This is a genomic window from Micromonospora sp. NPDC050695, assembly GCF_040654415.1.
Lineage (GTDB): Bacteria > Actinomycetota > Actinomycetes > Mycobacteriales > Micromonosporaceae > Micromonospora.
In genome coordinates, this window is sequence record NZ_JBFAHZ010000015.1 from 55,718 (window position 1) to 113,388 (window position 57,671).

The 57,671-nt window shown below is 70.8% G+C and carries 45 protein-coding genes and 2 pseudogenes (2 of these 47 running past the window's edge); 15 read left to right on the plus strand and 32 right to left on the minus strand.

The window, feature by feature from the left end:
• The 4 genes from AB0H52_RS14625 to AB0H52_RS14640 form a co-directional block, all read right to left on the minus strand.
• On the minus strand, positions 1-273 hold the 5' portion of the coding sequence (locus AB0H52_RS14625; protein WP_225854122.1) for an alkaline phosphatase D family protein. It extends 141 nt beyond the left edge of the window; only the first 273 of its 414 coding nucleotides appear in the window; it begins with the start codon at positions 271-273; its stop codon lies beyond the left edge, outside the window.
• The gene (locus AB0H52_RS14630) at positions 200-1,024 is read right to left on the minus strand and encodes an alkaline phosphatase D family protein (RefSeq protein WP_225854121.1); all 825 of its coding nucleotides are present in this window, start codon (positions 1,022-1,024) and stop codon (positions 200-202) included. The genes AB0H52_RS14625 and AB0H52_RS14630 overlap by 74 nt, the downstream gene beginning before the upstream one ends.
• Positions 1,025-1,126: 102 nt before the next feature.
• The gene (locus AB0H52_RS14635) at positions 1,127-2,110 is read right to left on the minus strand and encodes a PD40 domain-containing protein (protein WP_151487947.1); all 984 of its coding nucleotides are present in this window, start codon (positions 2,108-2,110) and stop codon (positions 1,127-1,129) included.
• Positions 2,107-3,387, minus strand: coding sequence for an MFS transporter (locus tag AB0H52_RS14640; RefSeq protein WP_225854120.1), 1,281 nt, complete (start codon positions 3,385-3,387; stop codon positions 2,107-2,109). The genes AB0H52_RS14635 and AB0H52_RS14640 overlap by 4 nt, the downstream gene beginning before the upstream one ends.
• A gap of 215 nt (positions 3,388-3,602) precedes the next feature.
• On the opposite strand from AB0H52_RS14640, the gene AB0H52_RS14645 reads away from it, so the two are divergent.
• Positions 3,603-4,982, plus strand: coding sequence for a DNRLRE domain-containing protein (locus AB0H52_RS14645; protein WP_151487945.1), 1,380 nt, complete (start codon positions 3,603-3,605; stop codon positions 4,980-4,982).
• 161 nt (positions 4,983-5,143) lie between these two features.
• On the opposite strand, the gene mmsB is transcribed toward AB0H52_RS14645, so the two are convergent.
• The 19 genes and pseudogenes from mmsB to AB0H52_RS14740 all read right to left on the minus strand — a co-directional run bounded on the left by mmsB (position 5,144) and on the right by AB0H52_RS14740 (position 30,295).
• Complete coding sequence (gene mmsB / locus AB0H52_RS14650) at positions 5,144-6,394, minus strand: multiple monosaccharide ABC transporter permease (RefSeq protein ID WP_151487944.1); 1,251 nt, start codon at positions 6,392-6,394, stop codon at positions 5,144-5,146.
• A complete protein-coding gene (gene mmsA, locus AB0H52_RS14655) occupies positions 6,391-7,929 on the minus strand; it encodes a multiple monosaccharide ABC transporter ATP-binding protein (RefSeq protein ID WP_151487943.1) in 1,539 nt (512 codons plus the stop codon). The genes mmsB and mmsA overlap by 4 nt, the downstream gene beginning before the upstream one ends.
• 80 nt (positions 7,930-8,009) lie before the next feature.
• The gene (gene chvE / locus AB0H52_RS14660; protein WP_151487942.1) at positions 8,010-9,152 is read right to left on the minus strand and encodes a multiple monosaccharide ABC transporter substrate-binding protein; all 1,143 of its coding nucleotides are present in this window, start codon (positions 9,150-9,152) and stop codon (positions 8,010-8,012) included.
• A 314-nt stretch (positions 9,153-9,466) separates the two neighbouring features.
• Positions 9,467-11,113, minus strand: a complete 1,647-nt coding sequence (locus tag AB0H52_RS14665; RefSeq protein WP_357947827.1) for a ricin-type beta-trefoil lectin domain protein — start codon at positions 11,111-11,113, stop codon at positions 9,467-9,469.
• 225 nt (positions 11,114-11,338) lie between these two features.
• Positions 11,339-12,325 (minus strand): LacI family DNA-binding transcriptional regulator, encoded by a 987-nt coding sequence (locus tag AB0H52_RS14670; protein ID WP_278123390.1) that lies wholly within the window; start codon positions 12,323-12,325, stop codon positions 11,339-11,341.
• A 408-nt stretch (positions 12,326-12,733) separates the two neighbouring features.
• Positions 12,734-14,830 (minus strand): annotated as a pseudogene (locus tag AB0H52_RS14675) (family 43 glycosylhydrolase).
• A 512-nt stretch (positions 14,831-15,342) separates the two neighbouring features.
• Positions 15,343-16,845, minus strand: coding sequence for an L-arabinose isomerase (gene araA / locus AB0H52_RS14680; RefSeq protein ID WP_357947830.1), 1,503 nt, complete (start codon positions 16,843-16,845; stop codon positions 15,343-15,345).
• Positions 16,846-16,871: 26 nt separating this feature from the next.
• Positions 16,872-17,861: a galactofuranose ABC transporter, permease protein YjfF gene (gene yjfF, locus AB0H52_RS14685; protein ID WP_151487937.1), complete on the minus strand. Its 990-nt coding sequence runs from the start codon at positions 17,859-17,861 to the stop codon at positions 16,872-16,874.
• Positions 17,858-18,928, minus strand: a complete 1,071-nt coding sequence (locus AB0H52_RS14690; RefSeq protein ID WP_151487936.1) for an ABC transporter permease — start codon at positions 18,926-18,928, stop codon at positions 17,858-17,860. The genes yjfF and AB0H52_RS14690 overlap by 4 nt, the downstream gene beginning before the upstream one ends.
• Positions 18,925-20,466, minus strand: a complete 1,542-nt coding sequence (locus tag AB0H52_RS14695; protein WP_357947834.1) for a sugar ABC transporter ATP-binding protein — start codon at positions 20,464-20,466, stop codon at positions 18,925-18,927. Before AB0H52_RS14695 ends, AB0H52_RS14690 begins: the two co-directional genes overlap by 4 nt.
• Before the next feature lie 186 nt (positions 20,467-20,652).
• Positions 20,653-21,633 (minus strand): ABC transporter substrate-binding protein, encoded by a 981-nt coding sequence (locus AB0H52_RS14700; protein ID WP_225854124.1) that lies wholly within the window; start codon positions 21,631-21,633, stop codon positions 20,653-20,655.
• Positions 21,634-21,769: 136 nt separating this feature from the next.
• Positions 21,770-22,462: an L-ribulose-5-phosphate 4-epimerase gene (locus AB0H52_RS14705; protein ID WP_192580110.1), complete on the minus strand. Its 693-nt coding sequence runs from the start codon at positions 22,460-22,462 to the stop codon at positions 21,770-21,772.
• Positions 22,459-24,141, minus strand: a complete 1,683-nt coding sequence (gene araB, locus AB0H52_RS14710; protein ID WP_151487933.1) for a ribulokinase — start codon at positions 24,139-24,141, stop codon at positions 22,459-22,461. Before araB ends, AB0H52_RS14705 begins: the two co-directional genes overlap by 4 nt.
• 573 nt (positions 24,142-24,714) lie before the next feature.
• Positions 24,715-25,500, minus strand: a complete 786-nt coding sequence (locus tag AB0H52_RS14715; RefSeq protein WP_151487932.1) for an ABC transporter permease — start codon at positions 25,498-25,500, stop codon at positions 24,715-24,717.
• Positions 25,497-26,453, minus strand: coding sequence for an ATP-binding cassette domain-containing protein (locus AB0H52_RS14720; RefSeq protein ID WP_151487931.1), 957 nt, complete (start codon positions 26,451-26,453; stop codon positions 25,497-25,499). The genes AB0H52_RS14715 and AB0H52_RS14720 overlap by 4 nt, the downstream gene beginning before the upstream one ends.
• Positions 26,454-26,490: 37 nt before the next feature.
• Positions 26,491-27,333: a DUF4097 family beta strand repeat-containing protein gene (locus AB0H52_RS14725; RefSeq protein ID WP_151487930.1), complete on the minus strand. Its 843-nt coding sequence runs from the start codon at positions 27,331-27,333 to the stop codon at positions 26,491-26,493.
• Positions 27,334-27,404: 71 nt separating this feature from the next.
• Positions 27,405-27,932 (minus strand): hypothetical protein, encoded by a 528-nt coding sequence (locus AB0H52_RS14730; RefSeq protein ID WP_151487929.1) that lies wholly within the window; start codon positions 27,930-27,932, stop codon positions 27,405-27,407.
• A gap of 76 nt (positions 27,933-28,008) precedes the next feature.
• Complete coding sequence (locus AB0H52_RS14735) at positions 28,009-29,223, minus strand: FUSC family protein (protein ID WP_357947839.1); 1,215 nt, start codon at positions 29,221-29,223, stop codon at positions 28,009-28,011.
• A gap of 112 nt (positions 29,224-29,335) precedes the next feature.
• The gene (locus tag AB0H52_RS14740; protein WP_151487927.1) at positions 29,336-30,295 is read right to left on the minus strand and encodes an SDR family NAD(P)-dependent oxidoreductase; all 960 of its coding nucleotides are present in this window, start codon (positions 30,293-30,295) and stop codon (positions 29,336-29,338) included.
• A gap of 83 nt (positions 30,296-30,378) precedes the next feature.
• Here AB0H52_RS14740 and AB0H52_RS14745 point away from each other — a divergent pair, with 83 nt between their 5' ends.
• From AB0H52_RS14745 to AB0H52_RS14760, 4 genes are all read left to right on the plus strand, one after another.
• On the plus strand, positions 30,379-31,305 hold the full coding sequence (locus tag AB0H52_RS14745) for an AraC family transcriptional regulator (RefSeq protein ID WP_151487926.1): 927 nt from the start codon (positions 30,379-30,381) through the stop codon (positions 31,303-31,305).
• Between the two features lie 135 nt (positions 31,306-31,440).
• Positions 31,441-33,675 carry a hypothetical protein gene (locus AB0H52_RS14750; RefSeq protein ID WP_357947842.1) on the plus strand — a complete coding sequence of 745 codons (2,235 nt, stop codon included), beginning with the start codon at positions 31,441-31,443 and terminating at the stop codon, positions 33,673-33,675.
• Positions 33,676-33,823: 148 nt separating this feature from the next.
• A complete protein-coding gene (locus AB0H52_RS14755; RefSeq protein WP_255473635.1) occupies positions 33,824-34,531 on the plus strand; it encodes a class I SAM-dependent methyltransferase in 708 nt (235 codons plus the stop codon).
• A gap of 300 nt (positions 34,532-34,831) precedes the next feature.
• Positions 34,832-35,992, plus strand: coding sequence for an ice-binding family protein (locus AB0H52_RS14760; protein ID WP_357947845.1), 1,161 nt, complete (start codon positions 34,832-34,834; stop codon positions 35,990-35,992).
• Between the two features lie 184 nt (positions 35,993-36,176).
• Here AB0H52_RS14760 and AB0H52_RS14765 read toward each other — a convergent pair whose 3' ends face one another.
• Positions 36,177-36,716, minus strand: coding sequence for an adenylate kinase (locus tag AB0H52_RS14765; RefSeq protein WP_151487924.1), 540 nt, complete (start codon positions 36,714-36,716; stop codon positions 36,177-36,179).
• Between the two features lie 166 nt (positions 36,717-36,882).
• Between AB0H52_RS14765 and AB0H52_RS14770 the strand changes: the two genes are divergently transcribed.
• Both AB0H52_RS14770 and prfH read left to right on the plus strand, forming a co-directional pair.
• On the plus strand, positions 36,883-38,049 hold the full coding sequence (locus AB0H52_RS14770) for an RNA ligase RtcB family protein (protein WP_357947848.1): 1,167 nt from the start codon (positions 36,883-36,885) through the stop codon (positions 38,047-38,049).
• Complete coding sequence (gene prfH / locus AB0H52_RS14775) at positions 38,046-38,666, plus strand: peptide chain release factor H (RefSeq protein ID WP_151487922.1); 621 nt, start codon at positions 38,046-38,048, stop codon at positions 38,664-38,666. The genes AB0H52_RS14770 and prfH overlap by 4 nt, the downstream gene beginning before the upstream one ends.
• A 2-nt stretch (positions 38,667-38,668) precedes the next feature.
• Here the strand turns inward: prfH and AB0H52_RS14780 are convergent, their stop codons facing one another.
• Entirely contained in the window at positions 38,669-39,562 is an 894-nt protein-coding gene (locus AB0H52_RS14780) for an alpha/beta hydrolase (RefSeq protein ID WP_151487921.1), read from the minus strand.
• Positions 39,563-39,841: 279 nt separating this feature from the next.
• Between AB0H52_RS14780 and AB0H52_RS14785 the strand changes: the two genes are divergently transcribed.
• From AB0H52_RS14785 to AB0H52_RS14810, 6 genes are all read left to right on the plus strand, one after another.
• On the plus strand, positions 39,842-40,297 hold the full coding sequence (locus AB0H52_RS14785) for a hypothetical protein (protein WP_151487920.1): 456 nt from the start codon (positions 39,842-39,844) through the stop codon (positions 40,295-40,297).
• The gene (locus AB0H52_RS14790; protein WP_151487919.1) at positions 40,290-40,652 is read left to right on the plus strand and encodes a transcriptional regulator; all 363 of its coding nucleotides are present in this window, start codon (positions 40,290-40,292) and stop codon (positions 40,650-40,652) included. The genes AB0H52_RS14785 and AB0H52_RS14790 overlap by 8 nt, the downstream gene beginning before the upstream one ends.
• A 57-nt stretch (positions 40,653-40,709) precedes the next feature.
• The gene (locus AB0H52_RS14795; protein WP_151487918.1) at positions 40,710-41,531 is read left to right on the plus strand and encodes a PIG-L family deacetylase; all 822 of its coding nucleotides are present in this window, start codon (positions 40,710-40,712) and stop codon (positions 41,529-41,531) included.
• Positions 41,532-41,600: 69 nt separating this feature from the next.
• Positions 41,601-42,989, plus strand: a complete 1,389-nt coding sequence (locus tag AB0H52_RS14800) for a serine hydrolase domain-containing protein (protein WP_357947853.1) — start codon at positions 41,601-41,603, stop codon at positions 42,987-42,989.
• 175 nt (positions 42,990-43,164) lie between these two features.
• Positions 43,165-46,032, plus strand: a complete 2,868-nt coding sequence (locus tag AB0H52_RS14805) for a glycosyl hydrolase (RefSeq protein ID WP_357947856.1) — start codon at positions 43,165-43,167, stop codon at positions 46,030-46,032.
• Positions 46,033-46,234: 202 nt separating this feature from the next.
• Complete coding sequence (locus tag AB0H52_RS14810; RefSeq protein ID WP_151487916.1) at positions 46,235-46,570, plus strand: DUF6223 family protein; 336 nt, start codon at positions 46,235-46,237, stop codon at positions 46,568-46,570.
• A 23-nt stretch (positions 46,571-46,593) separates the two neighbouring features.
• Here the strand turns inward: AB0H52_RS14810 and AB0H52_RS14815 are convergent, their stop codons facing one another.
• The 3 genes from AB0H52_RS14815 to AB0H52_RS14825 are packed head-to-tail and all read right to left on the minus strand — an operon-like array spanning position 46,594 to position 48,904.
• Positions 46,594-47,256 carry a response regulator transcription factor gene (locus AB0H52_RS14815; RefSeq protein ID WP_151487915.1) on the minus strand — a complete coding sequence of 221 codons (663 nt, stop codon included), beginning with the start codon at positions 47,254-47,256 and terminating at the stop codon, positions 46,594-46,596.
• The gene (locus AB0H52_RS14820) at positions 47,253-48,395 is read right to left on the minus strand and encodes a histidine kinase (RefSeq protein WP_151487914.1); all 1,143 of its coding nucleotides are present in this window, start codon (positions 48,393-48,395) and stop codon (positions 47,253-47,255) included. Before AB0H52_RS14820 ends, AB0H52_RS14815 begins: the two co-directional genes overlap by 4 nt.
• Before the next feature lie 59 nt (positions 48,396-48,454).
• Positions 48,455-48,904, minus strand: a complete 450-nt coding sequence (locus AB0H52_RS14825; RefSeq protein ID WP_151487913.1) for a hypothetical protein — start codon at positions 48,902-48,904, stop codon at positions 48,455-48,457.
• A gap of 86 nt (positions 48,905-48,990) precedes the next feature.
• Between AB0H52_RS14825 and AB0H52_RS14830 the strand changes: the two genes are divergently transcribed.
• A complete protein-coding gene (locus AB0H52_RS14830) occupies positions 48,991-52,521 on the plus strand; it encodes a tetratricopeptide repeat protein (protein ID WP_357947861.1) in 3,531 nt (1,176 codons plus the stop codon).
• Positions 52,522-52,598: 77 nt separating this feature from the next.
• Here AB0H52_RS14830 and AB0H52_RS14835 read toward each other — a convergent pair.
• Together AB0H52_RS14835 and AB0H52_RS14840 are read right to left on the minus strand one after the other, a co-directional pair.
• Positions 52,599-53,167 (minus strand): annotated as a pseudogene (locus AB0H52_RS14835) (nucleotidyltransferase domain-containing protein).
• Positions 53,164-53,838: a nucleotidyltransferase domain-containing protein gene (locus AB0H52_RS14840; protein ID WP_357947864.1), complete on the minus strand. Its 675-nt coding sequence runs from the start codon at positions 53,836-53,838 to the stop codon at positions 53,164-53,166. The pseudogene AB0H52_RS14835 and the gene AB0H52_RS14840 overlap by 4 nt, the downstream one beginning before the upstream one ends.
• Before the next feature lie 176 nt (positions 53,839-54,014).
• Between AB0H52_RS14840 and AB0H52_RS14845 the strand changes: the two genes are divergently transcribed.
• Entirely contained in the window at positions 54,015-54,464 is a 450-nt protein-coding gene (locus AB0H52_RS14845; protein ID WP_151487910.1) for a hypothetical protein, read from the plus strand.
• Between the two features lie 68 nt (positions 54,465-54,532).
• Here the strand turns inward: AB0H52_RS14845 and AB0H52_RS14850 are convergent, their stop codons facing one another.
• Together AB0H52_RS14850 and AB0H52_RS14855 are read right to left on the minus strand one after the other, a co-directional pair.
• Positions 54,533-56,101 (minus strand): arabinofuranosidase catalytic domain-containing protein, encoded by a 1,569-nt coding sequence (locus AB0H52_RS14850; RefSeq protein WP_357947867.1) that lies wholly within the window; start codon positions 56,099-56,101, stop codon positions 54,533-54,535.
• A 184-nt stretch (positions 56,102-56,285) separates the two neighbouring features.
• Positions 56,286-57,671 carry the 3' portion of an RICIN domain-containing protein gene (locus AB0H52_RS14855; protein ID WP_357947870.1) on the minus strand. It continues 450 nt past the right edge of the window, so 1,386 of the gene's 1,836 nt are visible here — the last part of the coding sequence; its start codon lies beyond the right edge, outside the window; the stop codon is at positions 56,286-56,288.

Consider the following 57,671-nt stretch of genomic DNA (forward strand, 5'->3'; position numbering starts at 1 on the left):
GCCGCGCCGGTCGGAGTAGAACTTCAGGTGCGGGTTGGCCGCCGCGTTCGGGACGGTGGTGCTGCCGCTGCCGTTGCCGGTCGAACTGATCGAGGTGCAGACCAGCTCGGTGCCGATGGTGGCCGAGGACGGGTTGGCGTAGTCGGCCTTGAGATCGTTGGCCCACGACCGGTGCACGTCGCCGGTGAGCACCAGCGGGTTACGCACCCCACGCTGCTGCCAGCCGGTCTGGATCCGGCTGCGGGAGGCGCGGTAGCCGTCCCACGCGTCCATGCTCGACGCCCCGTTCCATGTTCGCGTAGTTGTTCTCCACCTCGTGGTCGTCCGGCACGACCAGCCAGGGTGCCGCCGCATGGGCCGCCTGCAGGTCCGGGTCGGACTTGTAGAGCGCGTACCGGCGGCGGTAGTCGGCCAGCGACACGATCTCGGCGCCGACGTGCTGGCGTACGGCCGAGGTGCCGACGCCGCCCTCGTAGATGTAGTCGCCCAGGTGCAGGATCAGCCCCGGGTTCTCCTCGGCCATCCGCCGGTAGGCGGTGTAGTAGCCGGCCTCGTAGTGGGCGCAGGAGGCGAAGGCCATGACCAGGTCGCGGCCGAAGCTGCTCGGTGCCGGGGCGGTCCGCGTCCGCCCGACCGGGGAGATCTGGCCCTGGGCGCGGAACCGGTAGAAGTAGTCGGAGTCGGCGGCGAGCCCGCCCGCGATCACGTGCACCGAGTGCGCGTCGGCGTAGCGGGCCACCACCGAGCCGGAGGCGACCAGCGAGGTGAACCGGTCGGTGGTGGACACCTGCCACTCGACGGTCACGTCGGCGTTGGCCATGCCGCCCTGTCCGTCGGCGTTGAGCGGTGACGGTGCCAGCCGGGTCCAGAGGACCACGCTGTCGGGCGCCGGGTCACCGGACGCCACACCGAGTTTGAAGGGGTACGGCACCGCGGCGGCTCGGGCACCCTGGCGGGGTGTCACCGCGACGCCGGTGGCAACCAGTCCACTGAGGACGAAAATGCGACGGCTCAGCCTTGTCATGGTCAATACCCTCGGGAACGTCGATGAACGGCGATGGGTGCGCCGCGGAATCCGACATGACGGGATGTTGTCCGCGCCAAGGCGGGTCAGGTGTCCTGACCCTCAGGTGAGCGGGGACGGGGACTCCGCGCCGGGGATCAGCAGCTTCGGCGCGCCGGACCCGTCGGCCGGGACGCTCCACACGTCCGGCCGGCCGTCGTCCGCGCGCAGCGTGTAGGCAAGCGTCGCGTCGTCGAGCCAGGCGGCCTGGTCGTCGACGCTGGTCGTCTCGGCCGTCGCGGTCACCCGCATGGTCGCCAGGTCGAGGACGGACAACCGCCAGCCCTTCGCCGGGGTCGCGTCGACGGCCTCCTTGAAGGCCATCCGGGTGCCGTCGGGTGACAGCGACGGGCACTCGACGTTCTCCCGCACCGTCTCGACCGTCCGGGCGGCGAGGTCGCCCCGGACGAGATACCGCCGGCCCTGCGTCGACATGGTCGCGTAGAAGCGGTTGTCGTCGGCGGTGAAGGTGACGCCCCAGTAGTTGACGTCCGGGCTGCGGTGGCGTCGACCGTCGCGGGTGACCGCGAACTCCTCAAGGGAGGTCACCGTCGCGCCGGTCACGGTGTCGAGGATTCCGGTACGGGTGGAGAAGCCACTCGCGGTGTAGGAGTCGCCGCCGACGAACGTCGTCCAGGAGACCATCCGCCCGGACGCCGATACACGGGCCCGGTTCGGCAGGCCCGGCACGCTCAGGGTGCGTGTCGGACGCAGCGCGGAGTCGAGCACGACGACCTGGTACGACCAGGCGTTCTCCGGCCGCAGGCAGACACCGGTGCCGGCCGCGGCGTACACCCGTAGGCATTCCAGTCCGGACACGGTGCGCGGCCCGGACGGGTCGGTCGCGGCGACGGCGGAGACGTACCGGTCGGTGATCGCGAGCAGTCGCGGACCCGGCGTGAGGGTGACCGCCCGGTCGCCCGCGGCGGGCGGCGGCGTGCGGGTCGGCTCCGCCGCCGTGGCGGCGTAGCCGGCCGCCACGGCACCCAGCAGCACCGCCGAGGCGGTCACCACGGCGATCTTCGCTCGGGTCGACATCGCGGTCATCGGGACACCCTCCGGGGCACGGAACGGAACGGGGGAGCCAGCAGGAGCAGCGTGCCGACGAGAACGACGGCGACCGCGAGGGCCGCCGCCCGGGTCGCGTTCTGCGGCCCCCACGCCTGCCAGGCGAGGCCGAACAGGACCGACGAGACGAGGTACGCCAGCGCCTGCCCGGTCTGGACGAGCGCGATCCCGGTGGTCCGCAGCCGTGCCGGCAGCACCGGCCCGGCGAGCGCGATGAGCACTCCGTCGGTGCACGCGTAGAACGTGCCGTACAGCGCCAGCGTCAGCGCGAGGACCGGCCAGCCGTGCACCGGGCCGGACAGCAGCAGGTACGTCGCACCGAGGGCCAGGTATCCGCCCACCACGACCGGGAGCCGGCCGATCCGGTCGGCGAGCACACCGAGCGGGGCGGCGAGCAGCAGGTAGGCGAGGCTGGTGCCGACCGCGAGCAGCGGAAACCACCGCAGGCCGAGATCCTCCCGGCGTTGCAGCAGCAGGTAGACGAAGCCGTCGCCGATGGTGCCCAGCCCCAGCAGCGCCGCCGCCAGCACGATCCGGCGGGCCGGCCGGCCGCGCAGCAGCCCGAACGCCTCGCGGACGGAGACCCGGGGCTCGTCCGGCCCGTCGGCCGGCTCGCCGTCGGGGCGTTCCCGGACGAACAGCACGAGCACCACGACAGCCAGGGCGGCGACGCAGAAGCTGGTGACGAAGACCGCGTCGTACGACTGCCCGACGGCCAGCAGCACCGCGAACGCGGCGAGCGGCCCGAGGAACGCGCCGACGCTGTCCATGGCCCGGTGCACCCCGAACGCGCGCCCGAGCGCCTCGGGCGGGGTGGACAGGGTGATCAGCGCGTCGCGGGGCGCGCTGCGGATGCCCTTGCCGAGCCGGTCGACGGCGATGACCGCGCCGATCGCCGGCACCGACCGACCGGCGAGCAGCAGGCCGAGCTTGGCGACCGTCGAGAGCGCGTAGCCGGCGCCGGCGACCAGCTTGCGCCGCCGGAACCGGTCGGCGACGAAACCGCCGACGACCCGCAGCAGCGCCGTCGCGCCGGTGTGGACGCCGTCGAGCACGCCGAAGGCCACCGGGCTGAGTTGCAGACCCAGCACCAGGTAGAGCGGAAGGACGGCCGCCACCATCTCGGCGGAGACGTCGGTGATCAGGCTGACCGTGCCGAGTGCCACCACGTTGCCGCTGACCATGGCGAACCGTCGGCGTCGCGGCCCCGGCGGACCGGTGACCGGTCGGGAGACGGTCGACAGGTACACGCGCATCTCCTCGGATCGACGGCTGACGGTCAGCCATCGTGCTGAACCAGTCCGACGGGACACAACAGACCGCGCGTGGCAGCCAGGCATGCGGTGCATGAACGGCCCACGAACATCGAGGTGTTCGCCTGTCCGGACGCTTTGTTCATCCGCGCGTGGCCCGCCGGCCCATCGACCTCCCTACATTCCTTGCGCCTCAACCCGCAACGAAGGAGTCCTGGATGGACATTCGATTTCCCCGCCCGTCGGTGACACTGGGGGTGGTCGCGGTGGTGCTCGCCGCGACGGCCGCCGTCGTCGTCGCCGGAGCGGGCGCGGCGTCGGCGGCGAGCGTGACGTTCACGCCGGTCGCCGACACCTACGTCCAGAGCGACACCGCGTCCACCAACTACGGCACGTCCACCCAGATCGTGGTCGACAACTCGCCGGTGCGACGCTCGTTCCTGCGCTTCACGGTCAGCGGCGTCAGCGGCACGGTGACCAGCGCCAAGCTGCGGCTGCGCACGATCAGCGGCAACGACGGCAGCGATGCCGGTGGCACGTTCCGGCGGATGTCCAACACGACCTGGTCGGAGACCGGCACCACGTGGAGCAACCAGCCGAGCATCGACGGCGCCACGCTCGGCTCGATCGGCGCGGTCGGCGCCAACAGCTGGTACGAGCTGGACGTCACGGCCGCGGTCACCGGCAACGGCACGTTCAGTTTCGGTGCGACCTCGACCAGCGGTGACGGCGCGTACTTCGACACGCGGGAGAGTGGCGCCGACGCGCCGCAACTGGTGGTCGCCACCGGCACCACGACGCCGCCCCCGTCCGGCGACCCGGTCTTCGTCGGTGCGGGCGACATCGCCGACTCCGGCTCGGGCGACAGCGCCACCGCGGCGCTGCTCGACGGCATCTCCGGCACGGTCTTCACCACCGGCGACAACGTCTACGACAGTGGCACCACGTCGCAGTTCGCCAGCTACTACGAGCCCACCTGGGGTCGGCACAAGTCCCGTACCCGCCCGTCGCCGGGCAACCACGACTACAACACGTCGGGCGCGACCGGCTACTACACCTACTTCGGTACGTCCGCGGGCCCGAGCGGTCGCGGCTACTACTCGTTCGACCTCGGCAACTGGCACATCGTGTCGCTGAACTCGAACATCAGCATGTCGGCCGGCTCGACGCAGGAGCAGTGGCTGCGCGCGGACCTGGCCGCCAGCAGCAAGCCGTGCACGCTGGCGTACTGGCACCACCCGCTGTTCACGTCCAGCTCCAACCACGCGCCGTCGACGTCGACGCGCCCGCTGTACCAGGCGCTCTACGACTACAACGCCGACGTCGTGGTGTGGGGGCACAACCACGTGTACGAGCGGTTCGGGCCGATGAACCCGTCCGGTGGCGCCGACGCCAGCCGGGGGCTGCGGAGCTTCGTCGCCGGGATGGGCGGTGCCGGCCACTACGGCTTCGGCACCATCCAGCCCAACAGCGAGGCGCGCAACAGCTCAGCGTGGGGTGTCCTGAAGTTCACCCTGCACTCCAACAGCTACGACTGGCAGTTCGTGCCGGTAGCCGGCCAAACCTACAACGACAGCGGCACCACCACCTGCCACTAACCCCCCACCCCCACCCCGCCGATCGTGCACTTCCTGCCCCGACTTATGCCGCACAAGGTGCGGATCGTCGACACACAGTGCACGATCGCGGAGTCGGGCTCTGAACGGCACGTGGCCCCTGACCGCAGAGCGGGTCAGGGGCCACCTGCGTGGGACGCGGGTCAGCGGGCCGAGCCGGCGCGGCGCTTGTTGTAGACGTCGAAGGCGACGGCGACGAGCAGCACGAGGCCCTTGACCACCGACTGGGTCGACTGGTCGACGCCCATCAGCTGCATGCCGTTGCTCATCACCGCCATGATCAGACCACCGACCATCGCGCCGACCACGGTGCCCACGCCACCGGTGACCGCCGCGCCGCCGATGAACGCCGCGGCGATCGCGTCGAGCTCGAACATGTTGCCAGCGGCCGGCTGCGCGCCGTTGGACCGCGACGAGTAGATGACACCCGCCACCGCCGCCAGGAAGCCCATGTTGACGAACATCCAGAAGTTGACGGTGCGCACCTTCACGCCGGACAGCGCCGCCGCCGACAGATTGCCACCGATCGCGTAGACCTGCCGACCGAAGACGGTCCGCCGGGTGAGCAGGCCGTAGACCAGCACCAGGGCCGCCAGGATGATCAGCACGATCGGCAGACCGCGGGCGTGCGCCAACTGCCAGGCGAAGTACATGATGACCGCGCCGACCGCGACGACCCGGGCGACGAACAGCGGGAACGACTCCACGGGCTGCTGGTAGCGGATGCGCGCGACGCGGGTGCGGAAGCCGCTCACCGCGTAGCCGGCCACCGCGAGGGCGCCGATCAGCAGCGTGAAGGCGTCGAAGCCGTTACCGCCGAGCAGTCCGTTGAGGAAGCCCGCGGCGACCTTCTGGTATTCGGCCGGGAACGGCGACAGCGAGATGTTGTCGAGCACCTGCAGGGTGAGGCCCCGGAACAGCAGCATGCCGGCCAGGGTGACGATGAAGGCCGGGATGCCGGCGTACGCGACCCAGAACCCGTGCCACGCGCCCACCGCCACGCCGACGACCAGGGCGGCGACGACGCCGATCCACCACGGGTGCCCCTGCTGGATCACCAGGACGGCGGAGACCGCCCCGGTCAGCGCGACCACCGATCCCACCGACAGGTCGATGTGCCCGCCGATGATCAGGATGACCATCCCGATCGCGAGGACTAGGATGTACGAGTACTGCAGAACGATGTTGGTGATGTTGCCGGGGCTCAGCAACACACCGTCGGTCAGGAGCGCGAAGAGCGCGACGATGACGACCAGGGCGACGTAGATCCCGCTCTGCCGCAGGTTGTTCAACACCAACGCCCGCAGGTCACTCGTCCCGGTGTGCAGGGCGGCGGCGGGTGTGCTGTCCGAGGGCGTCGGGCGCTCCGTCGAGGGGGTCTTGATGCTGGTCATCCGACGAGCTCCTTGTCCTTGGTCATCAGCTCCATGAGGCTCTCCTGGGTCGCCTCGCCCACCGGCATCTCACCGGTGATCCGGCCGGCGGCGAGGGTGTAGATGCGGTCGCACATCCCGAGCAGCTCCGGCAGCTCCGAGGAGATGACGATCACCGCCTTGCCGGCGGCCACCAGCCGATTGATGATGGTGTAAATCTCGTACTTGGCACCGACGTCGATCCCGCGCGTCGGTTCGTCCAGGATCAGCACGTCCGGGTCGGTGAACAGCCATTTCGACAGCACGACCTTCTGCTGGTTGCCGCCGGACAGCTTGCCGACCACCGCCATGACGCTGGTGGTCCTGATGTTCATCTCCCGCCGGCTCGACTCGGCGACCTTGATCTCCTCGTTGCCGTTCACCCAACCGAGCCGGGACAACCGGTCCAACGCGGCGGCCGAGACGTTGCGGCGGACGTCGTCGATGAGGTTGAGGCCGTAGCGCTTGCGGTCCTCGGTGACGTACGCGATGCCGTTGTCGATCGCCTCCGCGACCGTGCGCGCGTGCACCTCCCGCCCGCGTACGAAGAGCCGGCCGCTGATGTCCCGCCCGTACGACCGGCCGAACACGCTCATCGCCAGCTCGGTGCGACCGGCCCCCATCAGACCGGCGATGCCGACGACCTCACCGGCGCGGACGGACAAGCCGACGCCCTCGACGACCATCCGGTCCTGGACGGGGTGGCGTACCGTCCAGTCCTCGATCCGCAGGACCTCCTCGCCGGGGGACGACTCCCGGTCGGGGTAGAAGCTGTCGATGTCCCGTCCGACCATGCCCCGAATGATCCGCTGCTGGGTCACCTCGTCGGCCAACATGTCGAGCGTCTCCACCGTGTGCCCGTCCCGGATGACGGTGGTCGAGTCGGCGATGGCGGTGATCTCGTTGAGCTTGTGCGAGATCATGATGCAGGTGATGCCCTGGTCCCGGAGGGCCCGCAACAGGTCGAGCAGGTGGGCCGAGTCGATGTCGTTGAGGGCGGCGGTGGGCTCGTCCAGGATGAGCAGGCGCACCTTCTTCGACAGCGCCTTGGCGATCTCCACCAGCTGCTGCTTGCCCACGCCGAGCTGGATGACCGGGGTGACCGGGTTCTCGTGCAGCCCGACGGACTCCAGCAGCTGCGCCGCCTCGGCGTTGGCCCGGTTCCAGTCGATCAGCCCGCCGCGACCGCGCCGCTCGTTGCCGAGGAAGATGTTCTCCGCGATCGACAGGTACGGCACCAGGGCCAGCTCCTGGTGGATGATGACGATGCCGTTGGCCTCGCTGTCGCGGATGCCACGGAACTGCACCGGTTTGCCGTCGAACAGGATCTCCCCGTCGTACGAGCCGGTGGGGTGCACGCCGGAGAGCACCTTCATCAGGGTGGACTTGCCGGCGCCGTTCTCACCGCAGATGGCGTGGATCTCTCCCCGGCGTACCGAGAGGGTGACATCCTCCAGCGCGGTCACCCCGGGGAAGGTCTTCGTGATGCGGCGCATCTCGAGGATGGTGTCGTCCATGGTCACTGTCCTCTGTCAGGTCGGACGTGGTACGCCACGGCGTCGGGCTCGGCGGTCACCCGCCGAGCCCGACGGGTGGTCTACTTCTTGGCCTGACCGGCGGCGACCTCTTCCGCCGTCCAGTAGCCGGAGTCGATCAGCGTAGCCTTGATGTCGTCCTTGTAGACGGTCGCGATCGGCAGCAGGTACGCCGGGACGACCTTGACGCCGTTGTTGTACGTCTGCGTGTCGTTGGCCTGCGGCTGCTTCTTCTGCAGGAACGCCTCGGCGGCGTTCACGGCCTGCTCGGCGAGCAGGCGGGTGTCCTTGAAGACCGTGGAGTTCTGCACCCCGTCGTTGATCAGCTTGATCGACGCGATCTCGGCGTCCTGGCCGGTCACCACCGGGAGCTTCTTCGCGCCGCTGCCGTAGCCGGCGTTCTGCAGGGCGGTGATGATGCCGCGGGAGATGCCGTCGTACGGCGACAGCACGCCGTCGACCTTCGAGCCGTCGTTGTAGCTGGAGGTGAGCAGGTTCTCCATCCGCTTCTGCGCGGTCTCCTGCTGCCACCGCAGGATGGCCACCTGCTCGGGGGTGGTCTGCTTGGACTTCACGATCAGCGTGCCGTTGTCGATGAACGGCTTCAGCGTGTCCATCGCGCCGCCGAAGAAGTACTGCGTGTTGTTGTCGTCCAGCGAGCCCGCGAACAGCTCGACGTTGAACGGGCCCTTCGCCGTGCCCTTCGAGCCGTCCTTGTTCAGCAGGCCGAGGCCGACGAGCAGCGCGGTGCCCTGGGCGACGCCGACCTTGTAGTTGTCGAAGCTGACGTAGAAGTCGACGTCCTTGCTGCCGCGGATCAGCCGGTCGTACGAGATGACCGGGATCTTCGCGGCGGCGGCGGCCTGCAACTGGCTGTTGAGGGCGGTGCCGTCGATCGCGGCGATGACCAGGACGTCCGCGCCCTGGGTGATCATCTGGTCGACCTGCTGCGACTGGGTGGGGATGTCGTCGCCGGCGTACTGGAGCTCGACCTTGTAGCCCTTGGCCTCGAGCTTCTGCTTGACCGCGTTGCCGTCGGCGATCCAGCGCTCGGAGGTCTGGGTCGGCATCGAGACGCCGATGGTCAGGTCGCCGGGCTTGTCCCCGCTCTTGTCCCCACTGCCGCCCGCACCCTCGCCACTGCATGCCGCCAGGCTTAGCGCCAGCACCGCGCTGCCGAGAGCAACCAGGAATCTCCTGCCCACGGGCCTCTCCTCTCTGGACTCCCCCGTCGAGTGCCGGGGCCAACTGTCACCTTTCGGGTAGTGTTAGCGCTCACATAGGGCACGTCAACACCTCATCCGAAATACCGGTGTCACGGTCTCGTAACGGAGGTGCCCGCGCACGCGTCGCCGGCGGACCGATCCGCCCGATGCGCAGGTCGCGGCGCTGCACCGGCGTCGGGCGGGCGTCGGGCGCAGACCGATGCCCGCGGACGACGATCGTCGTCCGCGGGCACCCGCACTGCCGGCGGTTCAGGTGGCCCGCCGCGGGCCGGTCGGGCGGCGGAGCCGATCGGCTACCGCTGCGACCACCGCTGGTTCGCCGCCGCGGTGCAGGTCCAGAGGATCACCGTGGTGCCGTTGGCCGTGCCGTTGTTGTTGACGTCCAGGCAGAGCCCGGACTGCGCGCCGCTGATCGTGCCGCTGGCGTTCAGGGTCCACCGCTGGTTGGCCCCACCGTTGCAGTCCCAGAGCTGCACCTTGGCGCCGGCCGTGGCGTTGAGGGGCGCGTCCAGGCACTTGCCGAGGGACTGCAGGGTCTGCCCGTTCACGGTCCAGCTCTGGTTGGGGGCGCCGTTGCAGTCCCAGATCACCGGCTGGGTGCCGTTGCTCGTGTTGCTGTTCGGCACGTCCAGGCAGCGGCCGGAGGCGGCGCTGACGAGCGCGCTCGACGTGGTCGGCGGCGGGGTCGTCGTGCCGCCCCCACTGACCCGGAACACCACCGTGCCGTGCGCGGGGACGCTGGCACTGATGGCCCCGCCGCTGGAGCTGGTGCCACCGGTCCAGGCGTCCACCAGCGTGAACGACGTGCCCGACTTGCCGATGGCGGCGGCCGTCGTCGAGATCGTCGTCGTCGAGCCGCCCTGGTTGAACAGGGCGACCGCGACGTCACCGTTGGCGAGACGCTTGGCCAGCACCCGACGCGTGCCGTCGAACGACACCTGCGTCGCCTGCAACCCGAGCGAGTCCTGGTTGATCGCGATCAGGTTGGCGTTCTTGAGGATGGTCTGCGTCGCGGCGTTCATGTTCCGCACGTCGTTGCCGGCGATCAGCGGCGAGGCCATGATCGCCCACATCGCGAAGTGGCTGCGCATCTCCGTGTCGTTCATGCCACCGCGACCGACCTCCATCATGTCCGGGTCGTTGAACCCACCCGGCCTCGCGTACGACGCCAGCGGAACGGTCACGTTGATGATGTTCTGGATGCCCATCGGATAGCCGTTGGTCTGGCCGGTGTCCCACGCGTTGGTGATGTCCTCGGTGGTACGCCACATGTTCGCCACGTCGCCCCAGTTGCGCTGTGGGCCGGTCTTCGCGTGGATGCTGTTGGGGTTGATGCTGTAGACGATCGGCCGGCCGGTGGCGGCCAGCGCGTCGCGCATCTTGGCGAAGGTGGTCACCTGGTCATTTATGCTGCCCTCCGGCGAGCACCAGTCGTACTTGAGGAAGTCGACACCCCAGGCGGCGAACTGGCGGGCGTCCTGCACCTCGTGACCCCGGCTGCCGGTGGCGCCGGGGTAGGAGCCGAAGTACTGCGCGCAGGTCTTGTCGACCGGCACCTGGTAGAGGCCGAACTTCAGGCCCCGGGCGTGCAGGTAGTCGCCGAGCGCCTTCATCCCGCTGGGGAACCGGCCGGGGTCGCCCTGGATGTTGCCGGACGCGTCCCGGTTCGGGTTGAACCAGCAGTCGTCGACCACCACGTACTGGTAACCCAGGTCGCGCATTCCGCCGCTGACGATCGCGTCCGCTGTCTGCCGGATCAGCCCCTCGTTGATGTTGCAGCCGAACGAGTTCCACGAATTCCAGCCCATCGGGGGCGTGCGGGCCACCCCGTTCTCCAACGCCTGCGCCGCGGGGGCGCGGAGGCCGACCAGGGCACCGGCCAGCAGCAGTCCGGCCGCCAGTACGCTTCCCCAACGACGACCTCGGGCGATGCGGTTCATCGAGCCTCCTTGTCGGTGGCGCCCGCCTCACGACGAGGATCGCTGACCCGTGGACCGATAGCTGGGCACCAATGTTGTTAACGCTAACAGTGACGGCCATCATGTTACGGGGGGATTTCCGCTCGTTCAATAGTTACGCCTGGACGAATCGGCGAACGTCATTTTCTGGGCGCGATCAGTTATCGATCGACGTCACGGCATGATGAATTGACCCGGATCGGTCGGTCAGCGGCGTGGCGGGGCGACGCTGTCCCGGGAGACCAGGGTCGGGGCGACGCTCTGCCGCAACGCGCCGCCGGTGCCCGACTCGATCTGGGCCAGCAGCATTTGCAGACTCGCCCGCGCCACCGCGTCGAAGTCCGGTCGAACGGTGGTCAACGGCGGGATGAAGTACGCGGCCTCGGGCACGTCGTCGAAGCCGACCACGCTGATGTCGTCCGGCACACGTCGGCCGAACTCGTGCAACGCCCGCAGCACGCCCAGCGCGAGGTGGTCGTTGGCGGTGAAGACCGCGGTGACCTCCGGCATCCGCGCCAACATCTGCCCGCACCGGTAACCCGACGCCGCGGACCAGTCCCCCGGCATCAGCGGCGGCGGATCCGTCCCCGCGGCCAGCAGCGCCTCCCGCCAGCCGTCGATGCGGCCGACGCTGTCGAACCAGTCCGACGGCCCGGAGACGTGCCAGACGGTGCGATGCCCCGCGTCGAGCAGATGCCGCGTCGCCGCCCGGGCGCCCGCCACCTGGTCGACCGTCACCAGTGGCACCGGCCGGCTCGGGTCACCGTCGACCGTCACCAGCGGGACGTCCTGCGGCAGGCGTTCCAGCGCCTCACCGGCCGACTCGACCGGCGCGATGACCACGATCCCGGCGACCCGGTGCGACAGGTGCCGCTCGACGGCCGCCGAGATGGAACGGTGGTCCAGGTTACGGACGCTGCCCACGCTGACCGCGAAACCCTCCTCCGCGGCCGTCTGCTCCAACGCGGCCAGCAGTGACGCCGGACCGTAGAGGGTCGTGTTCTGTGCGACCACACCGATGACCTGCGACCGGCCGGTCACCAGCGCGCGTGCCGCGCCGTTCGGGCGGTAGCCGAGCTCGGCGATCGCCGCCCGCACCCGCAGCCGGGTCTGCTCGCGGACGTTGGGGTGCCCGTTGAGCACCCGCGACACCGTCTGATGGGAGACACCGGCGAGACGAGCAACGTCCGTCATCGCGGGACCGTGGACGGCCATTTCACTCCCCCCGCTACATCTCCGGCCCGCGGCCCCGTCGACTGGAGCGGCCCGGCCCGATCCCCTCGCTCAGCCACCACGTTGGTGCTGAATCCCAGGTGACCAGCGCTGGATCGCCGACAGTCTACGCCAGCCACGGCCCCCGACACCGGCGCGGCGTGCGGCGCGAAGGGAACATCCGCGACGCTTTCGCGGCGTACTCCTCAAGCGGGCACACGGGATCCGGCGTGCGGCGCCCGCCGGACGCGACCGCCGGCCCGCCGCACGCCCCGGGGACAGGGCATGGAGCAGGCCGGCGGCGGTACGTCGCGGTGACGTGGGCTTCACCTGCCGGGCGGGTACGCGGTCAGGCCCACCACCGGTCCACCGGTCGTCCTGTGACTGGTGTCACGGCGTCGTGAGATCGAAGCGGCGCACCGTGACCGCGCCACCGAGCGCCTGCGTGGCGTGGTTGAAGATGGCGAACCGGTAGCCCATGAAGAACTGCCAGTTGTTGGCGAGGGTCAGGGCGTTGCCGAACGAGGTGAAGTTCACGCCGTCGGTGCTGTACGAGAAGCGGGCCTGCCGACCGGACCCGGGTCTGATGTCGGCGTTGGCCCGCAACCAGATCCGGCCACCGGAGACGGCGGTGCTCGCCACCTCGCTGCCGGTGCTGGTGGTGTTCCAGTTGCCGTCCATCGTGAGGCCGTTCTGCATGACCAGCCTCGTCGAGCCGTTGTCGCGCCGGACCCCGATCCAGGCGGACGAGTTGCGCAGCACCGCCAGGCCGGTGCGGTCACCGTCGCGCATGGTGGAGTAGTCCAGCTCGATGGTGGCGGTGGAGGTGGGGCCCTGGATCCGGTGCGTCAACGTGTTGCGCGCGGCGTACAGGTCGCCGGTGACGGTGGCGGTCTGCAGGTTCAGCCCGTTGTTGACCGACCACCGGCTGTTGTCCGGGTTGTGGTTCCACTCCCACTGCGGGCCGAGGGTGGCGCCGGCGAACGTGTCGGTGCCGGTGAGCGGTTTCACCGCCCGCGGTGCCGCGGGCAGGTTCGGTCGCGGGTAGGAGCTGCCCCACGCCCCGTTGACGGTCTGCAGCACGGGCCAGCCGTCGCCGGTCCAGGTGATCGGGGCCATGGCCGGCATCCGACCACCGGGGTACGCGTCGACGAAGGCCATGTAGTACCAGTCGCCGTTCTGGGTCTGCACCAGTCCACCCTGGTGTGGCACGCCGCCACCGGAGATCGGGCCGGGCAGGTTGAGCAGCACCTGACGCTGCTCGTACGGGCCAAAGGGGCCGTTCGTCGACTTCAGCACGTACTGGCCGTTGGCCGGCCGGGTGAGCCAGATGTAGTAGGCGCCGTTGCGCTTGTAGAACCGGGTGCCCTCCAGCGTCCCGATGCTCGACGGCGTCTGGTACACCTGCTGGGCGCGGACCTGCGACTTCCCGTCGGCGGACAGCTGCGCGACGCTGATGGTGCCGTTGCCGTATGCCACGTACATGGTGTCGTTGTCGTCGATCAGCATCCCGGCGTCGTAGTAGCAGTTGGGGATGGTGGTGTGCTTGCTCCACGTGCCGTCGACGGCGGACGCGGTGTAGATGTGGGTCTGCGCGAAGTCGATGCACCCGGCCCAGTAGTACGTCCGGTTGCTCGGCCGGTAGTTCAGCGTCGACGCCCAGATCCCGTCGACGTACGCGTTACCGCCACTCATGTCGTACTTCGACCCGAACTCGAGCCGGGGTACGGAGTGCCCGGCGAACTCCCAGTTCACCAGGTCGTATGAGCGCAGCACCGGCGCGCCCGGCGAGTAGTGCATGGTGGACGCCGACAGGTAGTAGGCGTTGTCCACCCGGATGATGTCGACGTCGGCGAAGTCCTGCCAGACGACCGGATTCGAGTACGGCGTGCCGCCCGACGGCGGCGGGGTGGTCCCGCCGACCTGCACGAGTTGCCACTGCTGGTTGGTGCCGCCCCAGTCGTCGTACTGCACGATGTTGCCGCCGTCGGCGGTCGAGGCGCCCTGCACCTCCATCACCCTGTTGCTGTTCCGGTTGATCAACCGGACGTAGCCGCCGGCCGAGTCGGCCAGCCGGAACTGCTGGTTGGTCCCGTTGCCGTCGGCCCACTGCACGATCGACGCGCCGTTGGCGGTCGAGAAGTTGTAGACGTCGAGCACCTTGCCCGAGTGGCGCGACCTGAGCCGGTAGTAGCCCCCACCGGAGTCCACGAACTGCCACTACTGCCAGGCGCCGTCGTTGCGCGCCCACTGGGTGATGCGCGCGCCGTCGTTCGTCGCCTGGTTGTAGACGTCCAGCGCCTTGCCGCTGTTGCGGTTCACCAGCACGTACCAGGCACTGGTGTCCACCGTCGCGGCCGACGCGGGCGACGGGGCGACGGCCGCGGCCGCGCCGCCGACCACCACCGCCATCGCGGCGACCACGAGTCGCGACATCCACCCGCGCCGGCGTGGCGCGCCCCGGGGAACCCGACCGATGGAAAACATGATCCTCCTTCGCTGGCCTGAGGTGCCGGACGTTCCGGGCCGGCATCCGCATCGCCGGTCGACTCAATGGACCGTCAATGTGATCGCTAACAGCCTTCTCGCCAGGCCGCTGGGGCCAGCCGACCTCGACGGGAAGGCGTGGACCAGACCTGCTTGACGGAAGCATCGAACTCGATAGATGTTTAATGTTATCGATAACATGACCGTAGTCAAGCCGAAACATCCGGCAGCGCCTGGGCTGGCCACACGGGATCAGCGCGACGATCTGTGGCACCTCGGCAGCGCGGTGCGCGGCGTGTCGGGTCGCTCAGCTGCCAACGATCACGAGACACCGGCGACCGCGACAAGCGCGAAGCGCCCGCCCCCGAAACGGGGGCGGACGCTTCGCTGCAACTGGAGGCGGGGACTCACACGGGGCGACTCGGCTGTCCGGATGCCAGGGCGTCCAGGGCAGACGGACCCCCCGGGGCCAGCGCGCCGGAGTCGGTCAGGCCGGTGCGCCAGCCGCGCCCTCAGAAACCGCGGGCCAACCGGTAGTAGGCCTGGTTCCAGCGGATCTCGTCGGCGAAGCGGCGGGGCTGCGTGTCGGCGTCGATGACGACGAGTTCGGTCCGGCTCATCTCGGCCAGGTCGTGCAACTCCTCCACACCCACCGCCTGGGACAGCACGGTGTGATGCGGTGCGCCAGCGGTGATCCACGCCTCGGCCGAGCCCGGCAGGTCGGGTCGCGGCCGCCAGACGGCACGGGCCACCGGCAGCCGGCGCAGCGGCTGGGGCGGAGCGACCACGTCGATCTCGTTGGCCACGAGCCGGAAACGCTCCCCCATGTCGGCCAGCCCCAGCACCACCGCCGGACCGGACGCGGCGTCGAAGACGAGCCGGACCGGGTCCTCCCGCCCGCCGATGCTCAGCGGATGAATCTCCACGTTCGGCACGCCGGACGCGATGGTCGGACAGACCTCCAGCATGTGGGCACCGAGCACCAGTTCCTCGCCCGGGGTGAGGTCGTAGGTGTAGTCCTCCATGAACGACGTGCCGCCCTCGACCCCCACCGACATCGCCTTGAGGGTCCGGACCAGCACAGACGTCTTCCAGTCGCCCTCACCACCGAAGCCGTAGCCGTCGGCCATCAGCCGCTGCACGGCGATGCCCGGCAGCTGACGCAGACCACCGAGGTCCTCGAAGTTCGTGGTGAAGGCCCGGAAGCCGCCCGCGTCCAGGAAGGCGCGCATGCCGAGTTCCAGGCGCGCCGCGTAGCGCAGGGAGTCGTGCCGCTCACCCGAGGAGAGCAACTCCGGCACGACGCGGTAGGTGTCCTCGTACTCCTTGACGAGCTCGTCCACCTGCGCGTCGGTGACCTCGCCGACCACCTCCACCAGGTCGTTGACGCCGTAGGTGTTGACCGAGACGCCGAAGCGCAGCTCCGCCTCGACCTTGTCGCCCTCGGTCACCGCCACGTCGCGCATGTTGTCGCCGAAGCGGGCCAGGCGCAACGACCGCATCGCCGACCAGCCGAGCGCGGCGCGGGCCCACGCACCGACCCGGGCGCTGACCCGCGGGTCGCTGACGTGCCCGGCCACCGTCTTGCGGGCGACACCGAGACGGGTCTGGATGTACCCGAACTCGCGGTCGCCGTGCGCGGCCTGGTTCAGGTTCATGAAGTCCATGTCGATGTCGTTCCACGGCAACAGGACATTGGCCTGGGTGTGCAGGTGCAGCAGCGGCGTCTGCAGCGCGTCCAGACCGGCGATCCACATCTTCGCCGGGGAGAAGGTGTGCATCCACGCGATGACCCCGACAGCGCCCTGGGCGGCGGCGTCCCGGCAGACCTGCAGGATCTCACCACTGTTGGTCAGGACGGGCTTCCAGACCACGCGGGCGGGTATCTGCGGCGAGTCGTCGAGCGCGGCCGCGATCTGGCGGGACTGCTCGGCGACCTGCCGGAGCGTCTCCTCGCCGTACATGCCTTGGCTGCCGGTGAGGAACCAGATCTCGGGTTCGATGTGTGGTGCCATGGGGTTGCCTTCCGCGAGAGGGGCGGTCACTTGTAACGGATTCCGATGAGGCGTTGGAGGAGGATGAACGCGAAGAGCAGGCCGCCGATCACGATCTTGGTCCACCAGGAGTTGAGACTCCCGTCGAAGGTGATGAGCGTTTGGATCACGCCCAGGACCAGGACGCCGAGCACCGTGCCGAAGACGTAACCCGAGCCGCCGGTGAGCACGGTGCCTCCGATGACGACGGCGGCGATGACGTCCAACTCCATGCCGACGGCGATCAGGGGCGCGCCGGACAGGGTGTAGAAGGACAGCAGGATCCCGCCGATCGCGGAACACAGACCGCTGATCGTGTAGACGGCGATCCGGGTACGCCCCACCGGCAGGCCCATCAGCAGGGCCGACTGGGGGTTGCCGCCGATCGCGTACACGTTGCGCCCCAGCCGGGTGTAGGCCAGCGTGTACGCGGCGACGAGGACCACGACGAAGGCGATCAGGACGCTGATCGAGACGAAGTTGCCCCGCGGGTCGCCGATCCGCTCCTGCGACATCCTGGTCCAGAACCCGTCGGTGATCGGGATGGACGAGCCGGAGATGAACGTGCACATCCCGCGGGCGAAGAACATCCCGGCGAGCGTCACGATGAACGGCTGGATCTCGAAGAAATGGATGGCGCAGCCCATCAGCAGGCCGAGCGTCGGACCGATGAGCAGGGCGATGACGAGCACCAGTGCCGCCGGCAGACCCTCCTGGAGCAGCCAGGCCGACACCATCGCCGTCATGGCGACGACCGACCCGACCGACAGGTCGATGCCGCCGGTCAGGATCACGAAGGTCATCCCGATCGCGACCACGAGCAGGAACCCGTTGTCGATGAAGACGTTGAAGATGACCTGCACGTTGGAGAACGCCGTGTACTGCGACACACCGATGCCGTACATGACCAGCAGCAGGGCGAGCGTGGCCAGGACCGGTATCTGCCGTCTCGGCAGCCGGAACCGGGCACGACCAGCGGTGAGCGATCCAGTGGTCATGCCGGCACCTGCTCCTTCGGCTTGTCGGCGATGGCGTTGGGCGTCGCGACGTTGCGCCGACGGCGGACGAACCGGGCCCGGAAGGCCGGCGCCTGGATGAGGCAGACGGCGATGACGACGACCGCTTTGAACAGCAGCGAGGTCTGCGGTGAGATGTCCATGGCGTACACCGTGGTGGTCAGGGTCTGGATGATCAGCGCGCCGATGATCGTGCCGCTGAGGAAGAACCGGCCGCCCGCGAGGGACGTGCCGCCGATGACGACCGCGAGGATGGCGTCCAGCTCCACCCAGAGGCCGACGGCGTTCCCGTCGGCACTGGACACGTTGGCCGTCATCATGAAGCCCGCGATCGCGGCGCACGCGGCGCTGAGCACGTACGCCAGGAAGATGACCCGGCCGGAGCGGATGCCGGCCAGCCGGCTCGCCTCGGCGTTACCGCCCACCGATTCGACGATCATCCCGAGCGCGGTACGGCGGGTGAACGCGGCGACCAGCAGGGCCGCGGCGAGGGCGATGAAGATGGCCAGTGGCAGGGTCAACAGGTGACCCAGCCCGATCGCCCGAAACGGCTCCGAGTTGATGGTGATGATCTGGCCCTGGGTGATCAGCTGGGCGAGGCCCCGGCCGGCCACCATCAGGATCAGGGTGGCGATGATCGGTTGGATCCCGATCACGGCCACCAGCACCCCGTTCCACGCGCCGAGCACCAGCGCGACCCCCAACGCCATCGCGAGGGCGGTCAGCACCACGGCGAGGCTGTTCTGGTCGGACTGCTTGCTGATGTACATGCAGGCGATCGCACCACTGATCGCGCACACCGAGCCGACCGACAGGTCGATGCCGCCGGTCGAGATGACCAGGGTCATGCCCAGCGCGACGAGGATCAGCGGCGCGCTCAGCCGCAGGATGTCGATCGGCGAGCCGTACAGGTGCCCGTCCTTGAGTTCGATCGACAGGAATCCGGGCCGGTAGATCGTGTTCGCGGCGAGCATGACGACCAGCACGGCCGCGGGCCAGAACAGCCGGTGACCGGTCACCGCCCGGTAGCGGCCCATGGTGGCGTTCATCGGTCTGCCTCCTCCCGGTGGGACCCACTGGCGATGGTCTGCATGATGCGGTCGACGTCGAGGCTGTCGTCGTTGGCGAGCTGCGCGACCATCTGCCGGTCCCGCATGACGGCCACCTTGTGGCTGAGCCGCAGCACCTCCTCCAGCTCGGCGGAGATGAACAGCACCGCCATGCCGCCGTCGGACAACTGGGTCACGAGCTTCTGGATCTCGGTCTTCGCGCCGATGTCGATGCCCCGGGTCGGTTCGTCGAGGATCAACAGTCGCGGCTCGGTGATCAGCCAGCGGGCCAGGAGCACCTTCTGCTGGTTGCCGCCGGAGAGGTTGCGTACCGGCACCTCCGGGTCCGCGGGCCGGATGTTGAGTGCCTTGACGTACTTGTCGACCAGCTCGTCCTGGCGGCGGCGCGGGATGGGCCGCAGCCAGCCGCGGGCCGCCTGCATGGCGAGGATCATGTTCTCCCGGACCGACAGGTCGGCGACGATGCCCTCCGCGCGGCGGTTCTCCGAACAGAAGCCGACGCCGTGGTCGATGGCCTGGGCGGGGGTACGCAGACTGCTCGCCGTACCGTCCACCGCGACCTGACCGCCGTCGGTCCGGTCCGCGCCGAACAGCAGCCGCGCGACCTCGGTACGCCCCGAGCCCAGCAGGCCGGCCAGGCCCACCACCTCGCCGGCGTGGATGGTGAGGCTGAACGGCTCGACCGCACCGGCCCGACCGACGTTCGACACCGCCACCAGGGGGGTGCCCTCCTCCAGCGCGGCCAGATCCCGGCGGGAGTGCTCCTCGATGCCCTCCAGGACGTCGAGTTCCTTGCCGATCATCTTCTCGACCAGGGAGAGTTGGGGCAGCTCGGTGGTCAGGTACTCGCCGACGAGGCCGCCGTTGCGCAACACGGTGATCCGGTCGGCGATCTCGTAGACCTGGTCGAGGAAGTGGGTCACGAACAGGATGGCGATACCCTCGTCGCGCAGCTGCCGCATGATGCGGAAGAGCTGCGCCACCTCGCCGGCGTCGAGGCTGGACGTCGGCTCGTCGAGGATCAGCACCCGGGCCTGGATGTCGATCGCGCGGGCGATCGCGACCATCTGCTGGATCGCCAGAGAGTAGGAGCCGAGCGGCGCGCTGACGTCGAGGTCGAGGTCGAGGCGGGCCAGCAGGGCGCGGGCCCGACGGCGAACCTCACCCCAGCGGACGGCGCCGAAGACCCGGGGTTCGCGGCCGATGAAGATGTTCTCCGCCACCGAGAGGTTGGTGCAGAGGTTGACCTCCTGGAAGACCGTGCTCACCCCGGCGGCGGTCGCCCGCATCGGCCCGCTGAACGACACCGGCTCGCCGTCGAGGGTGATCGTGCCCTCGTCGGTGTCGTAGACGCCGGTCAGCACCTTGATGAGGGTCGACTTGCCGGCGCCGTTCTCGCCCATCAGGGCGTGCACCTCGCCGGGGAAGAGCCGGAAGTTGACGTCGTGGAGTGCACGCACCCCGGGGAAGGACTTGCTGATCCCGGTCATCGTCAGGACCGGACGGCTATCCGTCATCCCATCAGACCTCTTCTGGGTTGTCGACACGGAAGGGCCGCTGCGCTCCCGTGCGCCCGCCCGGTCGTCCCAGCGGATCGTCCGGGCGGGCGGGTACGGGGATGGTCGCGGCCATGCCCGGTCCGTTGTGGGCAAGGGCGACGACGCGGCGGGGCCGCCACGCGTGCGCGGCGACCCCGGCGTCGATCAGTACTTACGGGTGGGCAGCGCTTCCTTGGCCTGCTCCTGGGTGAAGGTGGTCTCCTCGGTCTCGATCCGAGCAGGCACCTCCTCGCCGGCCTTGACCTTCTTGGCCAGGTCCATCAGCTGCGGGCCGAGCAGCGGGCTGCACTCCGCGATGAAGTTGAACTTGCCGTCGGCGAGGGCCTGCATACCGTCCTTGACCGCGTCGACCGTGATGATGGTGATGTCCTTGCCCGGCACCTTGCCGGCGGCGGTGATCGCCTCGAGCGCGCCGAGACCCATGTCGTCGTTGTGCGCGAACAGCACGTCGATCTTCGGGTTCGCCTTGAGGAACTGCTCCATGACCTGCTTGCCACCCGCCCGGGTGAAGTCACCCGGTTGGGAAGCGATGATCTTCAGGTTCGGGTTGACGGCGATCGCCTCGCCGAAGCCCTTCTTGCGGTCGTTCGCCGGCGCCGCGCCGGTGTTGCCCTGCAGCTCCACGATGTTCACCGGGCCCGAGGCGGTCTTCTTCTGCTCGACCAGCCACTCACCGGCGAGCCGGCCCTCCTTGACGAAGTCCGAGCCGAGGAACGTCTTGTAGAGGGTCTTGTCGGCCGAGTCGACCGAGCGGTCGGTCAGGATGACCGGGATGCCGGCGTCCTTGGCCTCCTTGAGCACGGTGTCCCAGCCGGACTCCACGACCGGCGAGAAGGCGATCACGTCGACCTTCTGCTGGATGTAGTTGCGGATCGCCTTGATCTGGTTTTCCTGCTTCTGCTGCGCGTCGTCGAACTTCAGCTCGATCCCCGCGGCGGCGGCCGACTCCTTGATCGAGGTGGTGTTCGCGGTACGCCACCCGCTCTCCGCACCGACCTGGGAGAAGCCCATCGTGATCTTGCCGTCGTCCTTGGACCCGCCGCCGGTGTCGCTGTTGCCGCAGGCCGCCACGCCGCCGACGAGCAACACGCTGGCGAGGATCGCGACAGCGCGCTGCGTTCGCATCTTTCTCATCAGTTCTCCTTGGCTGGGTGTGGTGGGTGACCGCGCCAACCGCCGAGGTGCGCATGCGGCGTACGCGGGTGGTGCGTGCTGGTGCGTCGGTGGTGCAGACCGACCGGTTCCGGGTGTCCGATGGACGTCAGGAACCCGCCGGTGCGACTGGTTGTTGGCCGTAGACGTTCTGGTAGCGGTGGTAGAGGGCGTCGATGTCGGCCTGCGCCATCTCGACGGGCTGCCCGAGGGCACGGGCCAGGTGCGCGGTACGGGCCACGTCCTCGCACATGACCGCGGCCTTGACCGCGGCGCGGGCGTCCCGGCCGATGGTGAAGACACCGTGGTTACGCATCAGCACCGCGGGCGAGCGGTGCCCGGCGAGCGTGGCGACGATGCCCTTGCCGATGTCGTCGCCGCCGATCAGGGCGAACGGGCCGATCGGGATCTCCCCACCGAACTCGTCGGCCTGTGCCGTGAGGTGGCAGGGAATCGACTCCCCGCACGCCGCCCAGGCGGTGGCGTACGAGCTGTGCGTGTGGACGACGCCGCCGACCTCCGGCATGGCCCGGTAGACGTAGGCGTGGGCCGCGGTGTCGCTGGACGGGGCGAAGTCCCCCTCGACGAGGACGCCGTCGAGGTCGCACACCACCATGGTGGCCGCCGTGAGGTCGTCATAGCTGACACCGCTCGGCTTGATCACCATGAGGTCCTGGCCGGGAACCCGCGCGGAGACGTTGCCGGACGTCCAGGCGACCAGGCTGTAGCGGGTCAGCTCGGCGTGCAGGCGTGCCACGGTCTCGCGCAGCTCGCGGATCTGTCGGGTCACCTCGGTGTTCACGCGACGACCTCCAGCGCGGTCTCGTGCCTGGTGGCGGCGGTCTCGACCGCCGCGTTACGGATCGCCCGGAGACGGAGCATGACGTCGTTGCCGCCGCGTCCGAAGTGGTCGTGCAGCGTCCGGTACTCCGCGTACAGGGCGTCGTAGGCACGCGCCCGGTCGGGATCCGGCCGGTAGACGGCCTCGTGCACCCGACCCATCGCCTGCGACGCCTCGTGGATCGAGGGGTACTCGCCGGCGGCGACGGCCGCGTGGATCGCCGAGCCCAGCGCCGGCCCCTGCGCGGAGCCGATGATGTTCAGCGGCCGCCTGGTCACGTCGGCGTAGATCTGCATCAGCAGCGCGTTGTTGGTGAGGCCGCCGGCGATCACCAGGTCGTTCACGGGGACGCCGGCGTCGACGAACGCCTCGATGATCATCCGAGTGCCGTACGCGGTGGACTCCAGCAGCGCCCGGTAGATGTCCTGCGGCCGGGTGGCCAGGGTCATTCCGACGATCATTCCGCTGAGGTCGTGGTTGACCAGCAGGGAACGGTTGCCGTTCCACCAGTCCAGCGCGATCAGGCCGTGCGCGCCGACCGGTTGGTCGGCGGCCAGCTCGGTGAGGCGTTCGTGCGAGGCGACACCGGCCGGGGCCGCCTGCTCGACGAACCAGCCGAAGATGTCGCCGACGCCGCTCTGCCCGGCCTCGTAACCCCACGCGCCCGGGCTGATGCCGCCGTCGACAACCCCGCACATCCCGGCCACCTCGGCGAGATCGGTGCCGTTGACCACGTGACAGGTCGAGGTGCCCATGATGGCGACGAGTCGGCCGGGTTGAACGGCCTGCGCGGACGCGGCGGTGACGTGCGCGTCGACGTTGCCGACGGCCACCGCGATCCCCTCCGGCAGGCCGGTCCACGCGGCCGCCTGGGCGGTGAGCGCGCCGGCTCGGGCACCGAGAGGTAGCAACGGGCCGTCCAGCTTGGACACGAAGTCGCCGAAGTCCGGGTTGAGCGCCGTGAGGAAGCCCTCGGAGGGATAGTGGCCGTCCTGCAGGATGCCCTTGTAGCCGGCCGTGCAGACGTTACGGGTCTCGGCGCCGCAGAGCTGCCACACGATCCAGTCGGCCGCCTCGACGAAGCGCTCGGCCCGGTGGTAGACCTCCGGATCCTCCTCCAGCATCTGCAGGCCCTTGGCGTACTGCCACTCGGCGGAGATCTTGCCGCCGTACCGGCCGATCCACGGCTCGGCCCGCTCGTGGGCGAGCGCGTTGATCCGGTCGGCGTGCGGCTGCGCGGCGTGGTGCTTCCACAGCTTCACCCAGGCGTGCGGCCGGTCGCGCAGCTCGGCGGTCTCGCACAGCGGGGTGCCGTCGGCGAGTGTCGGCAGCACCGTGCAGGCGGTGAAGTCGATGCCGATGCCGACCACCGCGGCGGGGTCCACCCCCGCGGCGGACACCGCCGCCGGGACGGCGTACCGCAGCACGTCGCGGTAGTCCTCCGGGTTCTGCAGGGCCCAGTCCGGGGGTAGTTGTCGACCTCCCGGGAGCGCCGTGCTGATGACTGCGTCGCCGTACTCGTGCACCGCGGTCCCCAACTCGGCACCATCACCGACACGGACCACCAGAGCTCGTCCGGACAGGGTGCCGTAGTCGACACCGACGACGTAGCGGTCGCCAGCTCCGTCCACACGGTTCATGTTCACCTCCACCGTTAACGGGGATAGTGTTAACGCTCACATCCAGACTCGTCAAGACATCTGCCCGCAACAGCTACGTAACGGAACGCCAAAGCAGGACCGACTCGGGCGCGTTGATATCGGACCGGTGCAAAAGCCGCAATCCTCGGAGCCGAGCGCCGATCCGCCGACCGACAAGATCCCCACACGGCCGACGGCCGGCCCGAGACCTCCCGGCAGGCAGGGCGACAGATCCGGGCCTCCGGACGGCTGCGAGCCGACGCTCCACTCACGATCGATCGACGTCCAGCGGCGATGTCAGCGATAACATCGCCGGGCGGCACGGCCCCCTGATCAGATCGACGTCATGGCCCTCGGTCGCCGCCGGCCCCACGGTCGAGCGCCCCGGGCGACGATGCGCGCGGCACGCCGCTCGACGCGCACAGTGTGTTATCGATAACATTCGACGTTTCGAGTATCTCGGCGCCGTCTTCCGGGGGTGCGGCGACTCCACGTCGACGGACAGGGCGACAGCCCGGCCCACCGGGGCCGGGCTGTCGTCGGGTGGGATCGCCCGCGAGGGCGTGGCGCGGATCAGGCCCGGGAGCGGTTGTACTGGGCCTTGGCCCAGAGGAAGCAGGCCACGGTGATGACGGCGCACCAGGCGACCGCGAGGATCGCGTTGGAGCCGATCCCGGTGCCGAACAACAGGCCGCGAAGGGTCTCCATGACGGGTGTGAACGGCTGGTAGTCGGCGAACCACCGCACCGGCGTCGGCATGGAGTCGGTGGGGACGAACCCGCTGCCGAGGAACGGCAGGAGCACCAGCGGCATCGGCAGGTTGCTCGCCGTCTCGACACTGTCGCTCACCAGGCCGAGGGCGACGGCCAACCAGGTGACCGCGAGAGTGATCATGGCGAGGACGCCGAACACGGCGAGCCACTCGACCGGGTTGGCGGTGGGGCGGAACCCGACCAGCAGTGCCACGCCGGTGACGGCCGCGAGACTGAGCACCGTCTGGATCACACTGCCCAGCACGTGGGCGGTGAGGACCGAGGGCCGGAAGATCGCCATGGTACGGAAACGAGCGATGATCCCCTCGGTCATGTCCATGGCGACCGAGATGGCGGTGCCCTGCGCCGCGCTGACCACCGTGATGAGCAGGATGCCGGGGGTGACGTAGTTGGCGTAGTCGGCGCGGTCACCGGTCGGCCCGAGGCCCGCGCCGAGCGTTCCACCGAAGACGTAGACGAACAGCAGCAGCAGGATGACCGGGAGACCGACGAGCATGAGCGTCAACGACGGGTACCGCCGCATGTGCAGGAGGTTGCGCCGCAGCATCGTGCTCGAGTCGCGGACGGCGAGGGTGAGGGTGCTCATCGCGCCATGGCCCTTTCGTGGTCGGGTTGGCCGGTCAGGGTGAGGAAGACGTCGTCGAGGTCGGGGGTGTGCACGGCGAGGCCGGCGACGCTGATCGAGGCACGGTCGAGCTGGTCGAGCAGGGATCGCAGCGACCCGACCCCACCGTCGCTCGGCACCTGGAGGGTGAGCGCCGCGTCGTCGCGGGTGGACGCGGTGAGGGCGCGCGCCGCGGCGTCGAGCCCCGCCTGGTCGGCGAACTGGAGCACGACGTGGCCGCCGGGGATGAGCCGCTTGAGCTCACGCGGGGTGCCCTCGGCGATGAGCCGGCCGTGGTCGAGGAACGCGACCCGATCGGCGAGCTGGTCGGCCTCCTCCAGGTACTGGGTCGTGAGCAGGATGGTGACACCGCCGGCGACGAGGTCGCGGATGATCTGCCACATGGCGCGGCGGCTGCGCGGGTCGAGGCCGGTGGTCGGCTCGTCGAGGAAGATGACGCGGGGTTCGCCGACCAGCGTCATCGCGAGGTCGAGCCGTCGACGCATGCCACCGGAGTACGTCGACACCGGCTTGCCCGCCACCTCCACGAGGTCGAACTGGGTGAGCAGGTCGTCGGTGCGCCGCCGTCCGGCCGCCCGGTCCAGGTGACACAGGTCGGCCATGAGGCGCAGATTCTCCCGCCCGGTGAGCAGGTTGTCGACGGCGGAGAACTGGCCGGTGACGCCGATCAGGGCGCGTACCGCGTCGGCCTCCCGGCTCAGGTCGTGAGCGGCGATGCGGGCCTCGCCGCCGTCGGCGTTGATCAGGGTGGACAGGATCCGCACGATGGTGGTCTTGCCGGCGCCGTTGGGGCCGAGCAGCGCGAATATCGTTCCCTCGGCGATCTCCAGGTCGATGCCGTCGAGCACCACCTTGTCGCCGTAGGACTTTCGCAGCCCGCTCGCGGTGATCGCGGGTCGTAGGGGTCGGGCCATGATTCCTCGATTCGTGGACGAGCGGAGGGACTGCGGATCAGGCGCGGCGGATCATGATGTCGCCGTAGGAGGTGTTCGCCCGGACCTCGACCGTCTCGTCGGTCTGCGCCGGGCTGTCGGTGGTCTCGAGCGCGTTGTGCACCCGGCCGTGCCGGGAGCTGACGTCGAGCCAGGCCGCGGTGCCGCGCCGGACGCCGACCTCGATCGCGCCGTACGAGGTCTGCAACTCGATCGACCCCCGCACGACCTGACCCAGCCGGACGTTGCCGTAGGCGGTGCGGGCGTTCACCGAGGTCATCGGTGCGTCGACGGTGATGTCGCCGTAGGCGGTGTTGATCCGCACGTCCCCGCCGCTCTGGCCGATCCAGCAGTCACCCGAGGAGTTCTTGATCTCGGCGGTGCCGTCGACGGCACCGATGCGCACCTTGCCGGAGGACGCCTTCACCCGGGCGGAACCGGCGACGCGTTCCACCGCGATCTCGCCGTGGCTGCTGTCGATGTCGAGCGGCCCGGTCTCGTCGAGCCGGATCCCACTGCCGGTCTTGATGCGGCACTCGCCGAGCCGGCCCTCGCAGCGGAACGCGGCCCACGACGCCTCGGCGTGCAGCCGTGACCCGCTGGGCACCTCGATCAGGACGTCGACCGACGGCCCGGCGCCGAAGCCGTAGCGACGCCAACTCTTCGGCACCCTGATCAGCAGTTTGCCGGCGGCGTACTCGACGGTCGTCTGCTCGGCAGCGCCGACGTCGGCCTTGCTCGACGGATCCCGGGGGCGCACCCGCACCACCGTGTCGGTGCGGTCGGTCGCGGCGATCCACGCGTCCCCGACGGGCATCTCGATCTGGACGGAAATCGGCTCTGGCGTGTCGAAAACAGGCATGGTGGTCTCCCGAAAGGTGGTCGATGGACGTCGCCGCTGGTGGGCGGCGGGTGAAGGGAAAGGGGTACGGGTCAGCGCGCCCAGCCGGTGAAGTGCTGGCCGGACCGTGGCGGCTCCACCCGGCGGGGTGGTTGACGGTCCGGGCCGCCCGCTCCGACGGCGCCGGCGACGGCTCGCACCAGCCAGGCGTTGACGGACAGCCCGGCCCGGCTGGCCGCCTCGTCGACGCTGGCCTTCAGATGGTCGGGCAGGCGCAGGTTGATCCGGGACGTGCCGCCGTCGTCACCCTCGGGTGGGAGCAGCGGCGCCGGCATCGGGGCCGGCTCGCTGGCCTCCCCCGGCCCCTCCGTCGGCGGGTTGGCCGGCGTCACCACGAAGTCCGGCTCGCGTCCGCGCAGCCGGACGTGCACGGCGCCCGGAGCAAGTTCACGGGTGATCTCGTCGGCCGCGTCGGAGAGCGCCTCGAGCAGCGTGAGGCGGGTCGCCGCCTCCAACTGGGTGAAGAGCCTCTCGGCCAACTCCCGTGCCTCCGGGTCGACGCCCTCCGCCGCCACGGCGAACTCGTCACGCAGGTTCTCGACATACGACCTCAGCTCCATGGCACCATCATGGCACCACTTTGGCTCAGGATGCAACAGGCTGGCTCAAGCTGATGCCATCAGGTGCCACCACGCGTCACCGGAGGCGGGCCGCGCCCGGGGGTCGCAGCTCGCCGAACGCGCGCCGGACCAGGCCGTTCGCGGTCTCCTGGGTCGACCCCGTGCCCACCATCAGGTCGCTGGCGGTCGTCCGGACCTGCGCGATCACGACGGCACCGGAAAAACCGACGCCCTCCCGGTACGCGTCACCGGCCGCGCAGACCGCCCGCAAGGCCTGCTCCCGCGCCCGGAGCGGCTCCTCCCCGGCGGCGAACTGCCGCTTGAGCAGCCGGACCGTCTCGGCCAACTCGGCGACCGCCCTCGGCATCGACTCCGGGACCTGCTCCCGGTCCTCGAGCAGCGTCACCGCCCGGCGGATCAACGTCCCGCTGTTCCGCATCGACCGGTCGATCGGCTCCGCCACGTGTGCGTACCGGCCCACCGGCCCGTGCCGGTGATGCCAGTTGACCGGTGACAGGGTGCTGGCCTCCCGAGCACCCTTCGTCGCCTCGATCAGAGCGTTCACCTCGTCGCTGTTCTGCCGCAGCTCGATCAGCGCGGCACGCGCACGGGCCACATCACCCTCGCGCAGGGCGTGCACGGTGGCGTCGAGCTGGGCGGCGAGCAGATCCAGCGCCGGCCGCGCCGCCCGGTTGAGCACCCGCAACGGGTTCAACGGCAGCAGCACGGCCGTCACCAGCAGCGCCACCGCCCCTCCGATGAGGGCGTCCACGAACCGGGGGAACTCCAGGTCACGCACCGACGGGCTGAGCGTGGCGATGAGCACCGCCGTGGCACCAGCCTGGATCACCACCGCCGCACTGCCCACGAGGAACAACGCCACCATGATGGCCAGCACGACCATCAGGCCGAGCTGCCACCATCCGGTGCCGATCACCAGGATCAGCAGGTCACCGATCAGCACCCCGACGGCGACACCGATGATCAGCTCGACGGTGCGGCGCAGCCGTTGACCGACCGACGCGGCGAGCGTCGACACCGCCGAGATCGGCGCGAACACCGGCTGCGAGATCTGCAGCAGCTGGTGCGCCACCAGCCAGGACAGCGCCGCGGCCAGTCCGGCCTGCACGGCGAGCCCGCCGATGGCACGCACCCGACGCGACCGGTCCCGCAGCGCCTCGACCGAGCGGTCACGGAGGCGGACGACGGTCGCCGACGGTCCCACACGCGCACTGGTGTCGTCCCGGCTCGGCGTGCCCCCGCCCGCGGCGGGCCGATCGGCAGCGACCATGGCGGCACCTACCCGGCCGTGACCAGATCAACCCCGCCGGGACCAGATCAATCCTGTCGGCGCGCGTCCCCGCCGGAGCGGCCGGGCGGCGCGGGACGTCGTCGCGCCGCGCTCAGCGCGTAACCACCGCCTTCTCGGCGTACGTCCAGAGCCGGTCGGCGGCGGCCGGGTCCAGCGCGTGGGCGGCCACACCGCCGGTGGCGTCGGGGCCGCCGGGCACGATCTCGGCCTCCTGGTTGTCGTTGAAGTACCGTCCGCTGACACCGTCGAGCAGGGGCGAGCCGGCCAGCAGCACGGTCGTCGACGCGCCCTGGGCCGGCGTCTTGTAGTAGTCCGCCTCGATGAGGTTGCCCGCCTCGTCCATGGCACCCATGGCCCGCATCGTGTCGTCGTCGATGTGGCGCTGGAGGTTGGTGAAGATGTAGCCGGGGTTGAGGGCGTTGGCGGCGATCCCGTCCTGCGCCCACCGACTGGTGATGCCGACCGCGAGCAGGGCCTCCGCGGTCTTCGACTGGCCGTAGGCCGACCACGGGTCGTACGCACGCCGCTCGAACTGCGGGTCGTCGAAGTCGAACGGCGCGGCCAGGTGGGCGCCGGAGCTGACCACCACGACCCGTCCGGCCCGCGCCTCCCGCAGGCTGTCGTGCAGCCCCAGGGCGAGCGCGAAGTGACCGAGGTAGTTGGTCGCGAGCTGGAGTTCCCAACCCTGCGCGGTGAGCTGGCGGGTGGGGATCGCCATGATCCCGGCGTTGGCGACCAGGGCGTCGAGCGGGCCCTGCCACCCGTCGACGAACGCGTCGACCGACTCCAGGTCGGAGAGGTCGAGCGCGGCCGACCGGACCACGCCACGGCCGGCGAACTCCGCGACGAGCGCCTCGGCGCGCCGGGGATCACGGGTGGCGACGGTGACCTCGGCGCCGGCACCGGCCAGGGCGCGCACCGTCTCGACGCCGATACCGGAGGCACCCCCGGTGACGATCATCCGGCGCCCACTCAGGTCAACCCCGCGCAGGATTTCGGCGGCGGTGGTGCGTGCGGTGAACGGGGTGGTGAGACGTTGGTTCGCTGTCATGTCAGCCAGGCTACGAACGAACCCGCTGGACCGCCTATAGTCTGAACTCCGTCATACTTTAGTAAGCGTCCAGGGGGTGTGGGGTGGATCCGCTTGAGGACGTGCTGGCTCTGCTCGGCGCGACGAGTCGCGTCTCCGCCGGCCTGGTCGCCGGCGGACGCTGGGCCGTCGCGTTCGAGCCGCCGGCCGGGGCCAAGTTCAACGCCGTCCGGCGCGGCCGATGCTTCCTGCGGGTCGACGGCGAACCCGACCCGATCCGCCTCGACGAGGGCGACTGTTTCCTGCTGACCCGGCCGGTGGCCTACACACTCTTCAGCGACGCCGACGTGCCGGTCGAGCCGGCGCACCCGATCTTCGCCACCGCCGTCGACGGCGTGGCGCAGGTCGGCGACGGGGACGACGTCTTCCTCGTCGGCGGCGCGTTCACCCTGGGCGACCGGGCCCGCAGCCTTCTGCTCGACAGCCTCCCGCCGGTCATCCACGTACCCGCCGACACCCCGGAGGCCGGTGCCGTCCGGTGGGCCCTCACCGAGATCGACGCCGAGTTGCAGCGGACACAGCTCGGGTCGAGGCTCGTCGCCGAGCATCTCGCGCTCGTCCTGCTCATCCGGGTCCTCCGGTTGCACCTGGCCCGCGACCCTGGGGCCACCACCGGCTGGCTGGCCGGCCTCGCCGACCCGGTGGTCGCCCCGGCGCTGCGGGCGCTGCACGCCCGGCCCGCACAACCGTGGACCGTGGACGACCTCGCCCGCGCCGCCACCGTCTCCCGGTCGACGTTGGCCGCCCGCTTCAAGCGGGTGGTCGGTGTCGGCCCATTGGAGTACCTCACGAACTGGCGGATCGAGTTGGCCGCCGACCGCATCCGGCGCGGATCCGACACGGTGGCCAGCATCGCCCAGGCCGTCGGCTACGGCTCGGAGAGCGCGCTCAGCGTCGCCTTCAAGCGCACCACCGGGGTCTCACCGCGCACCTACCGACAGTTGGTCCGCGCCGCCGCCCAGCCCGGCTAGTCGACCGTTGCGCCGGGCGGCGATTGGGGCCGCTCGGGTCGGTAGAACGCGGGGTCGGCGGGACCGGCCTCGGCGGGAGGAGCCGCCGGAGGCTGGCCGAGACGCGTCGGGGGGATGTCGGATGGATCAGCGCAGTTGAGCGGGCCGGCCGTCCCCGGTCCGGACGTGCCCGACGTCGTGGAGTTGCGGGTGCACGGGGTCTCCGGCGCGAGCCCCGACCAGGTACTCGACCTGCGGCAGATCGCGCAGGTCGCGGGCGACCGCAGCGGAGGCTTCTACCGGCAACGACCCCAGCGTACGGACACCAGCGCGGTGCACGGAGTGACGCTGGAGGCGTACCGCTGGGGCGACCTGCCGTCCGGGACCGTGGCTCGTACCGTGGCGTTGGTCTTCCTGCTGCCGTTCATGCTGGTCAACGTCGCGATCTGGATGCGTCCGGCGCACCCCGGCTCGGAGGCCATGGTCAGGTCCCTGTGCCGGGTGCTGGCGCTCACCCTCACCGCGCTGTACGTGCTCGCCATCGCCGGCGTCGCCCTGGATCTGCTCGGTTGGAAGTGCACCGGCTCGGCCCGCTGCATGACCGGACGCTCCTGGTTGTCCTGGTTGGGCGGGCAACCGGTGGGCGTGCGGCTGGCGGTGCTCGCGCTCGTCCCGGTCGCCGCCATCGGCCTGGTCTGGCGGTTCAGCAACCGACCGGGGAGGGCGTTCGACGCGTTTCGCGCCCCCGAGACGGAGGGCTCCGCGCATCCACTCGCCGCGGTCGGTCAGTGGGACGCCGAGCCGCTGGTCGGCCGGCTGCGCTCGATCCACGTCGCGGCCGCGTTCGCGACACTGGACCTCACCCTGCTCCTCGCCCGGGCCGACATCGGCGCCACAGCCACCACGATCGCGCTGACCGTGGTCACCGCCGTGGTCCTGGCCGCCTGCGTGGGCCTGCTCTGCACACCGCCGCTGATCGACCGGGGCGCCGCCGACCGCCGGCTCGACGCGATCACGTCCGCGCTGCGGAGCATCGCGGTCATCCTGACCGTCGTCGTGGTGGTCCACGTGCTGGCCAGCCCGCAACCGTGGAGCGAGCGCCGTGGCCTTCCCGGCTACGACGCGACCCTGGCCGGACTGTTCGTCGCCCAGACGACGCTGCTCGCCGCCCTCGGCGTGGTGTTGCTGTGGCACCGCGACCGGCGGCGAGGCGTCACCCCGATGTTCGGGTTGGGCGCCCTCGTGATCGCGGCCACCGGGATCAGTCTGGCGGTGGCGTACGCCGCCGAGCTGGTCTACCGGGCGGCGGACTTCCTCGACCGGGACGCGCCGACCGGGCAGGGCATCGCCACCGGCCCGCCCCGCGCGTACACCTGGGCGATCTTCGGTTTTCTGCGCGCGGCGCTGCTCACGGTGATCGTCGCGGGCCTGATCGCCCTCATCTCCCGACGCGGCCGGCAGCACGCCGCGGCGGCCATCGTCGCGCACGACCATCCGCACCCGCCGGCGGAGGCCGGACCCCGACTTCGGCAGGTCCGCGACGCGATAGCCCGCGCCCGGTTCACCGAGAAGCTGGTGCCACTGGCCGTCGTCTACGGCTGCCTCGCCGGGCTGGGCACGGCCACCACCACCGTCGGCCTGCTCGGGCACTTTCCGAGCGACATCGTCGAGCGGTTCGCCGGTCTGCCGGCCGGCGCGGTCACCTTCGGCATCGCGTTCGGCAGTTGGGTGATCGCGGCGATCATCCTCGGCCTGGTCGTCGGCGGCGTCTTCGCCTACCGAAGCGTTCCGTTCCGCCGGCACGTCGGCGTGCTCTGGGACCTCGGCACCTTCTGGCCCCGGGCCGCCCACCCGTTCGCGCCCCCCTGCTATTCCGAACGCGCCGTGCCGGAACTGACCCGGCGCATCACGTACCTCGTCGGACGCGGCGACGCGGTGCTGCTCACCGGGCACAGCCACGGGTCGGTGCTGCTCGCCGCGACGGTGCTCCAGTTGCCACCGCACATCGGCGGCCGGGTCGCCCTGCTCACCCACGGGTCGCCGCTGCGACGGCTCTACGCGCGACTCTTCCCCGCCTACGTCAACGACGCCGCGCTGCGCGAGATCGGCCACCGCGTCGGCTGGCGCTGGGTGAACCTGTGGCGCGACACGGACCCGGTAGGCGGCTGGATCTTCTCCGGCCACCGGTCGTCGGCACCGGCCACCACGGGTGACCCGGCCACCTCGGTGGATCGCCGCCAGCGCGACCCGCGCGACGTGGTGACGCCACCCAGCGACAGCGTCCCGCCACCGATCGAGGGGCACTGGCCCGGCGAGTCCGACGAGCCGTTCACCGAGGCGGTGCGGGAGTTGGTGCGGCGCCTCGGCGGGCGGATCGACCCGCCGCCGTAACGGGCCGGGTCACCTCCCGCCGGCCGAGCGGGCACGCCAGTCGTCCAGCCGTGTACCGGCGATGCGGGCGCCGTCGCGGGGACGAGCGAGCGCTCCCCCAGCTTGGCACCGAAGTACCGGGCGTCGGCACCGGCGAGCGGATGCGCGGATGCGCGACAATCGACGAAGAACGGTGCCACCCGCCAACTCTGGAGGTCGACGTGGCCGCGGTCTCCCACCCGGTGTTCGCCCGGGTCTACGAGCGGCTCAGCGTCGCCATGGACCGCGCCGGGACGGCGGAGTTCCGACGGGACCTGGTCGCCGGGCTGTCCGGCGCCGGGTGATCGAGGTCGGTGCGGGCAACGGCCGAATGTTCTCCCACTATCCGCCGGCCGTGACCGAGGTTGTGGCGGTCGAACCGGAACCACGCCTGCGCGCCGCGGCCCTCCGGGCGGCACCGACGGCACCCGTACCGGTCACGGTCGTCGACGGCCTGGCCCAGGCCCTGCCCGCCCGGGACGCCGAGTTCGACGCGGCCGTGGTCGCGTTGGTGTTGTGCACCGTGCCCGATCAGGCGGCCGCGCTCGCCGAGGTCGGTCGGGTGCTGCGCCCCGGTGGTCAGCTGCGGTTCTTCGAGCACGTCGCCGCCGAGGAGCCCGACCGTCTGCGGCGGGTCCAGCGGCTGGTGGACGCGACGGTGTGGCCGAGCCTGTTCGCCGGCTGCCACACCAACCGTGACACCGTCGCCGCCATCAGGGCGCAGGAGTTCGTCATCGAGGATCTGCGTCGGTTCCGTTTCCCGGCCGGCAGCAACAGCCCGTCCTCACCCTGCGCACTCGGACGCGCGGTCCGACCCGTGCCGGTGCGCCCGCGCTGAAGACGACCGCCGGCGTCCACAACGGGCGGACGCGAGTGAGTTTCTCGACACCGTGCACTCCGGACACCATGAATGCCGTCGTCGGTCCTCTGTATTGTCCCGTTTTGATGGTATAAGACCCTCTGACGTGGTGTGGTGGTCAGCGCACTTACTTGCCATCTATGCCGCTCAACGCAGGATGCGGCTCCTGAGACGCCTCCTGCGAGTTGTACCCACGGAGGGTGTTCTGTGACAGCGAAAACCAGTCATCGCCTTCGGCGAAGGCTCCTACCCGCGCTCGCGGCGTCCGCGGCCGCCGCCGTGGCAGCGAGCCTGTTACTGCTCAACTCGACCCCGGCCAGCGCGGCAGATGCGCCGGTGAACCTGGGGACGGCAGCCGACTTCTCCGTCCTCGCCGGGGCCGAACCGACCAACACCGGCCCGAGCTTCCTGGCGCAGAGCCTCGGGAGGTTCCCCGGAAACACCGCTTCGGGCTTCGGCACGGCGACCATCGGCGGCGAGGTTCACCTCGGTGACGCGGTCGCCCTTCAGGCTCAGAGCGACCTGACCATCGCCTTCAACGACGCCGCCGGCCGGACGCCGTTCACCAACATCCCGGCGGAACTCGGCGGCAACACCCTCAATCCGGGTGTCTACCGGATCGGGGCCGCACAGCTCACCGGGGCGTTGACACTCAACGGCCAGGGCGACCCGGCCGCCGTGTTCATCTTCCAGGTCGACTCCTCGTTGACGACGGCGTCGAACAGCAGCGTGGTCCTCATCAACGGCGCGTCGGCCTGCAATGTGTTCTGGAAGATCGGCAGCTCGGCGACGATCGGCACGGGCACGACCTTCGTCGGCACGATCATGGCTCAGGCCGCGATCACCATGGCCACCGGCGCGACGCTTCAGGGACGCGCGCTGGCGCGAACGGCCGCCGTCACCCTCGACACCAACGTCATCTCCGCGCCGACCTGCGCCGGACCGACCGGTCCCCCCGGGCCCACCGGTCCACCCGGACCGTCCGGTCCACCCGGCAGCCCCGGAGCACCCGGCAGCCCCGGAGCACCCGGCAGCCCCGGAGCACCCGGCGGCCCCGGAGCACCCGGCGGCCCCGGAGCACCCGGCAGCCCTGGAGCACCCGGCAGCCCCGGAGCACCCGGCAGCCCTGGAGCACCCGGAGCGCCCGGCAGCCCCGGAGCGCCTGGAGCGCCCGGAGCACCCGGAGCACCCGGGAGCCCTGGAGCGCCCGGAGCACCCGGCAGCCCCGGAGCGCCCGGAGCACCCGGAGCACCCGGCAGCCCTGGAGCACCCGGCAGCCCCGGAGCGCTTGGAGCACCCGGCAGCCCCGGCGGGGAAGCTCCCATCCTGCCGGTGACCGGTGACGGCCGCCTGAAGGCCTTGACCGGCGCGGGAACGACCATGGTCGCCCTCGGCGGGCTCGCGTTCCTCCTCGCCCGGCGCCGACGCCAGGAGTCCTGACCACCGGCGGCCCGGCCGGTAACCCACCGGCCGGGCCGCCCAGGACCGTGTTCGCGTCCCGGCGTGTGCCCAGCCATAGATCGCGCCGATCTTGCACTTTCGGTTGTCAACATGGGTGGAATGCCCCTTGCGTCGGGACAGAAAGTGGACGATCGCGGTATGGGGAGGTCCGGGCGCGGGGGTCTTATGGGGGGTTACGTCGGGGCAGTGTGGTCATCCAGTCGTTGAGGGCTGCTGGTTTGCTGAACAGCAGCACCGGCGGCCCGGACGGGTCAGCCTGCCAGGCGCGCATCCGTCGTCGGGCCCGGCCGAACGCGGTGACGTGCCAGACCAGGATCGAGTCGGGGGACAGCACGCTGCCCAGCGACTCGCGGTTGCCGTTGCAGATCACCTCGCGCGTACGCAGACGGCGCATGGTGCGGCGCAGCAACTGCCAGAACGAGCGCCACCGCGGATAGTCGAGGCCGATCACCAGGTCGGCGTGGGCCAGGGGCACGTCCCGCCACCCGTGGTACGCCCCGTCGATGATCCAGCGGTCCCGTCGGCAGACCTCCTCGATCCGGCTGCGCTGCTGCGCGACCGGCACCTCGATCCAGCCCGGCTGCCACAGCAGGTCGTCCACCGGATACCAGGGCACCGCGAGGTGTTCGGCCAGGCGTGCCGCGAGGGTGGACTTGCCGGTGCCGTACACCCCGTAGACCAGGATGCGTCGGGGTGCGCTCACCGCGGCAGCGTACGTGGCGAGGGAAACCCGGTTGCCGCGCGCGGCGGGCTCCGCGAGAGTGCCAGCCATGACGTACTGACGGACCACCCCTCGCTCCACGCCCCGGTGACGTTTCCCCGGGGCCGTGCCGTCGTCCGTCCGTTCTCGCCCCGAAAAGTGAGCATCCTTGTCTCAGGACCACTCCTCCACGCCCGCCACCGTCACCGTGTTCGCCTCGCCGGAGAGCTGGATCGAGTCCGCAGCGCTCGCGCGGTGTCAGCAGGTGGCCGCCCTCGACGGCATGCTCCACGTTGCCGCGATGCCGGATCTGCACCCCGGCAAGGGCGCTCCCATCGGCGCGGCCATGGCGTCGAGCGTGCTGTACCCACACCTGGTGGGCTCCGACATCGGCTGCGGCATCGCCGTGTTCCCCATCGGACTCAAGCGTGCCGTACCCGAACGGCTCGCCACGCGATTCCCCGACCTCGACCGTGCGCTGGACCCGCAGCGGGACGCCGACGACCCGGCCTGGGCGGTCGTGCAGGGCAGTGTTCCGGCGGGTCACCTGGATGGGCTGGGTACGGTCGGCCGGGGCAACCACTTCGTCGAGCTGGCGCGTGTCGACACGGTGCTCGACTCGGCTCACGCGAGCCGGCTCGGGCTGGAGGCCGGGGCGCTCCTGCTCATCGTCCACAGCGGTTCGCGTGGGCTGGGCGAGCGGATCCTGCGGACGCACACCGAGGTCCACGGCGCGGGCCCGGCGGTCGACACCGACGCCTACCTGGCGCTGCACGACGCCGCGGTGCGCTGGGGATCGCTCAACCGCCGGGTGCTCGCGGCCCGGGTTGCGCACGCGTTGGGAGCCGAGCCGACCGAGCCGATCGTCGACCAGTGCCACAACCTCGTCGAGGTCCGCGACGGGATCTACCTGCACCGTAAGGGAGCGGCGCCAGGCGACGGCCGGGACGTGCTGATCGCCGGCACCCGGGGCACCGCCTCCTATCTCGTGGCCGCCCACGCCGGGGCGGAGGCCAACCATTCGGTGGCGCACGGCGCGGGCCGCAAGATGTCGCGCGCCGACGCGCTGCGCCGGGGCCGGGCCAAGCACACGGTCGAGGAGCTGCGTCGTACGCCGGTGGGCTCGCTGGTGGTGTGCGGCGACCGGCAGTTGCTCTTCGAGGAGGCGCCGACGGCGTACAAGCGCATCGAGCGGGTGATCGCCGATCTCGTCGCGCACGACCTGGCCACTCCGGTGCTCAGCACGACGCCCCTGGTGACCTACAAGACGCCCGACCTGGGGTCCGTGCCCCGGCCCGAGCGGCGGGACCGGCGGCGCGGGCGGGGCCGGTCGTGAGCACGTACCTGTTGCTGTCCGCCGGTCGTGGGCCGCAGGAGTGCGCGTGGGCGGTGGCCCGGCTGCTGCACCGTCTGCGTACCGACGCCGACCGTCAGGGGTTGACGGTTCAGCAGGTCGAGGCCGTGCCGGGTGAGCGGCCCGGCACCTACCGGTCGGTGCTGATCCGGATCTCCGGCGCGCACGCCGAGGCGTTCGCCGCCTCGTGGACCGGCACCCTGTGCTGGCAGGCGCCCAGCCCGTACCGGGCGAGCACCGGCCGGAAGAACTGGTACGTCACCGCCCGGGCACCCGAGAGCGACGCCCCGCCCACGCCGTTCGCGGAGGCGGACGTCGACATCGTGGCCTGCCGTACCGGTGGGCCCGGCGGTCAGCACCGGAACAAGGCCAGCACCGCGGTACGGGCGACCCACCGACCGTCGGGCATCGTCGTGGTGGTGGACGAGGAGCGGCAGTTCAGCCTCAACCGTCGCATCGCGTTGCGCCTTCTGCGCCAGCGCGTCGAGGACGGCGACGAGGCGGCCCGGCGCGCTGTCGTCACCGCCCGCTGGCGCGTCCACGACGAACTGGTCCGGGGCGACCCCGTGCGCGTCGAACGGCCGACGGCTCCGCGCTGAGGTCAGACGTCGAGCACCGCCTCGGCGAACGCCTGGGGCGCCTCCTGCGGAAGGTTGTGCCCGACCCCGCCGCCGACGGTCCGGTGCTCGTACTGCCCGGCGAACTGTTTGCCGTAGACGCCGGGGTCCAGGTGCGGCGCGCCGTTGGCGTCGCCTTCCAGGGAGATGCTGGGCACCGTGATCTTCGGCTTGGCCGCCAGACGCTTCTCCCATTCGTCGTACTGCGGCTCGCCGTCGGCGAGGGCCGGCCGCCACCGGTAGTTGTGGATCACGATGTCGACGTGGTCGGGATTGTCGAAGGCCGCCGCGCTGCGTTCGAACGTCGCGTCGTCGAAGGTCCACTTCGGTGAGGCGGTGTGCCAGATCAGTCTGGCGAAGTCGCGCCGGTTCGTGTCGTAGCCCTTCCGGCCGCGCTCGGTGGCGAAGTAGTACTGGTACCACCAGGAGAGTTCGGCCTTCGGCGGCAGCGGCACCGTGCCCGACTTCTGCCCGTCGATCAGGTAGCCGCTCACCGAGACCAGACCCCGGCAGCGCTCGGGCCACAGCGCGGCCACCACGTCGGCCGTGCGCGCACCCCAGTCGAAGCCGGCGAGTTTCGCGGTATCGATGCTCAGGGCGTCCATGAGGGCGATCAGGTCGAGGCCCATGGCCGCCGGCTCGCCGTTTCGCATCGTGTCGGCGGAGCGGAACCGTGTCGTGCCGTAGCCGCGCAGGTACGGCACGACCACCCGGTGGCCGGCATCCACCAGCAGGGGTACGACATCGACGAAGCTGTGGATGTCGTACGGCCAGCCGTGCAGGAGGATCACGGCGGGGCCGTCGGACGGCCCGGCCTCCACGTATCCGACGGTCAGGACGCCGGCGTCGACCTGCTTCACCTCGTCGAACAGTGCCATCCCCGCAGTCCCCTTCCGGCGCTCTTCCCGGTGTCTGCCTGCGATTTCGCGGCCCTCGACAAGCCCAGATCGTAGGGGCGTCCGGACGAGCGTGTCGGGCGATCCGACAAGGAGAGGCCGTGTGGGGGCATCTCCGCCGATTCCCCGTTCTGGGCCGGCCTGCCCGATCAGCAACGCAGCCCGCTCGCGTCCTGTCTGTTCTGGTTCCTCGGCACGCCGCTGCTGTTCGCCGCCATCGGCGTCTGGTATCACCGGCGGTCGCTCACACTGGGCCTGCGGGTGGCCTGGCGGCCATTCGTCGGCACCGGCCTCGGCGTTCTCCTCCTCCTGGCCGTGCTCGCGGCCGTGCCCCGACAGGAACAGCGGCTGGCCGACACCCTGGTCACGAATCCCGACTACTTCTGGCTGGCAGGCCTGCTGACGCCGCTGCTGCCGATCGCGGCGGCGGTGGTGGCCCTCGGCTGGGTCGAGCGCAGCACAGGTCTGCTGGTCGCCGGTGGATGGATAGCGGCCCTCACGGTCTGGCTCTGCGGGTGGTTCCCGATGGGCCGCCTGCCCGGCTGGGCCATCGACGTCCTCGCGGGTGACCTCGCCGCAGCGCTGGACGGGTCGTACTCGTTCGGCGGCCAGCTCGACTGGCGGCCGGGCTTCTGGCTCATCCTGATGGCCCTGCCACTGATCGCCTTCGCGGCGGTGCGTGGTTGGCAGAGCTGGCGGACCGCCCACCATGGCTGACGCCCCGTCACCACCGCCTCATCCGGCGCTCGCGCTGAACGACACCGTGCACCAGCGCGTACGGCTGGCAATCCTGACCATGCTCAGCGAGGCGCGGGAGTGCCGGTTCTCCACCCTGCGCGACGAGCTGAGCCTGACCGACGGCAACCTCAACAGGCATCTGCGGATCCTGGAGCAGGCGAACCTGCTCCAGGTGATCAAGGGGTACGAGGGCCGCCGGCCCGCCACCTGGTTGCGACTGACGCGGGAGGGCCGGGTGGCGCTGCACGCCGAGATCACGGCCCTGGAGCAGCTGGTCGACCGGTTGCGCGGCGCTAACGGGCCGCACCTCGACAGCGACCCGGACGACACCTGACCGCCCCGGTGGTGCTGGCGGCCACCGACCCCCGACCGATCCTCGTAGGCTGACGGCATGGCTGAACAATCCCTGACCCTGATGGCGGTGCACGCCCACCCCGACGACGAGGCGACGAGCACCGGCGGCGTCCTGGCCCGCTACGCGGCGGAGGGGGTCACGACGGTGCTCGTGACCTGCACCGACGGGCGGTGTGGTGACGGCCCGGGCGGTGTGAAGCCCGGCGATCCGGGCCACGATCCGGCCGCCGTCGTGACGATGCGCCAGGCCGAGCTGGAGGCCAGCTGCGCGGCGTTGAAGGTCACGCACCTGGAGACGCTCGGGTACGCCGATTCCGGGATGATGGGTTGGCCGACCAACGACCTGCCCGGCTCGTTCTGGACCACACCGGTGGACGAGGCGGCGGACCGGTTGGCGGAGCTGATCCGGCAGTACCGTCCGGACGTCGTCGTCACCTACGACGAGAACGGCTTCTACGGCCACCCGGACCACATTCAGGCCCACCGGATCACGATGGCCGCCGTCGCGAAGACCGACGTCCCCGCCAAGGTGTACTGGACCACCGTGCCGCGTACGGCGTTCGCGGAGTTCGGCAAGATCATGCAGGAGCTGGGCGTCGAGTGGGCCGAGCCGGACGAGCCGCAGCCGCAGCTCGGTCTGCCCGACGACGAGATCAGCACCTGGGTGGACACACGTGCGTACGGCGCGCAGAAGTTCGAGGCGTTGGCGACGCATGCCAGCCAGACCGAGAACATCTTCTTCCTCCAGCTGGGCCAGGAGCGGTTCACCGAGCTGATGGGCATGGAGACGTTCGTACGGGTCCGGGACACCACCGGCGCACCGGTGCCCGAGGACGATCTCTTCGCCGGCCTCCGCTGACGTCGCGCGGGAGTCGTGGCGGGGGCGTAAGCCCTGTCGTCACGCCCGATCGGGTGACATGATCCTGCCGTGCGTTTCCATCGTCGTTCGATGCTCGGCCTCGGGCTGTCCGCCGCCGCCGCAGCGCTCACCGGCTGCCAGGCGAAGTCCCCGGCGGGGCAGGCCGGGTCGTGGCAGGCCCCGTCGACGGACACGGCCGGCCAGGGTGGAGCCGTGCGCGCCGTCCCGCTGGGTCGCACGGTGGGAACGGTCAGCCAGCGACTGACCGGCCTCCTCACCGTCCACCTGCAACCCACCAGCCAGAATCCCTCGCACCCGGCGTACGCGGGCGCGGTGGCGCTGGAGCTCACCGGCGGGCAGACGAGCGCGCAGGCGACCGTCGGTGAGGCACTGCGCTTCGATGCGGGGCCGGTGCTCCTGCCGGCCGCGCAGCGGGTCCCGATGCGCCCCGACTCGATCTTCGACCTGGCGTCGATCACGAAGGTCTACACGTCGATCCTCGTGCTGCAGCAGGTGGAGAAGGGTCGCCTCGACCTGAACGCGCCGGTGGTGAGCTATCTGCCCGAGTTCACCGGCACCGGCAAGTCGGCCGTCACCGTGGCGATGCTCCTGACGCACACGAGCGGTCTGCCGGTGGGCGCCAGCGGCACCAGCTCCGGCAGTCTCGCCGCGAGGTGGAAGGCGGTGCTGGCCACCCCGCTGGTCAGTGGCGCCGTGCCCGGCCGGGTGTTCCGCTACTCCAGCGTCGGCCTGATGGTCGCCGGCAAGCTTGTCGAGAAGGTCACCGGCCAGACCCTCGACCAGGCGCTGAAGTCCAACCTGGCCGACCCGCTCGGCCTGCGGTGGACCGGCTTCACGCCGAACACCTGGATCAGCAGCGCCGAACGAGCCGCCCGGATGGTGGCCACCGACGCCCGCTCGTCGCGCGGGCTGCTGCGCGGGATCGTGCACGACGACGTCGCCAACCACCTCGGTGGCGTCGCCGGGCACGCCGGCGTCTTCAGCACCGCCCAGGAGGTCGCCGTCATCGGTCAGCTCCTGCTCGACGGCGGCGTCTACGGCGGGCAGCGGATCCTCGCCGAGAGCACCGTGCGGCGGATGCTGACCAACGCCAACGTCGGCCTGCCCGCCGTCGACCCCGAGCGACCGGGTCGCAGCAGCGACCACGGTCTCGGCGTGGTGCTCAACCAGCCCTGGTTCATGGGCCGGCTCAGTCGTCCGACCACCTTCGGGCACACCGGCTTCACCGGCACCTCGCTGCTCGTCGACCCGGCCCGCAGACGCGTGCTCGTCCTGCTCACCAACCGGGCGCACCCCAACTGGAGCTGGGCGAACCCGGACCCGGTCCGTGTCGCCGTGGCCAATGAGCTGGCCCGCTGGGATGACCTGACCGGTCCGCGCACGCGGCCACCGGCCCGACCCGGGGCGGCTACGCCTCCGCCGCCGCCCCGCCGTTAGCCGCCCGGCGGCAAATCGCGACATCAGCACGCAACCGGCCGGACACATTGACGGGGATCTCGGCGTTCGATTACCGTGCCCGATGAGAGAGCGCTCTCTCGATAGACCTTCTCCTCAATTCAGACGCAGGCGTCGATCCCGGCCCCCGCCGGCACCGGCGCGCGATGGAGGTACCATGAAACCTCCCGTCCCCCACCGCCGATGGGCACTGGCCGTCACCACCGCCCTGGCCCTGGTCGTCGGCGGCCTCACCATCCCCGTCAGCGGCCCCGCCGAGGCGGCCCCCGTCGGGGCCGGCAGCTACACCACCACGCCGGTCGGCCCGCTCCCCTCCGGCTGCGGGCCGATGTCCACCAATCCCCGGCAGTTCGCCACCGCCAACGCCCCCGCCGGCGCGGTGCCCACCAACGACTGGTGGTCCTCACTGCTCTGGAAGCGCACCGACTGTGCCTTCAGCGAGCCCCTGCACGCCCACCCCGTCTCGTACGACACCTTCACCGACGGCCTCGGCTTCTCCGCCAACTCCACACCCGCCATCAGCGGCACCGCCACCGGCGTCGGCGAATACCACTACCCGTACGTCCAGGACATCCGGGTCGGCGTGGCCGGGCTCGCCGCGCCACTGGTCAAGGTCGATGGTTGGACCGACTGGACGGTCAGCCCCTACTGGAGCGACGGCACCCGCACCATGCGCGCCACCATCGGCCACGGGCTGCCCTTCGCGTACTTCCAGACCACCGGTGGGAACGCGCAGATCAGCACCGCCGGCACCCCGGAGGTCTGGTCCACCAGCGGTGCCACCATCGGCTTCCGGGTCAACGGCCACGACTACGTCGGGTACGCGCCCAGCGGCGCCACCTGGACCGTGGCGTCCGGCCGGATCACGTCCACCCTGGCCGGTCGGGGCTACTTCTCCGTCGCCCTCCTGCCCCCGACGCCGAGCGCCACGGAACGCGCCGACCTGGCCACCACCTACGGCCGGTACGCGCACGCCCACGTCACCGGCACCCAGGTGTCCTCCGCCTACAACCCGGCGACCAGCGGGCTGACCACCACGTACGCGTTCACCACCACCGCCCGGGAGGGGACCGCCACGCAGACGGTGGTCAGCCTCTACCCGCACCAGTGGAAGTCGCTGAGCGGGTCCACCCCGATCACACCGACCTACCCGTCGGCACGCGGCCGGATGAAGGTGCTCACCGGCATCAACCAGTTCCGTACCGCCATGAAGTTCCAGGGTGTCCTGCCGGAACTGCCGGCCGTCGGTGACGGCAGCGGCGCCGACCTGGCGACCCTCACCGGCCACCTGGCCGCCGCCCGCTCGAACCCGATGGACCAGCGGGGCGGCGACACGTACTGGACGGGCAAGGGCCTGGGCCGGGCCGCCCGCCTCGCCGAGGTGGCCGACCTGGTCAACGACACCACGACCCGCGACAGCGCGCTGAACGCCATCCGCAGCACGCTCACCGACTGGTTCACCGCGTCCAGCGGCAAGACCAGCAAGGTCTTCTACTACGACAACAACTGGGGCACCCTGATCGGCTACCCGGCGTCGTACGGCTCCGACCAGGAGCTCAACGACCACCACTTCCACTACGGCTACTACATCGCCGCCGCGGCGACGCTCGCCAAGTTCGATCCGGCGTGGGCCGCCACCAGCCGCTACGGCGGCATGGTCGACCTGCTGATCCGCGACGCCAACAACTACCGGCGCGACGACACCCGCTTCCCCTACCTGCGTGACTTCGACATCTACGCCGGGCACGACTGGGCGTCCGGGCACGGGTCGTTCGGCTCCGGCAACAACCAGGAGTCCTCGTCGGAGGGGATGAACTTCGCCAACGCCCTCATCCAGTGGGGGCAGGTCACCGGCAACACCGCCGTGCGCGACGCCGGCGTCTTCCTCTACACCACGCAGGCCGCCGCCATCCAGGAGTACTGGTTCGACGTCAGCGACCAGAACTTCCCCGCCGCCTTCGGGCACTCGACGGTCGGCATGGTCTGGGGCGACGGCGGCGCGTACGCCACCTGGTTCAGCGGCGAGCCGGAGATGATCCAGGGCATCAACCTGCTGCCCGTCACCGGCGGACACCTGTACCTGGGCAACAACCCGGCGTACGTGCGGACCAACTACGCCGAACTCGTCCGCAACAACGGTGGGCAACCGACGGTGTGGCAGGACATCCTCTGGCAGTTCCAGGCCCTCGGCGACGGCGACGCGGCGCTGGCGAACCTGCGGGCGAACCCCGGCTACACACCCGAGGAGGGGGAGAGCCGGGCACACACCTTCCACTGGATCCGCAACCTCGCGGCGCTGGGCACCGTCGACACGACGGTCACCGGCAACCACCCCCTGTCGGCGGTCTTCGCGCGCAACGGCGCGCGCACCTACGTGGCGTCCAACCCGACCGCGTCGCCGGTCACGGTGACGTTCTCCAACGGCACCACGCTCACCGTGGGTGCCGGAAAGACGGCCACCACCGGGGCGTACACCTGGAGTGGCGGTAACGCGGCCGGCGGCGTCCCTCCGACGACGCCGACGGACCCGCCGCCGACGACCGACCCGCCGCCGTCCTCCGGCGGCCCGACGCGGTACCTGCTGCCCGGCGGTGGTCTGGGCACCGCCGGTGGCGCGGCCACGACCACGGTCGCGGCCGCCAACGGAAACCACGACGGTACGCCCACCAACCCGCAGGTCTTCACCGCGACCGGGCTCAACCTCGCCTACTCCGGCGCGCAGACCACGTTCGACCTGTTCGTGGACGCCGGGTCGGCGGTCGGTAACGGCGTGCAGGTGCGGGTCTCCTACGACCTGACCGGCAACGGCAGCTGGGAACGGACCGAGACGTGGCGCTACTTCGCCACCGACCCGGTCCCCGGCTACGAGAACTACACCCAGAACGCCGGCCTCGCCTCGGCCACCGGCTCGTTGGGCACGCTGAGCAACGGCACGGTCCGGGTGGAGGTCTGGTCGGCGATCGGCAACAACCCCAGCACGCTGGGCGTCGGCAACCAGTCGGTGCTCCGGCTCCCGTACTCCTGATCGGTCCCGCCCGCGCCGCCGCCGGTCGAGGTACGGCCGGCGGCGGCGCTCGCTCGCGGCCACCGACACAACCGGGGTGGTGCGTCGCGTCGGACGCGTACGACCCCGGTGGTACGCCCTTCGGCAACTCCGGCCGGACGACCGGTGACCCCGCGGCTCCATACGCTGCACCGGCACCGTCCGTGAGCGAAGGGAAACCCCCATGTACGACTCGCACCTGCTCGCCGCCGCCAGCGTCACGACCATGAGCGCCGGACGTCTCGGCGCCTCCGTGGCCGCCGTGCTGGGCCTGGCCGGCGTGATCATCGGCGGGCTCGCGTTGGCCCGCACCGGCACCGGCAACGCGCGGCTCCGAGCCGTCGTGGCCCTGACGGCGGGGCTGGTCGGCGTCGCCCTCGGTGGCCTCGTCGTGGCGACCTCCGACAGTGGCATCGGCACCGGCAACGGTCGAGGCGGCGCCTTCGTGGCCCTGGGGGTCGGGTCGGTCGGCATCGTGCTCGGCGGGCTGGCGTTGGCCCGCGCCCGCCGCGCCGGCTGACCGCCCCCGCGGCGAGGTCGCGGTCAGTCCCGGGTGAGCCAACCGGGAACGGTCAGCCCCGACTCGTACGCGAGGATCACCAACTGGGCCCGGTCGCGGACCTGTGCCTTGGTCATGATCCGGCTGACGTGCGTCTTCGCGGTGGCCGGGCTCAGCACCAGCCGTGCCGCGATCTCGTCGTTGGACAGACCGGCCGCGACCAGCGCCATGACCTCGCGTTCCCGGTCGGTGAGCGCGCTCAACCGCGGGCCCGGGTCCGGATGCCGGACCCGGGCGGCGAACTCGGAGATCAGCCGGCGGGTGATCGACGGTGCGATCAGCGCGTCGCCCCGGGCCACCACCCGCACCCCGTGGATCAACTCCGCCGGCTCGGTGTCCTTCACCAGAAACCCACTCGCGCCGGCGCGCAGCGCGCCGTAGACGTAGTCGTCCAGGTCGAACGTCGTCAAGATGATCACGCGAATGTCGGAACTCGCGACGATCTCGCGGGTCGCCGCCAGGCCGTCCAGCCCGGGCATCCGGATGTCCATGAGGACGACGTCCGGGCGCACCCACCGGGCCTGCCGCACCGCCTCGGCGCCGTCGGCGGCCTCACCGACCACCTCGATGCCGTCCTCACCCTCCAGGATCGACCGGAACCCGGCGCGCACCAGGGTCTGGTCGTCGGCGAGCAGGACCCGGATCACGCCGGCACCCCCGCCGGTACGGTGCCGCGGCGCAGCGGAAGGCGGGCGCGCACCCGGAAGCCGCCGTCCGGGTCCGGGCACGCGGTCAGCGATCCGCCCAACGACCGGGCCCGCTCACCCATGCCGAGGATCCCGTTGCCGGGCGGCCCGGCTGAGCCGCTGCCGTCGTCGTCGACCTCGACCAGCACGTCGTCCCCATCGGGTCGGACCCGGACCAGCGCGGCGGACGCGTCCGCGTGCCGGGCCACGTTGGTGAGCGCCTCCTGGACGATCCGGTACACCGCCAGGTCGACCTCCGGCGGCAACGGCCGGGTCTCGGTCACCTCGACCTGGATCGTCAACCCGGACCCTGCGGCCACGCTCACCAACTCGTCGAGACGGTTCAGGCCGGGCACCGCGGCGGGTGTCTCGCTCTCCTGCCGCAGGACGTCCAGTGTCGCGCGCAACTCGCGCAGGGTCTCCTTGCTCGTCTGCTTGATCGCGGTGAGCGCCTGCACGGACCGGGCGGGATCCGGACGGTGCAGCGCGGCGCTCGCCTGCACGTTGATCAGCGAGAGGTGGTGGCCGAGCGCGTCGTGCACCTCACGCGCGATGCGCAGCCGCTCCTCGGTGGCCCGGCGACGGGCCTCCTCCCGCATGCCCTGTTCCGCCTCGAACACCCGGGCCCGCGCCTCCGCGACGTACGCCCGGCGGTTGCGGGTGACACCGACGATGACCGCGACGAGCCACCCGGCGTGCAGCAGCGTCGCCCCGTTGGAGGTCGGCCCGGCCCGCCCGGCGCCGTCCGCGACGGCGAAGGCGACCACCGAGGCGGACCCGAGCCCGATCGCCACCGCGAGATGACCCTCGTCGACCACGGTGTAGAGCGCCACGACGAAGACCAGCATGATCGGTCCCGGCCGGTGCAGCAACGCACCGTACGCGCCGACGGCCGCCAGCGCCGCCACACCCACCCACACCGGATGGCGGCGGCGCAGGTACAGCGCACCGGACGAGACCAGCACGACCAGCAACGCCAACCGGTCGGCGGTGGTGTCGACGCCCTCCGACTGCACCAGCAGGCCGACGAGCGCGACCAGGCCGACCACGAACACCACGGCCACGTTCGCAGCCCGGCCCTGCCATCGCGAGCTGGACATACGCCGAAGCCTAGCCGTCGACGGCCGGACCCGATAAGGGCCGAACCGAGGTCTCGCCGTCAGGGTGTGATCGCCGGCGGGGCCGACCGGTCCGGGTCGGCGTCCGGGTCGTCCGGCGAGGTGCCCACCGCCGGGTCCGTCGCGCCGAGCAACCGCTGGACGGCCTCGTGTACGGTCCGCTCCGCGACGTTGTCGCCACTGATCTCGATCCGCAACGGGTCCGCACCGGCCCGCCACGCGGTGAGCGTGAGCGACCGGCGCCGGTCACGGCCGAGCCACAGCCGGAAGACCGTCACCGCACCCGCCACCACACTCGGTCCGCCGAGCGCGATCACCAGGTCCGTCCACTGTCCCTTCTGCCCCACCGCCGGGGTGTCCTCCTCGGTCACCCGCAGACCGTCGACCTCGCGCAGGTCGGCGACCAGCTCGGCGGTCGCCGCCTGCAGCGGCTCGTCCGCGGGCGTGAGCGTGGAGAGTGCGGGGAGCAGCATGATCCGGTTAGCTGGCACGAGAGGAGCCTCCAGACTGACGGCGGTGCTCTGCCGGTAGCCGTAGGGTAAGACCTCGTCGGAAAACCGCGAGCCGGGAGCCGCCGATGTACCGGGCACTTCTCGTCTGCAACTCCGTGTACGAGGCCGACCCGAGGCTGCACTCCCTGCACGGCCCACGTACCGATGGCCGACTGCTGGGTGCCGCGTTGACCGACGACGAGATGGGCATGTTCGCCACCGCACAGGTGACGATCCTCTTCGACGCGTCCCGCAGCGAGATCGCGGAGGCCGCCAACCGGTTCTTCAGCGACGCCGAGCCGGACGACGTGGTTCTCTTCTACTTCAGCGGGCACGGCCGCAGCCGCAACCAGAAGCTGTACCTCTGCGCCCGGGACACCGTGGCCGGTCTACTGCCCGGCACCGCGGTCTCCAACGACACGCTCAACGACATCATCGGCGACTCGGTGGCCCGCGCCAAGGTGATCGTCCTGGACTGCTGTCACAGCGGCGCGTTCAAGGGACCGGTCGCGGTTGAGCGGCTGTTGGCAGGCAAGGGCCGGTTTGTCCTCACCGCCACCGCCGCGTTCGAGTCGGCCGCCGACGCCGATGGTGACGACCTGCCGAGCCCGTTCACGAGCGCGTTGGTGAACGGGCTGCTGCACGGCGCCGACGACAAGGACGGCGACGGCGCCGTCGACCTCGCGGACCTGTACGCGTACCTGCAGGGCGCATTGCACGGCTCGTCGGAGCCTCGGCACCGGTTCGACGGGTTCGGCAACGTGCCGATCGCCCGCAGACCCGTGCCGGCGGCCGACGAGATTCCGGAACAGCGACTGTCGTCCGGCAGCCTCTCGGCGTCTGCCGACGAGGCGGATCACCCGTTCCTGGACGGCACGACCTCCGCCACCGTCCTCAGCCCGCGGCGGGTCAGCCGCTTCCGGTCGGCCATGCGTAGGGACGTGGGCCGACCGGTGCCGCGTCGAGGGTCCGCGGCCGACTTCATGCGGGCCGCCCTGTTGATGCGCGAGGGCCGCCTGACCAGGGCCGGCGCGCTGTTGTTCGGCGAGGACCCGACCGCCGTGGTGCCCACCGCCACCGTCCAGTGCACCCATTTCCACGGTCCGGGTAAGGACGCGCCGATGGACAAGCGCACCCTGGGTGGGACGATCCCCGAGCAGATCACGCAGGCACGCGACTTCGTTGCCGACCTCGCCCAACTCGGTGAGGCGCCGACCGCGGACGGGGCGGTCACCGAGCGGGTGTACCGCTACCCGATGATCGCCGTCCGGGAGATCATCGCCAACGCGCTCGTGCACCGCGACTATCAGCATCGTGAGATGTGCGTGCACGTCCGGGTCTTCTCCGACCGCATCGAGGTGACCAGTCCGGGCGTCTGGAGCGGCGCCGACCTGGCCGACGGCGAGCGACAGCCGCTCAGTGAGCTGCGCGGCGAGTCGCGCCAACGCAACTTCTGGCTGGCTCACGTGCTGAGCTGGAACAAGCTGGTGGAGAGCGAGGGCGCCGGAATTCCGCGAGCCGTCCGTGACTGCCACCAGCACGGCTCCGCCGAACCGGTCGTGGTGCGCTCCGGGGAGGCCGTCACCGTCACGATCTTTCCCCGCGCGCCGCTGACACACGACTCCCCGCAGGCGTTGGTGGACAATCTGCCACTCGGCTCGGCCGTGTTCGAGGGCCGCAACGTCGGAGTGCTCGCCGAGGCGTTGCTCCGGGCCGGAGGCAACTCGGTTGTCGGCCGAGCGGCGGTGTACGGACTCGCCGGCATCGGCAAGACCGAACTCGCTCTGCGGTACGCGCACACGTTTCGCGACCGGTACCGGGTGGTCTGGTGGATTACCGCCGACACACCGCAGAACATCGACCTGGGCCTCGCGGCGATGAGCACCCGGCTGCATCCGGTCGGGACACTCGCCGACGCGCAGGTGTGGGCCGTGGACTGGTTGCAGAACAACCTCGACTGGCTGCTGATCCTCGACGACGTCCAGGACGTCACCGATGTGGAGCCGCTGCTCGGCCAGCTCACCGGCCGGGGCGAGGTGGTGATCACCACCCGCCGCAGTCTCGGTGTGGCCCGGTGGGCACGACTCGGCCTGACCTCGGTGCGACTCGACGCGCTGGACCGTGCGGCGAGCGTACGGATGCTCACCCGACTGACCGGCCTGGACGACGAGCACGGCGCCGGACGGCTCGCCGACGAACTGGGCGGGCATCCGTTGGCGCTGGAGCAGGCGGCCGCCTACCTCGGCCAGCACGCCGGCATGAGCTTCGACGACTACCACGACCTGTTGACTCACCGGTTCGGCACGGTGACCGCGGACGCCGGCGAGGGCGGTTCGCGGGGTCGAACCGCCGCCCAGGTGTGGCGGGTCAGCATGGGCGCGGTGACGGTCCGGTCACCGTTGGCCAGCCAGGTGTGGGGCGTGCTCGCCTGGCTGGCGCCCGACGCGTTGCCCGAGGATGTCCTGCTGCCGTTGACGCGATCCGGGCCGGCGCTCGGGGACGCGTTGGCGCTGCTGGCCTCGTACAGCCTGGTGAACCGCGCCGACGGCCTGGTCAGCTCGCATCGCCTCGTGCAGGCTGTCGCCCGCTCGGAGCAGACGTCCGGCGAGGACGATGCCGGGGCGGCCGCGCTCGCCGCGACGGTCCTACGGTCCGCGATCCCGGCCGACCCGATCGCCAACGTGGCCGGATGGCCACGCTGGAACCTCCTGCTGCCGCACATCGACGCGCTGCTCGACAACTCGGGACCTCTGCGCCTCACCCCCGACCTGCTGTACGCGGTGGAGCAGGCGGCCACGTACCGGCTGTTCCAAGGGCAGGTTCCGGCCGCGATCACCCACTTCGAGCAGGTCGTCGCCGGGCGGCGCCGGATGCTCGGCGACGAGCACCCGGACACGCTGACCTCCCGGCACAACCTGGCCTCGGCCTACCAGACGGCGGGGCGGGTCGACGAGGCGATCGTCCTGCACGAGCACGTCCTCTCCGTCTACCGGCGGATGCTCGGCGACGAGCATCCGGACACGCTCGCCTCGCAGAACAACCTGGCCCGCGCGTACCAGTCGGCCGGCCGCGCCGAACAGGCGATCGAGCTGCTGCTACGGGTGTTCACCGCATCCCGCCGGGTGCTCGGCGAGGACCATCCGGACACGCTCGCGTCCCGCAACAACCTGGCCCTCGCGATCGCCGACGAGGGGCGGCTGCCTGAGGCGTTCACCCTGCTCGAGCAGGTCCTCGCCGACCGCCGCCGGGTCCTCGGCGACGACCACCCGGCGACGCTCGCCACGCGACACAACCTCACGTACATCCTGCAGCGGCTGGGGCGGCTCGACGAGGCGGCCACCGAACTTCATCGCGTGCTCGCCGACCGTCGCCGGGTCCTCGGCGACGATCACCCCGACACGCTCGGCACCCGCAGCGCTCTCGCGCTCGTCCTCGCCGCCGCCAACCGCCCGGACGAGGCGATCCGGCTGCTGGAGCAGCTCCTCACCGACCAGGAACGGGTGCTGGGCGAGGACCATCCGGGCACCCGCGGCACCGCTGCCACCCTCTACCAGCTCCGTAGCGATGACTCACCGGATCATCCCCGCGCCGGTCCGACGAAGATCTGGACGATCTGAGCACCGATCGGCCGAGGCGGACAGCGAGCACCGCACAGCCCTGCTCGGACCTCGACCGACCAGGGCTGTACGCGAGCTCAGCCCAGGCGGGTACGGACGACCAGGTCGTGCAGCGCGGCCACGGCCGCCGGGTCGGCGTGCTCGGGCAGCGTCGAGGCGTCCCGGGCCGCCTCCAGCTCGGCGCGGAGTCGGGGTACGTCGACGGCGAGTCGCTGCGCGGCGCCCGCGGGGAACGGCCCGTGCTCGGCCTCCCGTTTGGCGGCGATGAGGTCCGGCACGTATGCCAGACCGGTCCCGAGCACGTTGAGGTCCGTCTCCAGGTGGCCGGTGCGCATCAGGTTGGGGACAGCAACTGCTCCAGGACGTACCCGTTGCGGCTGTTCAGCAGGGTGGCGAACTTCAGCAGATCGTGACTGACCACGTCCAGTTCCACGCCGTCGCGCACGCCGGTGTGTTGCAGCGTCTGCGGTCCGGTGCGCAGACCGACGACCTCCGCCGGCGCCAGCAGGTGCGCGGCGCGCAGGTCCAGGTCCGAGTCGACGGACGCGAACCCGTACAGGTGCGCGCCGCTGACCGCGGCGAACAGCAGGGGGCGGGGCAGCCCGCGGGCGACCTCCGCGGCCCACGGCGGCACGTCGAGGGTCACCGCAGGTTCCTTTCTCGTACGACGGCGAGCAGCCGATCCACGGCGTCCCGGTCGGGTTGTTCGGGCAGGATGCTGTCGGCGGCGGCGTCGGACAGGTCGGCGAACAGGTCCGCGGCCCAGGCGGTCACCGCCGTCCAGGCCAGGTCGCCCCGCCGCACCGCGAGCAGCTTGTCGCGCAGGTGCCGCACGTCGACCAGGATCTCCCCGGTGCGCAGGGCGTGCGCCCCGGCGGTCAGCAGCCGGAGCATGTGCATGGCCTGCTTGTGATTGATCTCGCCGGTACGCTCGCGGCGTGCGGCCACCCGGTCGAGCTGGTCCCGGGCGTAACCGCCGTAGGTCTGGGCGAGCCGCTGGGACAGGAACGCCTGCCGCTGCGCGAGCAGCAGGTCCCCGTCCGCGGTGACCGACTCGATCAGCGGGGACCAGAGCGCCTCCAGCACTGTCGGGTTGCCCTGCAACGCCAGCGCGCAGAACCGCTCGAACTCCCAGGAGAACTGTTCCGGCGCCGGCCCGTCCAGGTGGGTGGGCGGCTTGTCGAGGTGCCAGAACGCGCGGGTCGGGGCGACGTACACGCCGCGCCGGTCGACGTCGGAGCCCGGGCCCTCCAGCCCGTACGCCCGCGAACCCACCACGACGGCGAGGACGGTGTGCCGCTCCACAAGATCCATCACGACCGGCAACACTACGCATCCACGGCCCCGCCCGGGTGCGCATTTTCGGCGGGCCGGCCGCCGACGGTCGGCCGGTGATCGATCAGGAATCAAGAAGCGACCGAGAGCCGCCGGGCCTAGCCTTTTCCCAGGTAGCCGGCATCACGCCGAGCCTTGCAGCGAGAGGGAGCCCGAGCATGGCCGCACAGACTTCGACGACCGGGTCCGACGGTTTCACCGCCGAGGAGCGCGCCGCGATGAAGGAGCGCGCCGCCGAGCTGCGCGCCGAGGGCAGGAAGGGCGCCAAGCGGGCCGACGGGCTGCAGGCGGTCCTCGACCGGATCGCGCAGATGGAGCCGGAGGATCGCGCGCTCGCCGAGCGTGTGCACGTGACGGTGACCGCCGCCGCCCCGGACCTGGCACCGAAGACCTGGTACGGGATGCCCGCCTACGCGAACGAGGACGGCAAGATCGTCGTCTTCTTCCAGGACTCCGGCAAGTTCAACTACCGGTACTCGACGCTGGGATTCCAGGACACGGCCAACCTCGACGACGGCGACCTGTGGCCGGTGGCGTACGCGCTGCAGAAGTGGAGCCCCGAGGTGGAGAAGCGGGTCGTCGCACTGGTGCGGGCCGCGATCTCCTGACCGGCGGCGCGTACACCGGCCACCACCGGCGTGCGGTGGTGACCGGCGTACGCCTTGGTCGGCCGGGGTCAGCGATAGCCGGCGCTGACCACGTTGGCCTGCACCGCGTTCTCGGTGGCGTCGGTGGGGTAGCCGGCGACCATGGCCCCCTCGTAGAACGTGCCGGCGCTCAGGTTCGCGCCGCCGTCGGGCTTGCAGCAGTCACCGCCACTGCCCAGGATGATCGCGCCCTGCTTCTTCATCGGGCTGTATCCCGGCGGGAGTGAGCCGTCCCAGAGGGTGTAGAGGCTGCCGGACTGGGCGTTGCTGCCCTTGATGGCGAAGCGGCTCGTGCCGTTGTTCTTCAGCGTCGCGGTCACGAACTTGCTGGTGAAGGCCCGCTGGTTCGGGTTCCAGGAGCTGCTTCCGCCGGGGAACAGGCCCCACTCCAGGTCCGCCTGGACCCAGGGTCCGGTGCCGGAGCAGCCACCGAACCAGCACTGCGTGCCGAAGTTGATGGCGTCCATCGCCCCGGCGGCGTCGGCCTTGCGCGTCGTCTCGCTGTTGCCGTAGTCGAAGCAGCAGCCGCTGTTGACGTGGGTGCCGCTGGTCACCATGTACATGCCCTCGGGTGCCGCGCCGGTCGGCACCCCGGTCAGGTGTCCGTCCCGCCAGTAGCTGTTGCCGGGGTTGATGTAGAGCGAGTACGCCTTGGCGCCGCCCACGGTCAGCGACTCTGAGGTGGCGATCGCCGGCCTGCTCTGCGGTGAGCCGGGCACCACGCTCGACCCCTGGTACCAGAGGTCGTTTCCGCGCCCGGACTGGTCGAAGACGACCGTGACGACGCAGGTCGTGCCGGCGCAGAACGAGTCCTGTGTCGCCGCGTTGGCGGTGCCGCCGGTACCCGTGAGCCCGATGTTGCGGGTCGTGTTGTCCGACGAGCGGCGGACCTGGTACAGGTTGCCCGCGTACGCCTCGTAGAGCGCCCGCGTCGTGCTGTGCGCCGCGATGCACGGGGTGCCGCCGGAGGCGTAGATGTCGCACGGACGCGCACCGGTCGGCGGGTTGGTCGGCGGCGCGGTGGTGGTCGGCGAGGCCCACTGCTGGTTGCTGCCGCCGTTGCAGGCCCAGAGGATGACCTTGGTGCCGTTCGCGGTGGCGGCGCCGTTGGCGTCGAGGCAGAGCCCGGACTGCACGCCGGTGATGGTGCCGTTGCTGTTGACGTTCCACTGCTGGTTGGTCTGGCCGTTGCAGTCCCAGATGATCGCCTGCGTGCCGTTGGTGGTGCCTCGGCCCGAGGCGTCCAGACACTTGTTGCCGTACACCGTGAGCTGCCTGCTCGACGTCCAGGTCCAGGTCTGGCCGGCAGCGCTGTTGCAGTCCCAGAGTTGCGTCTGGGTGCCGTTGGTGGAGCTGGAGTTGGGCACTTCGAGGCAGCGGCCGGACGCGGTACCGATGATCGGGGTGCTGCGCCCGGGCTCGATGGCGGCCGCCATCGGCGCGGCCTCGGCGGTCGGCGCCAGGGCACCGGGGGCGGCGCCGATGCCGGCGAGGACGCCGACCAGGGCACCCGCCAGAGCGGTCAGGCGTCGGGCGCGTTGGCGCCTCGGGATGGGTTCGCGGGCCTTTCCTGGCCCGCCGGGGGACGGGGTTCGCACGAGGTTGCTCCTCGGGGTCGTGGAAGCGCGGGGGCTTGTCGACGCGCCACGGGCGGTGGTGGGGGCGACGAATCGATTCGCAGCGATCGTATGTTCACGCTCACATTGAAGTCAACGAATGGCTTAGGCGGTGCCGGCGCTGGTCGTGTGCGGGCTGCCAGCGCCGGCGCCTCCCCTGCGGGGCCTATCGGCCCAGGATCCGCCACGTCTGGTTCAACGGGTTGCCCTGGCCGACCGCGTTGCAGGTCCACTGGTGGATCGGCGCGCGTGGCGCGGTGGAGATCGTGCTGACGTCGACGCACTTGCCGCTGTGCCGGGCGACGAGCTGATAGTCGTGCGAGTCGTTGCCGGAGTAGGTCACCCTGCGGAGGGTGAACTGCTGGTTGAGGCCGTTCAGGCAGGTCCACTGGTGCACGGCCGCGCCGTCAGCGGTGGACACGCCGCTGACGTCGAGGCACTTGCCGCTCTGCTGGTTGACCACCGTGTACGTGTTGGCCACGCCGGCGACCGGCCGGAAGTTCCAGAGCTGCTGGTCGCCGCCCTCGCAGTGGTACTGCTGCTGCACGGTGCCGTCGACGGTGCTCAGGCCGGGGTTGTCCAGACACTGCTGCGAGTGCTGGGCCACCGCCACCGACTGGAAGCTCCCGTCCGAGGGCGGCAGCAGGGTGACGGTGTAGGTGTCGGTCGGGTTGGCGTACGGCAGCGTCACGGTGGCGGTGTTGTTCGCGAGCGTGACGACGCTGTTCGAGACCGTGATCGGCCCCTGCACGGCGCCACCGCCATTGTGCGGGATGCGCTGGGTGAGCACCCGGACCTGGTTGTTCTGCACGATGCCGCTCGTGGTGTCCAGGCGCTGCAGGTTGACGGTCAGGTTCCCGGTGGTACGACCACCGCCGACGAGGACCTTCGCTACGCCGGTCGCCTTCGTGGCGTACGCGTCGTACGACTGGCTGGCGGTCACCGACGCGGTCTGCCCGGTCTGGGAGGCGTAGTAGCGGTAGGCCCACCACTCCCCCTTCGGCTGGTGCACGCCGGCCGAGTTGCGGACCAGCAGGTTGCCGAGGTCGTTGTGCAGGCTGCCGCCGCTGGCCCAGTTCGCCCGCAGGCCGTCCGCGCGCGCCCGCTCCAGCCGGGCGATGTACCAGGCGCCGTCGGCGGGGTTCTGTTCGTCGGGCGCGCCGTACTCGTTGATCTGGTACGGCCGGGGGTGGGCGATGCCGCGCGGGTCGAGGGTGGCGTTGGCGGCCGCGACGTTGGCGACCGGGTCACCGGGCAGCGAGTGCCAGCTGATGATGTCCGGCACCGTGTTGGTCGAGCGGACGAAGTCCAGGTACTGGTTCCAGAAGGTGTGCGTGGTCGACGGCACGCAGGCGCAGCTCGGCCCGACGATGAGCTGGTTGGGGAACTCCGCCCGGATGCGCTGGTGGGTGCGGCGCCACAGTTCGAGGTACTGCGAGATCGGCCGGTTCCAGAAGATCGTGATGTTGGGTTCGTTCCAGATGTCCCACTGCACGGACAGCCCGGACGCCCGGACGTCGGCGATGAGGCGGGTCAGGAAGTTGTCGTAGTC

What these genes read in the sequence shown, in the direction of transcription:
- AB0H52_RS14630 (WP_225854121.1), bottom strand. Translation starts at nt 1,024, where the DNA reads ATGACAAGGCTGAGCCGTCGCATTTTCGTCCTCAGTGGACTGGTTGCC.
- AB0H52_RS14635 (WP_151487947.1), bottom strand. Translation starts at nt 2,110, where the DNA reads ATGACCGCGATGTCGACCCGAGCGAAGATCGCCGTGGTGACCGCCTCG.
- AB0H52_RS14640 (WP_225854120.1), bottom strand. Translation starts at nt 3,387, where the DNA reads ATGCGCGTGTACCTGTCGACCGTCTCCCGACCGGTCACCGGTCCGCCG.
- AB0H52_RS14645 (WP_151487945.1), top strand. Translation starts at nt 3,603, where the DNA reads ATGGACATTCGATTTCCCCGCCCGTCGGTGACACTGGGGGTGGTCGCG.
- mmsB (WP_151487944.1), bottom strand. Translation starts at nt 6,394, where the DNA reads ATGACCAGCATCAAGACCCCCTCGACGGAGCGCCCGACGCCCTCGGAC.
- mmsA (WP_151487943.1), bottom strand. Translation starts at nt 7,929, where the DNA reads ATGGACGACACCATCCTCGAGATGCGCCGCATCACGAAGACCTTCCCC.
- AB0H52_RS14665 (WP_357947827.1), bottom strand. Translation starts at nt 11,113, where the DNA reads ATGAACCGCATCGCCCGAGGTCGTCGTTGGGGAAGCGTACTGGCGGCC.
- AB0H52_RS14670 (WP_278123390.1), bottom strand. Translation starts at nt 12,325, where the DNA reads ATGACGGACGTTGCTCGTCTCGCCGGTGTCTCCCATCAGACGGTGTCG.
- araA (WP_357947830.1), bottom strand. Translation starts at nt 16,845, where the DNA reads ATGGCACCACACATCGAACCCGAGATCTGGTTCCTCACCGGCAGCCAA.
- yjfF (WP_151487937.1), bottom strand. Translation starts at nt 17,861, where the DNA reads ATGACCACTGGATCGCTCACCGCTGGTCGTGCCCGGTTCCGGCTGCCG.
- AB0H52_RS14690 (WP_151487936.1), bottom strand. Translation starts at nt 18,928, where the DNA reads ATGAACGCCACCATGGGCCGCTACCGGGCGGTGACCGGTCACCGGCTG.
- AB0H52_RS14695 (WP_357947834.1), bottom strand. Translation starts at nt 20,466, where the DNA reads ATGACGGATAGCCGTCCGGTCCTGACGATGACCGGGATCAGCAAGTCC.
- AB0H52_RS14700 (WP_225854124.1), bottom strand. Translation starts at nt 21,633, where the DNA reads ATGCGAACGCAGCGCGCTGTCGCGATCCTCGCCAGCGTGTTGCTCGTC.
- araB (WP_151487933.1), bottom strand. Translation starts at nt 24,141, where the DNA reads ATGAACCGTGTGGACGGAGCTGGCGACCGCTACGTCGTCGGTGTCGAC.
- AB0H52_RS14715 (WP_151487932.1), bottom strand. Translation starts at nt 25,500, where the DNA reads ATGAGCACCCTCACCCTCGCCGTCCGCGACTCGAGCACGATGCTGCGG.
- AB0H52_RS14720 (WP_151487931.1), bottom strand. Translation starts at nt 26,453, where the DNA reads ATGGCCCGACCCCTACGACCCGCGATCACCGCGAGCGGGCTGCGAAAG.
- AB0H52_RS14725 (WP_151487930.1), bottom strand. Translation starts at nt 27,333, where the DNA reads ATGCCTGTTTTCGACACGCCAGAGCCGATTTCCGTCCAGATCGAGATG.
- AB0H52_RS14730 (WP_151487929.1), bottom strand. Translation starts at nt 27,932, where the DNA reads ATGGAGCTGAGGTCGTATGTCGAGAACCTGCGTGACGAGTTCGCCGTG.
- AB0H52_RS14735 (WP_357947839.1), bottom strand. Translation starts at nt 29,223, where the DNA reads ATGGTCGCTGCCGATCGGCCCGCCGCGGGCGGGGGCACGCCGAGCCGG.
- AB0H52_RS14740 (WP_151487927.1), bottom strand. Translation starts at nt 30,295, where the DNA reads ATGACAGCGAACCAACGTCTCACCACCCCGTTCACCGCACGCACCACC.
- AB0H52_RS14755 (WP_255473635.1), top strand. Translation starts at nt 33,824, where the DNA reads ATGCGCGACAATCGACGAAGAACGGTGCCACCCGCCAACTCTGGAGGT.
- AB0H52_RS14780 (WP_151487921.1), bottom strand. Translation starts at nt 39,562, where the DNA reads ATGGCACTGTTCGACGAGGTGAAGCAGGTCGACGCCGGCGTCCTGACC.
- AB0H52_RS14790 (WP_151487919.1), top strand. Translation starts at nt 40,290, where the DNA reads ATGGCTGACGCCCCGTCACCACCGCCTCATCCGGCGCTCGCGCTGAAC.
- AB0H52_RS14795 (WP_151487918.1), top strand. Translation starts at nt 40,710, where the DNA reads ATGGCTGAACAATCCCTGACCCTGATGGCGGTGCACGCCCACCCCGAC.
- AB0H52_RS14805 (WP_357947856.1), top strand. Translation starts at nt 43,165, where the DNA reads ATGAAACCTCCCGTCCCCCACCGCCGATGGGCACTGGCCGTCACCACC.
- AB0H52_RS14810 (WP_151487916.1), top strand. Translation starts at nt 46,235, where the DNA reads ATGTACGACTCGCACCTGCTCGCCGCCGCCAGCGTCACGACCATGAGC.
- AB0H52_RS14820 (WP_151487914.1), bottom strand. Translation starts at nt 48,395, where the DNA reads ATGTCCAGCTCGCGATGGCAGGGCCGGGCTGCGAACGTGGCCGTGGTG.
- AB0H52_RS14830 (WP_357947861.1), top strand. Translation starts at nt 48,991, where the DNA reads ATGTACCGGGCACTTCTCGTCTGCAACTCCGTGTACGAGGCCGACCCG.
- AB0H52_RS14845 (WP_151487910.1), top strand. Translation starts at nt 54,015, where the DNA reads ATGGCCGCACAGACTTCGACGACCGGGTCCGACGGTTTCACCGCCGAG.